51 protein-coding genes and 1 pseudogene (1 of these 52 cut by a window edge) are annotated in these 56,878 nt (G+C 75.5%); 27 read left to right on the forward strand and 25 right to left on the reverse strand.

Annotation, left to right across the window (positions count from 1 at the left end):
- Both AB0L29_RS31200 and AB0L29_RS31205 read right to left on the reverse strand, forming a co-directional pair.
- A partial coding sequence (locus AB0L29_RS31200; protein WP_365831929.1) for a maltotransferase domain-containing protein occupies positions 1–527 on the reverse strand: 527 nt, incomplete at its 3' end.
- A 74-nt stretch (positions 528–601) separates the two neighbouring features.
- A complete protein-coding gene (locus AB0L29_RS31205) occupies positions 602–976 on the reverse strand; it encodes a DUF5133 domain-containing protein (RefSeq protein ID WP_365831931.1) in 375 nt (124 codons plus the stop codon).
- 326 nt (positions 977–1,302) lie between these two features.
- On the opposite strand from AB0L29_RS31205, the gene AB0L29_RS31210 reads away from it, so the two are divergent.
- Positions 1,303–1,815: a pep a2 gene (locus AB0L29_RS31210; RefSeq protein ID WP_365831933.1), complete on the forward strand. Its 513-nt coding sequence runs from the start codon at positions 1,303–1,305 to the stop codon at positions 1,813–1,815.
- Positions 1,812–3,959, forward strand: coding sequence for a glycogen debranching protein GlgX (gene glgX / locus AB0L29_RS31215; protein WP_365831935.1), 2,148 nt, complete (start codon positions 1,812–1,814; stop codon positions 3,957–3,959). The genes AB0L29_RS31210 and glgX overlap by 4 nt, the downstream gene beginning before the upstream one ends.
- A 244-nt stretch (positions 3,960–4,203) precedes the next feature.
- Here glgX and AB0L29_RS31220 read toward each other — a convergent pair whose 3' ends face one another.
- Positions 4,204–5,007: a VOC family protein gene (locus AB0L29_RS31220; protein ID WP_365831937.1), complete on the reverse strand. Its 804-nt coding sequence runs from the start codon at positions 5,005–5,007 to the stop codon at positions 4,204–4,206.
- A gap of 246 nt (positions 5,008–5,253) precedes the next feature.
- Here AB0L29_RS31220 and AB0L29_RS31225 point away from each other — a divergent pair, with 246 nt between their 5' ends.
- Complete coding sequence (locus AB0L29_RS31225; protein WP_365831939.1) at positions 5,254–5,574, forward strand: ANTAR domain-containing protein; 321 nt, start codon at positions 5,254–5,256, stop codon at positions 5,572–5,574.
- A 33-nt stretch (positions 5,575–5,607) separates the two neighbouring features.
- On the opposite strand, the gene AB0L29_RS31230 is transcribed toward AB0L29_RS31225, so the two are convergent.
- A complete protein-coding gene (locus tag AB0L29_RS31230; RefSeq protein ID WP_365831941.1) occupies positions 5,608–6,399 on the reverse strand; it encodes an RNA polymerase sigma factor SigF in 792 nt (263 codons plus the stop codon).
- 554 nt (positions 6,400–6,953) lie between these two features.
- Between AB0L29_RS31230 and AB0L29_RS31235 the strand changes: the two genes are divergently transcribed.
- The gene (locus AB0L29_RS31235; protein ID WP_365831943.1) at positions 6,954–7,475 is read left to right on the forward strand and encodes a hypothetical protein; all 522 of its coding nucleotides are present in this window, start codon (positions 6,954–6,956) and stop codon (positions 7,473–7,475) included.
- A gap of 39 nt (positions 7,476–7,514) precedes the next feature.
- Here the strand turns inward: AB0L29_RS31235 and hemC are convergent, their stop codons facing one another.
- From hemC to AB0L29_RS31250, 3 genes are all read right to left on the reverse strand, one after another.
- The gene (hemC, locus tag AB0L29_RS31240) at positions 7,515–8,450 is read right to left on the reverse strand and encodes a hydroxymethylbilane synthase (RefSeq protein ID WP_365831945.1); all 936 of its coding nucleotides are present in this window, start codon (positions 8,448–8,450) and stop codon (positions 7,515–7,517) included.
- A 153-nt stretch (positions 8,451–8,603) separates the two neighbouring features.
- Positions 8,604–9,620 (reverse strand): questin oxidase family protein, encoded by a 1,017-nt coding sequence (locus tag AB0L29_RS31245; protein ID WP_365831947.1) that lies wholly within the window; start codon positions 9,618–9,620, stop codon positions 8,604–8,606.
- A gap of 121 nt (positions 9,621–9,741) precedes the next feature.
- Positions 9,742–10,518 (reverse strand): NPP1 family protein, encoded by a 777-nt coding sequence (locus tag AB0L29_RS31250; RefSeq protein ID WP_365831949.1) that lies wholly within the window; start codon positions 10,516–10,518, stop codon positions 9,742–9,744.
- Positions 10,519–10,727: 209 nt separating this feature from the next.
- On the opposite strand from AB0L29_RS31250, the gene AB0L29_RS31255 reads away from it, so the two are divergent.
- Entirely contained in the window at positions 10,728–11,249 is a 522-nt protein-coding gene (locus AB0L29_RS31255; RefSeq protein WP_365831950.1) for a MarR family transcriptional regulator, read from the forward strand.
- 6 nt (positions 11,250–11,255) lie between these two features.
- On the opposite strand, the gene AB0L29_RS31260 is transcribed toward AB0L29_RS31255, so the two are convergent.
- The gene (locus AB0L29_RS31260; protein WP_365831952.1) at positions 11,256–11,390 is read right to left on the reverse strand and encodes a hypothetical protein; all 135 of its coding nucleotides are present in this window, start codon (positions 11,388–11,390) and stop codon (positions 11,256–11,258) included.
- Between the two features lie 93 nt (positions 11,391–11,483).
- Here AB0L29_RS31260 and AB0L29_RS31265 point away from each other — a divergent pair.
- The 3 genes and pseudogenes from AB0L29_RS31265 to AB0L29_RS31275 form a co-directional block, all read left to right on the forward strand.
- Positions 11,484–11,537: pseudogene (locus AB0L29_RS31265) on the forward strand (hypothetical protein); the annotation flags it as partial.
- 411 nt (positions 11,538–11,948) lie between these two features.
- Complete coding sequence (locus AB0L29_RS31270) at positions 11,949–14,294, forward strand: SpoIIE family protein phosphatase (RefSeq protein WP_365832036.1); 2,346 nt, start codon at positions 11,949–11,951, stop codon at positions 14,292–14,294.
- Between the two features lie 376 nt (positions 14,295–14,670).
- On the forward strand, positions 14,671–15,645 hold the full coding sequence (locus AB0L29_RS31275; RefSeq protein ID WP_365831954.1) for a TauD/TfdA family dioxygenase: 975 nt from the start codon (positions 14,671–14,673) through the stop codon (positions 15,643–15,645).
- Between the two features lie 88 nt (positions 15,646–15,733).
- On the opposite strand, the gene AB0L29_RS31280 is transcribed toward AB0L29_RS31275, so the two are convergent.
- Positions 15,734–17,239 (reverse strand): metallophosphoesterase, encoded by a 1,506-nt coding sequence (locus AB0L29_RS31280; RefSeq protein WP_365831956.1) that lies wholly within the window; start codon positions 17,237–17,239, stop codon positions 15,734–15,736.
- Positions 17,240–17,590: 351 nt separating this feature from the next.
- Positions 17,591–18,211, reverse strand: coding sequence for an L-threonylcarbamoyladenylate synthase (locus AB0L29_RS31285; RefSeq protein ID WP_365831958.1), 621 nt, complete (start codon positions 18,209–18,211; stop codon positions 17,591–17,593).
- Between the two features lie 155 nt (positions 18,212–18,366).
- Between AB0L29_RS31285 and AB0L29_RS31290 the strand changes: the two genes are divergently transcribed.
- The 3 genes from AB0L29_RS31290 (at position 18,367) to AB0L29_RS31300 (ending at position 22,531) form a co-directional block, all read left to right on the forward strand.
- On the forward strand, positions 18,367–19,914 hold the full coding sequence (locus AB0L29_RS31290) for a helix-turn-helix domain-containing protein (protein WP_365831960.1): 1,548 nt from the start codon (positions 18,367–18,369) through the stop codon (positions 19,912–19,914).
- 427 nt (positions 19,915–20,341) lie between these two features.
- Positions 20,342–20,578: a hypothetical protein gene (locus AB0L29_RS31295; protein ID WP_365831962.1), complete on the forward strand. Its 237-nt coding sequence runs from the start codon at positions 20,342–20,344 to the stop codon at positions 20,576–20,578.
- A 294-nt stretch (positions 20,579–20,872) separates the two neighbouring features.
- Positions 20,873–22,531, forward strand: coding sequence for a catalase (locus AB0L29_RS31300; protein ID WP_365831964.1), 1,659 nt, complete (start codon positions 20,873–20,875; stop codon positions 22,529–22,531).
- Between the two features lie 4 nt (positions 22,532–22,535).
- Here AB0L29_RS31300 and AB0L29_RS31305 read toward each other — a convergent pair whose 3' ends face one another.
- A complete protein-coding gene (locus tag AB0L29_RS31305; RefSeq protein ID WP_365832038.1) occupies positions 22,536–23,408 on the reverse strand; it encodes a fructosamine kinase family protein in 873 nt (290 codons plus the stop codon).
- A gap of 491 nt (positions 23,409–23,899) precedes the next feature.
- Between AB0L29_RS31305 and AB0L29_RS31310 the strand changes: the two genes are divergently transcribed.
- From AB0L29_RS31310 to rfaE2, 10 genes are all read left to right on the forward strand, one after another.
- The gene (locus AB0L29_RS31310; protein WP_365831966.1) at positions 23,900–24,223 is read left to right on the forward strand and encodes a hypothetical protein; all 324 of its coding nucleotides are present in this window, start codon (positions 23,900–23,902) and stop codon (positions 24,221–24,223) included.
- Positions 24,224–24,352: 129 nt separating this feature from the next.
- On the forward strand, positions 24,353–24,874 hold the full coding sequence (locus tag AB0L29_RS31315; protein ID WP_365831968.1) for a hypothetical protein: 522 nt from the start codon (positions 24,353–24,355) through the stop codon (positions 24,872–24,874).
- Between the two features lie 243 nt (positions 24,875–25,117).
- Positions 25,118–26,080 carry a UDP-glucuronic acid decarboxylase family protein gene (locus tag AB0L29_RS31320; protein WP_365831969.1) on the forward strand — a complete coding sequence of 321 codons (963 nt, stop codon included), beginning with the start codon at positions 25,118–25,120 and terminating at the stop codon, positions 26,078–26,080.
- A gap of 146 nt (positions 26,081–26,226) precedes the next feature.
- Positions 26,227–27,888, forward strand: a complete 1,662-nt coding sequence (locus AB0L29_RS31325) for a carbamoyltransferase C-terminal domain-containing protein (RefSeq protein WP_365831971.1) — start codon at positions 26,227–26,229, stop codon at positions 27,886–27,888.
- On the forward strand, positions 27,888–28,949 hold the full coding sequence (locus AB0L29_RS31330; protein ID WP_365831973.1) for a glycosyltransferase: 1,062 nt from the start codon (positions 27,888–27,890) through the stop codon (positions 28,947–28,949). Before AB0L29_RS31325 ends, AB0L29_RS31330 begins: the two co-directional genes overlap by 1 nt.
- A 463-nt stretch (positions 28,950–29,412) precedes the next feature.
- A complete protein-coding gene (locus tag AB0L29_RS31335) occupies positions 29,413–30,495 on the forward strand; it encodes a glycosyltransferase family 9 protein (RefSeq protein ID WP_365831975.1) in 1,083 nt (360 codons plus the stop codon).
- Positions 30,492–31,457, forward strand: a complete 966-nt coding sequence (locus tag AB0L29_RS31340; protein WP_365831977.1) for a glycosyltransferase — start codon at positions 30,492–30,494, stop codon at positions 31,455–31,457. Before AB0L29_RS31335 ends, AB0L29_RS31340 begins: the two co-directional genes overlap by 4 nt.
- Positions 31,454–32,731 (forward strand): glycosyltransferase, encoded by a 1,278-nt coding sequence (locus AB0L29_RS31345; protein WP_365831979.1) that lies wholly within the window; start codon positions 31,454–31,456, stop codon positions 32,729–32,731. Before AB0L29_RS31340 ends, AB0L29_RS31345 begins: the two co-directional genes overlap by 4 nt.
- Positions 32,732–32,835: 104 nt before the next feature.
- Positions 32,836–33,498: an SIS domain-containing protein gene (locus AB0L29_RS31350; RefSeq protein ID WP_365831981.1), complete on the forward strand. Its 663-nt coding sequence runs from the start codon at positions 32,836–32,838 to the stop codon at positions 33,496–33,498.
- Entirely contained in the window at positions 33,495–34,901 is a 1,407-nt protein-coding gene (rfaE2, locus tag AB0L29_RS31355) for a D-glycero-beta-D-manno-heptose 1-phosphate adenylyltransferase (protein ID WP_365831983.1), read from the forward strand. The genes AB0L29_RS31350 and rfaE2 overlap by 4 nt, the downstream gene beginning before the upstream one ends.
- Positions 34,902–34,941: 40 nt before the next feature.
- Here the strand turns inward: rfaE2 and AB0L29_RS31360 are convergent, their stop codons facing one another.
- The 6 genes from AB0L29_RS31360 to AB0L29_RS31385 form a co-directional block, all read right to left on the reverse strand.
- On the reverse strand, positions 34,942–36,300 hold the full coding sequence (locus tag AB0L29_RS31360) for an MFS transporter (protein ID WP_365831985.1): 1,359 nt from the start codon (positions 36,298–36,300) through the stop codon (positions 34,942–34,944).
- A gap of 898 nt (positions 36,301–37,198) precedes the next feature.
- Complete coding sequence (locus AB0L29_RS31365; protein ID WP_365831987.1) at positions 37,199–37,762, reverse strand: hemerythrin domain-containing protein; 564 nt, start codon at positions 37,760–37,762, stop codon at positions 37,199–37,201.
- A gap of 107 nt (positions 37,763–37,869) precedes the next feature.
- Positions 37,870–38,403, reverse strand: a complete 534-nt coding sequence (locus tag AB0L29_RS31370) for a DoxX family protein (protein ID WP_365831989.1) — start codon at positions 38,401–38,403, stop codon at positions 37,870–37,872.
- Between the two features lie 87 nt (positions 38,404–38,490).
- Positions 38,491–38,967, reverse strand: a complete 477-nt coding sequence (locus AB0L29_RS31375) for an AAA family ATPase (RefSeq protein ID WP_365831991.1) — start codon at positions 38,965–38,967, stop codon at positions 38,491–38,493.
- Between the two features lie 4 nt (positions 38,968–38,971).
- Positions 38,972–39,463, reverse strand: coding sequence for a DUF1360 domain-containing protein (locus AB0L29_RS31380; protein WP_365831993.1), 492 nt, complete (start codon positions 39,461–39,463; stop codon positions 38,972–38,974).
- 125 nt (positions 39,464–39,588) lie between these two features.
- On the reverse strand, positions 39,589–40,776 hold the full coding sequence (locus tag AB0L29_RS31385) for an amidohydrolase (protein ID WP_365831995.1): 1,188 nt from the start codon (positions 40,774–40,776) through the stop codon (positions 39,589–39,591).
- Between the two features lie 162 nt (positions 40,777–40,938).
- Here AB0L29_RS31385 and AB0L29_RS31390 point away from each other — a divergent pair, with 162 nt between their 5' ends.
- Entirely contained in the window at positions 40,939–42,402 is a 1,464-nt protein-coding gene (locus AB0L29_RS31390; RefSeq protein ID WP_365831997.1) for an ornithine decarboxylase, read from the forward strand.
- Between the two features lie 81 nt (positions 42,403–42,483).
- On the opposite strand, the gene AB0L29_RS31395 is transcribed toward AB0L29_RS31390, so the two are convergent.
- From AB0L29_RS31395 to AB0L29_RS31415, 5 genes are all read right to left on the reverse strand, one after another.
- Complete coding sequence (locus AB0L29_RS31395; protein WP_365831999.1) at positions 42,484–42,876, reverse strand: DUF2267 domain-containing protein; 393 nt, start codon at positions 42,874–42,876, stop codon at positions 42,484–42,486.
- Positions 42,877–43,164: 288 nt separating this feature from the next.
- Positions 43,165–44,829 (reverse strand): alkaline phosphatase D family protein, encoded by a 1,665-nt coding sequence (locus AB0L29_RS31400; RefSeq protein ID WP_365832001.1) that lies wholly within the window; start codon positions 44,827–44,829, stop codon positions 43,165–43,167.
- Positions 44,830–45,172: 343 nt separating this feature from the next.
- Positions 45,173–45,940: a metallophosphoesterase gene (locus AB0L29_RS31405; protein ID WP_365832003.1), complete on the reverse strand. Its 768-nt coding sequence runs from the start codon at positions 45,938–45,940 to the stop codon at positions 45,173–45,175.
- A complete protein-coding gene (locus tag AB0L29_RS31410; protein WP_365832005.1) occupies positions 45,937–46,224 on the reverse strand; it encodes a BON domain-containing protein in 288 nt (95 codons plus the stop codon). Before AB0L29_RS31410 ends, AB0L29_RS31405 begins: the two co-directional genes overlap by 4 nt.
- Positions 46,221–46,919, reverse strand: coding sequence for a nucleotidyltransferase family protein (locus tag AB0L29_RS31415; protein WP_365832007.1), 699 nt, complete (start codon positions 46,917–46,919; stop codon positions 46,221–46,223). Before AB0L29_RS31415 ends, AB0L29_RS31410 begins: the two co-directional genes overlap by 4 nt.
- A gap of 776 nt (positions 46,920–47,695) precedes the next feature.
- Between AB0L29_RS31415 and AB0L29_RS31420 the strand changes: the two genes are divergently transcribed.
- The gene (locus AB0L29_RS31420) at positions 47,696–48,310 is read left to right on the forward strand and encodes a hypothetical protein (RefSeq protein ID WP_365832009.1); all 615 of its coding nucleotides are present in this window, start codon (positions 47,696–47,698) and stop codon (positions 48,308–48,310) included.
- A gap of 16 nt (positions 48,311–48,326) precedes the next feature.
- Entirely contained in the window at positions 48,327–52,652 is a 4,326-nt protein-coding gene (locus AB0L29_RS31425; protein WP_365832014.1) for a cation-translocating P-type ATPase, read from the forward strand.
- Positions 52,653–52,850: 198 nt separating this feature from the next.
- Here AB0L29_RS31425 and AB0L29_RS31430 read toward each other — a convergent pair whose 3' ends face one another.
- Both AB0L29_RS31430 and AB0L29_RS31435 read right to left on the reverse strand, forming a co-directional pair.
- Positions 52,851–53,300 carry an SRPBCC family protein gene (locus AB0L29_RS31430; protein WP_365832016.1) on the reverse strand — a complete coding sequence of 150 codons (450 nt, stop codon included), beginning with the start codon at positions 53,298–53,300 and terminating at the stop codon, positions 52,851–52,853.
- 68 nt (positions 53,301–53,368) lie between these two features.
- Positions 53,369–54,022: a class I SAM-dependent methyltransferase gene (locus tag AB0L29_RS31435; RefSeq protein ID WP_365832040.1), complete on the reverse strand. Its 654-nt coding sequence runs from the start codon at positions 54,020–54,022 to the stop codon at positions 53,369–53,371.
- A gap of 190 nt (positions 54,023–54,212) precedes the next feature.
- On the opposite strand from AB0L29_RS31435, the gene AB0L29_RS31440 reads away from it, so the two are divergent.
- Positions 54,213–54,665 carry an NAD(P)H-dependent oxidoreductase gene (locus tag AB0L29_RS31440; RefSeq protein ID WP_365832018.1) on the forward strand — a complete coding sequence of 151 codons (453 nt, stop codon included), beginning with the start codon at positions 54,213–54,215 and terminating at the stop codon, positions 54,663–54,665.
- Positions 54,666–54,703: 38 nt separating this feature from the next.
- Here the strand turns inward: AB0L29_RS31440 and AB0L29_RS31445 are convergent, their stop codons facing one another.
- Positions 54,704–55,756, reverse strand: a complete 1,053-nt coding sequence (locus AB0L29_RS31445; RefSeq protein ID WP_365832020.1) for a YihY/virulence factor BrkB family protein — start codon at positions 55,754–55,756, stop codon at positions 54,704–54,706.
- Positions 55,757–55,978: 222 nt separating this feature from the next.
- Here AB0L29_RS31445 and AB0L29_RS31450 point away from each other — a divergent pair, with 222 nt between their 5' ends.
- Together AB0L29_RS31450 and AB0L29_RS31455 are read left to right on the forward strand one after the other, a co-directional pair.
- Positions 55,979–56,611, forward strand: coding sequence for a GNAT family N-acetyltransferase (locus AB0L29_RS31450; protein WP_365832022.1), 633 nt, complete (start codon positions 55,979–55,981; stop codon positions 56,609–56,611).
- Positions 56,612–56,836: 225 nt separating this feature from the next.
- On the forward strand, positions 56,837–56,878 hold the 5' end (the start) of the coding sequence (locus AB0L29_RS31455; protein WP_365832024.1) for a lytic polysaccharide monooxygenase auxiliary activity family 9 protein. 630 nt of this gene lie beyond the right edge of the window; 42 of the gene's 672 nt are visible here — the first part of the coding sequence; the start codon lies at positions 56,837–56,839; its stop codon lies off the right edge, out of view.

Raw genomic sequence — 56,878 nt, forward strand, 5'->3', positions numbered from 1 at the left:
CGGGCCAGCACCTCGTCCACCCGCGGGGTCAGCGCCGCCGCCAGCCGCGCCGCCGCCGCACGCCCCTCGTCCCGCAACGCCGCCACCGCGGCCAGCACCACCGCACGTCCGGCCTCCACCGGGATCCCGGCGGCGGCCCGCTCGTACAGTTCGGCGCCCTCCTCCAGGACGACCTCCGTGTCCATCCCGGCCGGGATCTTGATCTGCGCGTGGTGCCGCCAGGTGGCGACCGGGTCGCCCCAGGCCTCCACGCGGTACGTCCACAGACCCGTGCCGTCGGCGGTGATCTCGGCGCCCCACCGGTCCGTGCCGGGAGCCAGCTCCCGCATCGGCGTCCACGGCCGGGGCCGGCCCTCCGGGTCCTTCAGGACGACGTGGGCGGCCACCGCGTCGTGCCCCTCGCGGAACACGGTGGCGGTGACCTCGAACGTCTCTCCCACGACCGCCTTGGCCGGCCGCCGGCCGCACTCCACGGCCGGCCGCACGTCCCGCACCGGGATCCGGCCGATGGCCCGGGTCGTCTTCATGGATCTTCACCTCCGCCGTGCTCGGAACCGGGCTGAGGACCCGGTCAGGGGGGCCACGCTTGCTCGGAAGGCCGCTACCTCCCCGCCGGGGAACGCCGGTCCGCCACCGGGGGGCTGCGCCGGACCGCACCGGCCGGCCGGCCCCGTTCCTTCTGCTCCTGCGGCCGTGCCTCCTGCGGCCGTGCCTCCCGGAGACGCGCCCCCTGCGGCCGGGCCTCCCGCGGCCGGGCTTCCTGCGGACAGGTGACGGCGTTCGTGCGCAGGTACCGCTCGGCCGCGTCCGCCGCCTCCCGCGCGCAGCGCTTGCCCATCAGCGCACAGAGGGTGTGGCCGGAGTCCTCGAAGGTCGCACGCACCGCGCGGTCGGCGGGCGCGGCGAGCATCACGCGTTCCCAGGCCCGGTAACGCCGCAACTGCCGGGCGACTTCGGCTCTGGCGGGTAGCAGCATGGCGCCGTTCCACCTTTCGGGCTCGAGGGGGCAGGTTCTCCCGACGGTCGGGCGGCGGCCGTGCGCACAGCGGCACGGACCCCCGTAACGGCGATCGAGTTCTCACACATGGTGCACGTTCGGCGACGCAGCGTCTTGTTGGTTCTTCAACGAATTTCGGTGCTCGCCGGAGTGCTCCCCGCCTCAGGTGTGCGCTCGTGTTGCACGAATGGACTACCGCCCTCAGGCTGAGTGTGACTCAGAAGCGATGACTGCTCACGGTCCGTGCACGGGGCTCGTCCCGCAGGGGCGAGAAGGACCGGGGCTTCGCGGTGAGGAGCCAACCGATGAAGACCGCAGTGCCCTGCTACTACCACCTCGACGTGGAAGTCAGCCCGCAACGGGTGGGACAGGTCAGCCGCATTCTGGCCGCTCACCTGAGGTTCTGGGACCTGGAGAACCTGGTGGAACCCGTCTGCCGCGGCGTCGGGATGCTGCTCGAGGCCATCGTCGAGCACGCCAAGGACAGGAACACCTCGATCGAGATGTGGTGGAACGGCCAGCACCTCATCACCGCCATCGGTGACAACGACCGCGCCCTGCGCCCGGACCAGGAACTGCGCGGTTGCCTGGAACACCTCGCCGCGATGAGCGACGGCTGGGGCTGCTGCGCCACCGAGACCGGCAGCAAGGTCATCTGGTTCTCGCAGCGCGCCCGCGCCGGCGAACGCGAACCGCTGGTGCCGACCACCCCGGCCCCGAACCTGCGCGAGGGCCTCGACGTGCCCCGCGAGGTACCGGTCACCCGGCTTGCCGGTTCCACGAGCACGTCGGACGGCACGCTGGAGGAGGCCCGGTGACCCGGCGGGCCCGGACCCGGAAGGGGGTGTCCGCCTGGAGCGGGCACCCCTATCCGCTCGGTGCCTCCCACGACGGGGAGGGCACCAACTTCGCGCTGTTCAGCGAGGTCGCCGAACGCGTCGAACTCGTCCTCGTCGACGACGACGGCAGCCACACCCCGGTGCCGCTCACCGAGGTCGACGGCTTCGTCTGGCACGGCTACCTGCCCGGCGTGGGCCCCGGCCAGCGCTACGGCTACCGGGTGCACGGGCCGTGGGTCCCGTCGCTGGGCCACCGGTGCAACCCGGCCAAGCTGCTCCTCGACCCGTACGCCAGGGCGGTGGACGGGCAGATCGACAACCACCCCTCGCTGTACGAGCGGAACCCGGACGGCCCCGACCCGGCCGACAGCGCCGGGCACACCATGCTCGGCGTGGTCACCGACGCGTCGTTCGACTGGGGCGGCGACGTCCGGCCCAGCCGGCCGTACGCGGACACGGTGATCTACGAGGCGCACGTCAAGGGCCTGACCCGCACGCACCCCGACGTCCCTCCCGAGCTGCGCGGCACCTACGCCGGGCTGGCGCATCCCGCGGTCGTCGAGCACCTCCGGTCGCTCGGCGTCACGGCGGTGGAGCTGATGCCGGTGCACCAGTTCGTCCAGGACGGGGTGCTGAGGGACCGCGGCCTGTCGAACTACTGGGGCTACAACACGATCGGCTTCTTCGCCCCCCACAACGGCTACGCCGCCCACGGCACGCGCGGCCGGCAGGTCGCGGAGTTCAAGTCGATGGTGAAGGCGCTCCACGCGGCCGGACTGGAGGTGATCCTCGACGTGGTCTACAACCACACCGCCGAGGGCAACCACCTGGGTCCGACCCTGTCCTTCCGCGGCATCGACAACTCCTCCTACTACCGCCTGGTGGACGGCGACTGGGAGCACTACTACGACACCACCGGCACCGGCAACAGCCTGCTGATGCGGCACCCCTACGTACTGCAGCTGATCATGGACTCGCTGCGGTACTGGGTCACCGAGATGCACGTCGACGGGTTCCGCTTCGATCTGGCGGCGACCCTGGCGCGGCAGTTCCACGAGGTGGACCGGCTGTCGGCGTTCTTCGACCTCATCCAGCAGGACCCGGTGATCAGCCGCGTCAAGCTGATCGCCGAGCCGTGGGACGTCGGCGAGGGGGGCTACCAGGTGGGCAACTTCCCGCCCCTGTGGTCGGAGTGGAACGGCATGTACCGGGACGCCGTCCGGGACTTCTGGCGCACCGAGCCGCACACGCTCGGGGAGTTCGCCTCCCGGCTGACCGGCTCGTCCGACCTGTACGCGCACATGCGGCGCCGCCCCCGCGCCAGCGTCAACTTCGTGACCGCGCACGACGGTTTCACCCTGCGCGACCTGGTCTCGTACAACGACAAGCACAACGAGGCCAACGGCGAGGGCAACCAGGACGGCGAGAGCACCAACCGCTCCTGGAACTGCGGCGTCGAGGGCGAGACGGACGACGCGGCCGTGCTGGAGCTGCGCGCCCGTCAGCAGCGCAACCTCATCGCCACCCTGCTGCTGTCGCAGGGCATCCCGATGCTCTGCCACGGCGACGAACTCGGCCGCACCCAGCGCGGCAACAACAACGCCTACTGCCAGGACAACGAGATCTCCTGGATCGACTGGCGGCTGAGCGACGAGCAGCGCGCCCTGCTGGACTTCACCCGGTACGTCATCGCGCTGCGGACCGCCCACCCCGTCCTGCGCCGGCGCCGCTACTTCCGCGGCGAGACCGTCACCCACGCCGGCCAGCCGCTGCCGGACCTGGTGTGGCTGGCGCCGGACGCCCGGGAGATGACCGACGACGACTGGCAGCGCGCCGACGCGCACGCCGTCGGCGTCTTCCTCAACGGCGACGCCATCGCCGAACCCGACCCGCGCGGCCGGCCCGTGATCGACGACTCCTTCCTGCTGCTGCTCAACAGTCACTGGGAGCCGGTGGACTTCCGCCTGCCGGACGCCGCCTACGGCGAGCGCTGGACGGCACTGATCGACACCGCCGCCCCGGAGACCACCCCCGACGAGTCGGAGCACAAGGCGGGCACGCGGCTGACCGTCGACGCCCGCAGCCTGGTGCTGCTGTCCCGGCCGTCCCGCACGGCCCGGTGAGGCGGGGAGAGGGCGTGCGAGGAGGCGGCGGGCCCGGGCCCGCCGGCGCCGGGCTGCTCGGCGTGGGACCCCACGCGGTGCCCGGGCCCCGGGGCGCGCTCTCCCCCGGCCGCTGCGGGGCCGGGGGAGGGGACCCGTACGCGGCGCGGCGACCGCCGTGCTTCACGCGCACCGAGGGCCGGAACCGGGCGGGGCGGGCCCGCGGCCGTGCCGGGGGCGGCTGCGCGGCCGGCGCCGGGACGGCTCAGCGGTCGCGCCGCGAGGTCACCGTGAACTGGGCGCCGTCCGGGTCGCGGAGCACCGCCTCGTCGCTGCCCTTGGACAGGACGCCGCCGCCGTGCAGCTCCGCCGCCCGGGTGCAGGCCGAGACGTCCTCCACGGTGAAGTGGACCTGCCAGTGCGGGCGGACGGCGGGATCGGGGGCCGCCTCCAGCGCCCCCGACTCGATGCGCGCCACCACGTCCCCGCGGCTGCGCAGCACCACCTCGTCGCCCTCGTACTGGACCTCGCAGCAGCCGGGCCGCCCCGACGCCCAGTCCAGGACCTCGCCGTAGAAGATGGCGGCGTCGAAGGCGTCGCGCGTGTGGAGCGTGATGAAGACCGGCTGCGCGCGCCGCCAGGTCTCCCAGTCGGTGAACAGCTCGCCCTCCCAGATCCCGAAGGTCGCCCCGTCCCGGTCGGCGAGCAGCGCCGCGCGCCCGGGCGGCAGGGAGATCGGCCCGACCGCGACCGTGCCCATGCGCTCCTGCACCCGGCCCACCGCGTCGTCCGCACTGGGCACGGCGAAGTAGGGCGTCCACGCCACCGCCATCTGGTACATGGTCGCGACCTCGGCGATGCCCGCCACCGGCGAGCCGTCCGCCAGCGCGATCCGGAACCGGTCGCCGAGCCGGGCCTGGCGCCACTGCCAGCCCAGCACGGCCCCGTAGAACTCCTCGGTCGCCTTGAGGTCCCGGCTGGTCAGCGTCACCCAGCAGGGCGCTCCGAAGACGGAGTGCGTGGAGATGCGGTTCGTCGCACCGGAGGGGGAGGGCGTGTCGTGTTTCATGGCAGTCGCGTCCTGGTCTCGTCGGCCGGCAGCCACCGGAGGGTGACACCAGTGTCCAACCGGAAACGCCCCGGGTGCCTTCCGAGTACCCCGGCGAGGGCACCGAAACGGCGGCGGGCGCGGCACGGGCCGCCGGGCCGCCCCCCGGCCCGCACCGGTGGCACGGGGCGGGGTGAGTGAGGACGATGGACAGAGCGGACCACGCCGGGGCGGCATGGCCGCGGCGCGCCGGACCGGGAGGTCATCATGCCCACGGACGGGGACTCGGAGCGGATCCTTCAGATGCAGGAGGAGATCCAGCAGCTGAAGGAGGCGGTCGTCTCCCACGCCGTAGTGGACCAGGCGATCGGGATGATCGTCGCGCTCGGCCGGGTTGCGCCGGACGAGGGATGGGCGGTGCTGAAGGAGGTCTCCCAGCACACGAACATCAAACTGCGCAACGTCGCGGAACTGATCCTCCTGTGGGGGCGCAGCGGCGTCATGCCCCCGCAGATCGGGGCCGAACTGGAAGACGCCCTGGACCGGTTCGGCCCCACCCAGATCCCCGGCGCGCCGCCGCAGCGGTGACCCGGCCGGCGGCGCGCGGCCCCGCGCCCGCGCTCAGCGCATCTCGGCGAGCAGCTCCTCCCGCAGGTGGGCGAAGCAACTGCTGAGCAGGCGGGAGACGTGCATCTGCGAGATGCCGAGCTGCTCCGCGATGCCGCTCTGCGTCATGCCCCGGAAGAACCGCAGGTAGAGGATGACCCGCTCGCGCTCGGGAAGCGCCTCGAGGCAGGGCTTGACGGCGACCCGGTCGACGACGGTCTCGAAGGCCGGATCCGGACCGCCGATCGCGTCCCCGAGGGCGTAGCCGTCCGTCCCGGGCATCTCCGCCTCCAGCGACAGCGCGGAGAAGCACTCCAGCGCCTCCATCCCGGTGCGCACCTCGCTCTCGCTCAGGTGCGCGTACCCGGCGATCTCGGCCACCGTCGGGGGCCGGCCCGGGGTGGTCTGGGACAGCTCCTTGGCGGCCTGCCGCACCCGGTTGCGCAGGTCCTGGACCCGGCGCGGGACGTGCAGCGTCCACATGTGGTCGCGGAAGTGGCGCTTGATCTCGCCCGTGATCGTGGGGACGGCGTACGCCTCGAAGGCGTGGCCCCGGGACGGGTCGTAGTGGTCGACGGCCTTGACCAGGCCCAGGGCCGCCACCTGGTACAGGTCCTCCAGCGCCTCGCCGCGGCCCCGGAAGCGGACGGCGATCCGCTCGGCCATCGGCAGCCAGGCCTCGACCAGCTCGTCGCGCAGGGCCTTGCGCTGCGGTCCCTCGGGCAGCCCCGCGAGACGTGCGAACGCCTCCGCGGTGTCCGGGGCGTCGTCGTGGGGGTGCGGTTTGGTGCTGCCGGCGATACGCATGATGCGCACCTCCCTGAGCAGGTGCTGACGGGACAGACCCCGCGGGAAGGCGCCGACTCGGACCGGGCGGAGGACGCCGGGGCCGGGCGGGCCGGTTCCCACGGACGTGCCTCCTGTCCGAAGCACTGAATTGCCCATTCCCGTGCGCGGCGGCGGCGAAACAATTACCTGAATGCGGTGACGGAATGCGATCGAGTGCTTCTGCGCCGTGGAACGCATTGCCGGGAATTCACACCGCGGCGCGCACGCTCTGAAAACGATGAAATTCACGGCGTGAAATCCGGGCGCGGGGTCCCAGGGCTCCGGCGGCCGCCCGCGGTGTCCGGCCCGCCTCGGTCGCCTTCCGGCCGGTCGCCCCGCTGATCATGACGGGGAACGTGATGTGCGGCACGCCCGGGCGGGCCGTTTCGGCGCTCCCGGCCCGGATTCCCGCTGCGCACGGCTTGATCAACGATCAAAAGGGATGAACTGCCTGGCCACAGCGCATTCTGCTCATTTGACAGCGCCCTGAGCGCACAGATAGGAAGCAGCTTCCGGAAGTCGAGAGGTGCACTGTGTACGAGCCGAACGTGGTCGGGGACTGGCAGGAGTACGACGAGCATGCCGGTCTGCGGGTCCGCGTGCACCGTCTGGAACTCGCCGAGCCGCCGCGCGGACGTGACGACGCCGCCGAGGGGCAGACGTACTTCAGTGTCCGGGTGACCGTCGAGAACCGCGGCGGCCGGCACTTCGGCATCCACCTGGAGGACGGTCAGATCGACGTGCGGATCGGGCCCGACGGCGAGAGCGCCTTTCTCGACTGGCGCAACTCGCAGTTCATCGAGGGCTTCGACGTCTACCCGCTGCGCCGGGCCACCGCCGTGCTCTACGCGGCCGGTCCGGAGGCGTTCCTGAGCCAGGTGGACGTCCAGGTCCAGCTGCGCGTCGACGAGGAGTGGACCGACCGGCGGCTGTGGGCGGGCGGCATCGGGGTGCACGAGGCGACGGCGGGAGCCCAGCAGGGGGCGGGGCGGGAGAGCCTCGCCCACCAGGTGAGCGTCTTCCTGCGGGACCAGGCGGAGGAGGGCACCGCATAGGTGCCCGGGCGGCGCGCCCGGGCACCCTCCGGCGCCGTGTCAGTGCGGGATGCCGTCGATGATCTCGCGGGCGCCCTGGCGCAGCAGGGCCACGGCGACCGACGTCCCCAGGGTGGCCGGGTCCAGCCGGCCCGCCCATTCGTGGGCGTTCAGACGGATCTTGCCGTCCGGTGTGAAGACACAGGCCCGCAGGGACAGTTCGCCACCGCGGTCCACGCGGGCGTAACCGGCGATCGGGCTGTTGCAGTGCCCCTGCAGCACGTGCAGGAACATGCGCTCGGCGGTGGCCTCCCGGTGGGTGCCGGGATGGCCGAGGGGGCCGACCGCGTCGATCACGTCGGTGTCGTCCTCGCGGCACTGCAGGGCGAGGATGCCCGCCCCTATGGGCGGCATCATCGTCTCGGGGGAGAGCACCTCGCTGATCACGTCGGGGCGGCCGATGCGCTCCAGCCCGGAGACCGCGAGCAGCAGCGCGTCCGCCTCGCCCGCGGCCAGCTTCTCCAGACGCCGGTTGGCGTTGCCGCGGAACGGCACGCACCGCAGGTGCGGGTGGGTGGCGGCCAGCTGCGCGACCCGGCGCACCGAGGAGGTGCCGATCCTCGTCCCGGCCGGGAGCTCGTCCAGGGTGAGCCCGCCCGGATGCACGAGGGCGTCCCGGATGTCGTCGCGCTCCAGGAACGCGGCGAACACGGTGCCCGCCGGCAGCGGCCGGTCGGCGGGCACGTCCTTGACGCAGTGCACCGCGAGATCGGCCTCGTCGGCCAGCAGCGCGGCGTCCACCTCCTTGGTGAACGCGCCCTTGCCCTCCACCTTCGACAGATCGCCCATCCACTTGTCCCCGGTCGTCCTCACCGGGACGACCTCGGTGCGCACACCGGGATGGAGGGCGGCCAACTCGGCCCGGACGCGCTCCACTTGGGCGAGCGCCATCGGCGAGTCGCGGGAGACGATGCGAATCAGTTCGGGGGCCGGCATGCGGACACGATAGACCTTCGCGGCAGTGCGCCCGTGCGGTACCGGTCGACGGCCCCCCGGACGCGGGCGGTGCGCCGATCCGCGTGCCCACGTGGATGTGGACGCGGTCGCCATCGCCGTCGCCGCCGCCGGCCACGGAGTGCGCGCCGGGGTTCAGGCGAGCGGTTCGCTCAGCTCCGCCGCGCGCAGCGCCGCGGCGAGGGCCCGGTCGTCGCCGACGTCGAGGGCGGTGTCGGTGAGCTTGACGACGTGCTCGTCGCCGTGGGCCAGGGCACGCTCCAGCACCTCCTCGGGCGTCGGGCGGGCGGACGGGGCGTACGCGACGGGCCCGGCGGGGGCGTACATCGCGGTGACCGCGGCGGACGCCGTCCACGCCGCGTGCAGGCTCGGCGCCCACAGCGCCCGGGGGAGCGATCCCAGGGCGCGCAGGACGGCGTTGGGGGCGGTCGCCGCGTGCACCAGCATGGTCGGCTCGCCGTGGCCGTGGGTGACGTAGCGGTGGGTCGCGGCCCGCACCAGTTCGGTGAGCCGGGCGCGGGCCGTGTCCGGGTCGCTCACGCCGGCCGCCCACCGCGGCAGCCGGCGCACGGCGGCCAGCCGGTCGGGAAAGCCGCCCCGCGGGTGGCGCAGCGGGACGACGGCGTCCAGGGAGCCCGCCGCCGTCGGCGCGGCGGGCAGCGGGTCGATGCCGGACACGGGACGGTGCCGGGCCGCCCAGTAGCCCAGGCCGTGCGCGAGCTCGGTCAGCCGCGGCGCGTTCTCACCGGCCTCCAGGGCGCGTACGGCGTGGCCGACCCGGATGACCGGGTGCGTGGAACCCCCGTACATGCCGGGCAGCAGGCGGGGCCACCAGGTGGCGAGGACGGTGCGCCACGGCCGCTCGGCCAGGGCGCGGGAGAAGTACGCGATCCAGTCCGCCGCCCGGCGCGGGTCGCCCAGCGCCTGCGCCCAGTCGGCGTCGGTGACGGGGGCCACCGGGGTGGGGAAGTCCTCCAGCCGGGGCCGGTAGAGGTCCAGCCAGCGGTGCACCGCCCCCGCCCGCCCGCGGGCGGCGAGCGACTCGACGACCATCGGCGCGTGGTTGGTGAGCCGGCCGAGCCGCTCCGGCCCCGCGGCGTGCAGCCGTTCCAGGGCTTCCTCGAGCGTCCCGCTCGTGTCGTGGCTGTTCATGCCGGGGACGTTATGCGGCGGCGGCACGGCCGCGGATCGGACGGGGGGCGGAAACCGGCCCCGGCCGGGGACCTAGGGCCTGTCGTCGCAGTCCTGGTCCGCGGCCGGAGTCCGGCGGGCGTCAGGCGTTCGGGTCGAACGCGATGCCGGACGGCTTCGCCGACGCCAGGTGGGAGGCGAAACTGCCGTCCTTCAGGCCGAAGTTGGCGCTGCCGAAGTTGTACGAGGTCAGCTTCTCGCGGATTCCCGCGGGGTAGCCGTTCCAGCCGACCAGCGGCGGGTACTGCCAGGTGCGCTCGTGGTTCTCCGGCGGTTCGTCGTTCGCGCCGGCCAGGCGGAAGCAGTGCGTGCTGATGCCGTCCTTGTGGTAGACGACCTTCGGGTGCGTGCCGTCGAAGCGGACCGAGGACCGGGCGTGCACGGTGAACGAGCCGTGGTTGGACGTCGAGACGTACTGCACCGTGTTGTTCTGCACCCACACCACGACGTGCTCCCAGTCGTGGCGGTGACCGCCGATGCTGCTGCCGGGCAGTGCCTGGTCCTTCTCGAAGTACAGGGCGTACACGACGGCGCACCAGCCGTTGTTGCACTTGGCGCGCGCGTAGCCGTTGGTGTTGTCGAGGTCCGAGGCGTCGCGGCAGTTGCCGTTGAGGGCGCCGGTCGGGTTGAGCCCGGCGTTGACCGTGCCGTCCGGGCCGATGGCGGGCGTGGCGTAGCAGCCGTCGGTGTCGTAGTCGTAGGCGGGCTGGTACGTCTGCTCCAGCGCGTCGGCGTCGGCGGGCAGCGCCGGGGGCGGTGCGGCGAACGCGGTGGCGGGGAAGGCGACGACGAGGGCGGCGGCACCGGCCAGACCGGTGAGCCATCTCCTGCGACGGGTTGTGGACGTACTCGACGACACTGCGTCCTCCTCTTGTTCCGGGCGCAGCCCAACGGCTTTGGGGAGCGGGGGAGTTCAGCTTCCCGATTGAACGCGTCCATGCCAAGAGGGTGCGGGCGTCCCGATGGTGAAGGGCAGCCCAACAGCCGGAGGCAGGCGGGGCGGCGGGGGAGGGCGGGAGCGGCGGAGGCAGAAGCTTGAGTTAGGCAACGAGATGGTAAAGTCGCCGTATGCCCACACCACCGCTCCCCGAGGGTTCCGCGTCCCCGGAAGTGATCGAGATCGAGCGCGCGCTCACCCGCATCACGTACCTGAGCACGCGCACCCGCCAGCACGAGCGGCTGATGGCCCTGGCGGGGGTGCCGCTCGACCGGGCCGCCGTCGCCCTGCTGCGGCAGATCGCCGACTGCGAGCCGCAGCGCCCGGGGGAGCTGGCCGCCCGGCTGGGCGTGGAGGCCTCGCACGTCACCCGCACGGTGCAGCAGCTGCAGAAGTCCGGCTACGTCAGCCGGGTCCCCGACCCCGACGACCGCCGCGCCCAGCGCATCGAACTCACCGAGACCGGCCGGCAGGCCATCGCCCGGGTCCGGGAGGCCGGGGCCCGGGGTATGCAGGCGGCCCTGGCCGGCTGGTCGCCCGGGGAGCTGCGGCAGCTCGCCACGCTCTTCCACCGCATGGTCGACGATTTCCTGGCCCACTCGGCCGACGAGGAGACCGAGCCCCGGTCCGCCGCGCCGGCGGACCCCGCCTGACCCGCCTCACCGGGCCCTCGCGGGCACCCGCGGGGGTGCGGGCTCGCGCAGGCCGCACAGCAGCAGCCCGCCCACCGCGGGCAGCGCGACCAGCGGGAGCGGAGCCGTGCGCAGGGACGTGGCGTCGGCCAGCGCCCCCACGGCCGGAGCCGCCAGCCCGCCGACCCGCGCACGCTCGCCGCCACCGGAGCGGGGGAACGCACCCTCAGCCGCCTGTTGCGCCGGGAGCTCGGCATGACGTTCCCGCAGTGGCGCACTCAGACGCGCCTCTACCACGCCCTGCGGATGCCGGCCGACGGCCTGCCCGTCACCACCGTCGCCCACCGCTGCGGCTGGTCCACCCCCCCCGCAGCGCGTTCATCGAGGTCTTCCGCCGCTCGTCCGGCACCACCGCGGGCGCTTACGGCCGCCACCCGTGAGGGGGCGGAGCCCCGCATCCGCTCCGCCCGCTCACCGTCCGGCGCCGTCCCGCGGCGGACCGCCGGAGACCGGCGGAGACCGGCGGCGCCGTTCCGCCCCGCAGAGGGCCGCGGCCTTCGCCCGCCCGCCCCCGCGGTGCCGCTCGCGCGGTGGACGCGCAGCGGCGGGGCCGGACCCGGCCCGGACTCGCGTACGCCGGCCCGGCTTTTCCCCGGACGATCCGGATCCGGTGCTCGCGTGCGGTTGAACCGGGGCCGTGACCGGATCATTCTGGACGACATGGAGCACGCCTCCGCCGTGGCCGTCATCGACGCCCGCGGCATCGTGACGGGGTGGAGCGAGGGAGCCCGGCGGCTGACGGGATACCCGGCCGAGGAGGCCGTGGGACGGGCCGTACGGGACCTGCTCGCCGAGGACGTGCCGCCCGGGACGCCGCCCGCGACGGCGGGCGCCGTCAGGGTGCGGCACCGCGACGGTTCCCCCGTGGCCCTCCGCCTGAGAGCGTCCGCCGTCACCGGCGGGGCCGGCCGGCCCGACGGGTACGTGGTCACCGCCGAACCGGCCGGCGAGGCCGAGGAGAGCCTGGCGGGGCGGGCCTTCCAGCAGGCGTCCGTGTCCATGTCCGTCTTCGACACCCGCCAGTGCTACCTGCGGCTCAACGAGGAGGCCTGCCGGGTGATGGGGGTGTCCGAGGAAACCCTGCTCGGCCGGCACTTCCCGCGGACCGTGGAGGACGCCGAGCACAACCGAGGCTTCGACCGGCACCTGCGCCACGTCGTCGAGACGGGCAGACCGGTCCGCTACGAGAGCTTCACGGACGCCCCCGCCCTCAACCGGGAGCACGCCTGGAGCGTCGAGATGTGGCCGGTGCGCGGCGCCTCCGGCGAGCTGCTGGGAACCGCCCTGGCGGCGTTCGACAGCACCGAGCAGTACTGGGCCCGGCAGCGGCTGGCCCTCCTCGACGAGGCGGCGGCCGGCATCGGGACCACCCTGGACCTGGTGCGCACCACCGAGGAGCTGGTCCGGATCCTGGTGCCCCGGTTCGCCGACTTCGCCGGCGTGGACCTGCTCGACTGGGTCCTCGGGACGGAGGAACCGCCGCCGGTGCCCGGTGCGGAGGTCGTGCTGCGCCGGGTGGCCCACGGCTCCGCCACCGAGGGCACCCCCGAGGCGGCCGTGCGTCTGGGCGAGCCGGACGTCCACCCGCCGTACTCGGCGCCCGCACGGGCGATGCGGGAGGGCCGGGTGATCCTCGGCCAGGCGGGCGAGCCGGCGTTCATGCGGTGGGTCGCGGACCGCGACGCGCGGGCCCCGCAGGGGCGCCCCCACCGCAGGGGCGCCCACTCGATGATGGCGGTGCCGCTGCGGGCGCGCGGCACCACGCTGGGCGTCGTCGTGGCCGTGCGCATCGGACAGCCGGACGACTACGGCGAGGACGACGCCGTGTTCGCCGAGGAACTGGCCAGCCGGGCCGCCGTCTGCATCGACAACGCCCGCCGCTTCGCCCGCGAGCGGTCCACCGCGCTCGCGCTGCAGCACAGCCTGCTCCCCCGGGACCTGCCCGGACAGGCCGCGGTGGAGGTGGCCCACCGCTACCTGCCCACCGCCTCGGCGGCCGGCATCGGCGGCGACTGGTTCGACGTGATCCCGCTGTCGGGCAGCCGCGTCGCCCTGGTCGTCGGGGACGTCGTCGGCCACGGCATCCCCTCCTCGGCGACCATGGGCCGCCTGTGCACGGCCGTGCGCACCCTCGCGGACGTGGACCTGCCGCCCGACGAGCTGCTCACCCACCTCGACGACCTGGTGACCCACCTCGCCACCGACGACAGCGCCGACGAGGTGCCCGAACTCGGCGCGACCTGCCTGTACGCCGTCTACGACCCGGTCTCGCGCCGTCTCACCACGGCCGCCGCCGGGCATCCCGCGCCCGCACTCGTGCTGCCCGACGGCACCGCCCGGCTCGTCCCGCTGCTGGCGGGTCCCCCGCTCGGCGTCGGCGGCCTGCCGTTCGAGGCGACCGACCTGCGGGTGCCCGAGGGATCCGTCATCGCCCTCTACACCGACGGCCTGGTCGAGGACCGCGGCCGCGACGTCGACCACGCCACGGACGAGCTGTGCCGTGCGCTCACCGCGCCCGCCGACTCCCTGGACGCCCTGTGCGACACCGTGCTGAAGGCCGTCCTGCCCGAGGAGCCCGATGACGACGTGGCGCTGCTGCTGGCCCGGACCCGGGCGCTGGGCGCGGACCGGGTGGCCACCTGGGACGTGCCGTCGGACCCGGCCGAGGTGGCCACCGCCCGGCAGGCCGCCATGGAACAGCTGTCCGCCTGGGGGCTGGACGAGGCCGCGTTCGTGACGGAACTGGTGGTCAGCGAACTGGTCACCAACGCCATCCGGTACGGCGCACCGCCCGTCCAGCTGCGCCTCATCCGCGACCGCACGCTGATCTGCGAGGTCTCCGACGGCAGTTCGACCTCCCCGCACCTGCGCCGGACGCACGCCTTCGACGAGGGCGGCCGCGGACTGCTGCTGGTCGCCCAGCTCACCCAGCGCTGGGGCAGCCGGCAGACGACCGGCGGCAAGACGATCTGGGCGGAACAGCCCCTGCCGCCGCCGCTCGCGTGATCCGCCGCCCGGCCGCGGCCCGGCCGGCCGCGGGGCGCGCCGCTCCACCCGGGGCAGGTGCCGCAGCACCGCCTCGTACTCCACGCGCGGTGCCGGAGGACCATGACGAGGGAGCGATCCGTCCCCCGGTGAACCGGGCCCGGCTTCCGCGCCCCGGCTCCGGCTCGGGAGCACCGCGGTGGCCGCGAGGCGACGGTGAGGCAGCGGGTCCGGCGCACCTGAGGAGCGCCGGGCGCAGGACGCGGCGGACCGGGAGGCGGCCGGCGGGGACGCCGCGCCCGAAGGCCCTGTCGCCCCTTACGGCGATCGCTGTCACGATCCTTGCGGGAGCCGGTCCGGACGGGGCCGGCGCGGACGACCGACGGAGCGTGCGCGCATGACGACGGACAGGGGCATCGCCGTGGGGACGGAACGGGCCGCGGGGATCGACGTGAGACCGGTCGCCGGGCACATCGGAGCCGAGATCACCGGCGTCGACCTGGCCGGTGGCCTCGACGACGCCGTGACCGCCGCGATCAGGGCGGCGGTGCTGCGCTGGAAGGTGGTGTTCTTCCGCGACCAGCGGCTGGACCACGCCGGGCACGTGGCGTTCGCGCGCCGGTTCGGCGAACCGGTCGTGCTGCCCCGGCGCGGGAAGGCCTCGCCGCCGGACGTCCCCGAGATCGAGACCACCGCCGACCGGCTGGAACTGGGCGGCCGGTTCGGCATGGAGCACGACGAGTGGCTGAGCCGCCGCCGCCACACCCTGCTGCGCGGCTGGCACTGCGACCACGGCGCCCGCGTCGACCCGCCCGCGGCGACGATCCTGCGCGCCGAGACCGTCCCGCCGTACGGCGGTGACACCACCTGGTCCAATCTGGCGGCGGCGTACGCCGGACTGTCCGGGCCGGTGCGGGAGTTCGTCGACGGGCTGCGCGCCGAGCACCGGCTGGGCGTCGGTTACCAGCCCCGGCCCGGCGACGACGCCTACGTCCGCCACCTCCTCCGGCACCAGGTCGCCTCGGTGCACCCGCTGGTGCGCGTCCACCCGGAGACGGGGGAGCGGGTGCTGTTCGTCAACGGCTACTACGTCGAGCAGATCACCGGCCTCTCCCGCGCCGAGAGCCGCGCCGTCCTGGACATGCTGCTGGAGCAGGCGGTCCGGCCCGAGTACACGGTCCGGTTCCGCTGGGAGCCGGGCAGCGTGGCCTTCTGGGACAACCGGGCCACCATCCACCTGGCGCCGGGCGACACCGCTCACCTCGGCCATCCGCGGATCATGCACCGGGTGATGCTCGCCGGCGACGTGCCGGCCGGGGTGGACGGCGAGCCGTCGCGGGCGGTCACCGGCAGCGAACCGGGCCGCTGGTGAGGTGCGGCGGCGGCCCGCCGGGCCCTTCCGCCGCCCCCGGCCCCGGCGGTCCACGGCGTACGGCGGTGCCGCCCCGTCGCCGGAGGGGTCAGGCCAGCGGGATGGTCACCTCGTCCTCGACCGGCGGGGCGACCTCCTGGGCGCGCTTGCCGGTGGCCGCGTAGCAGCGCAGCCGGACGGACCGCGGACCGACGTCCAGGCGCAGGAAGCACTTGAAGAACGGCGGGCTGTACGTCGCCGAACCCGGCGAGAACAGCTGCGTGTAGATCTTGCGCACCGGCAGCCGGAACCGCCTGGCGCGGTCGGGGCGGCGGGCGGTGCCGAGCAGGCCGGCCACCAGGCGGACGCGCCGGGTGACCCGGGCGGGCGCGCCCGGTGCGCGGGTGGGCGGGATGCCGAGGCGTTCGGCGATCACGGCCGTCGCCTCCGCCTCGGTGAGCGTGAAGAAGCGGCGCAGCCGCAGGCGGCGGCCGTAGAGCCCGCTGTAGAAGGCGAGGGAGTCGCCGCGCAGCGGGTAGCAGCGGAAGTCCCGCTCGGTGACGCCCGCGACCGAGACCCGGGGAATGGTGTGGGTGGCGTGCATGAACGCGCCGCCGCCGCCCGCGACCACGTACTGCAGGACGCGGCCGTCCTCCAGACGCACGGGATAACGCTGGTAGTTGTGGATGTCGCCGCCGATCGCGGCCACGTAGTGGTGGGCCGGGGCGCGGACGATCTCGTCGACGGTGCCGCCCCCCTCGATCGGGCACGGCTCGTGCCGGCCGTCCACGTACAGGGGCGAGCCGGTGATCAGGATCTTCGGGCGCGGTCCCCGGGAGACCTCGCGCAGCCACGCGCCCTGCTCGGCGTCGACGGTGCCCAGCAGGCCCGTGTCGATGCCGACGATCCGCACCGGTCCGGCGTCGATCGCCCAGTACGGGCCGGGCTGGACCGCCTGTTGGGCGGGGTCGGAGCGCAACGCGCGTGCCTCGGCCAGCCGTTGCCCGTCGGCCGGATCCGGGCGGTGCCACAGCAGCGACCGCAGCCAGGCCCGGGTGAGGGGACGCGGCGCGGGCCCGGGCGGCAGGGGCGGGGCGTCGCCGCAGAAGACGCGCATGAAGCCGCCGAGGTCCTCGTACCAGTCGTGGTTGCCGGGGACCGCGTAGATCGGCGCCCGGTAGTCCCGGTAGGGGCGGAAGAACTTGGGGCCGTAGTCGTCGGCGGCGCCCACCGGGTAGACGACGTCGCTGGCGAGGACGGCGAAGCTGGTGTCCCGCCCCACCTCCAGCAACCCCGGCACCACGGCGTACTGCGGGTCGCCGCCCTCCCCGGTGTCGCCGACGACCAGGAAGGAGAACCGGTCCGGGTCGGTGCGCCGGATCACCTTGTCGGCGGGCGCGCCGGCGGCCTCCCGCCGGGCCACCCAGCGGCTGCGGGTGCGGCCGGTGGGGTCCCCGAACCAGGAGGCCAGCACGCCGTTGCGGGCGGCCCACAGGAGCCGGGGGTCCAGCCAGGAGATCCTTCCGCTCCTGGGCGGCACCAGCCGCCGGTACGAGCCGGGTTCGGAGGTGCCCCAGCCGGCACCCTCGGCGGTATCGCGTGAAGAGTCGGACACCGGTGCACCGTAACAACGGGCCGGGGCGGTCCGGAGGCGGATCCCGCATCCCCGGTGGGCGGATGACGGTCCGTCACGGGCGTGAGCCGGCCCCGGTGGGGACGCCGGCGGCGGTCGCCCGGACGGCGGTCACGGCCGAAGCCGCCTTCCCGCGGGGGCGTCGGCCGGGGGAACCGCGCCCGCGGCACCGGGCGGATCACGGCCGCCGTGGCACGCCCGGGCACGGGAGGACCACCGGTCCCCGGCCGTCACGGCCGCCCGGGGACGGCCTCAAGAAGCCCCGGGAAGACCCCGGGGGGCCGTTGGAAGGCCCTTGGGAACACGTCGGGCCGGATCTCCCCGGGGCTTTCGTCACTCGAACCGCGAGACGTCCCCCGCACCCCGCCGGACGATCTCGGCCTCCCCGCCGGAGAAGTCGATGACGGTGGTCGGCTCGGTGCCGCACTCGCCGGAGTCGACCACCGCGTCCACGACGTGGTCGAGCCGGTCCTTGATCTCCCAGCCCTGCGTCATCGGCTCCTCCTCGTCCGGCAGCAGCAGTGTGCTGGACAGCAGCGGCTCCCCCAGCTCGGCCAGCAGGGCCTGCGTGACGACGTGGTCGGGGATGCGCACGCCGACGGTCTTCTTCTTCGGGTGCTGCAGCATGCGCGGCACCTCCTTCGTCGCGGGCAGGATGAACGTGTAGCTGCCCGGCGTCGACGCCTTGATCGTCCGGAACACGTCGTTGTCGATCCGCACGAACTGGCCGAGCTGCGCGAAGTCCTGGCAGACCAGGGTGAAGTGATGCCGGTCGTCCAGCCGGCGGATCGTACGGATCCGGTCGATGCCGTCGCGGTTGCCGATCCGGCATCCCAGCGCGTAGCAGGAGTCCGTGGGGTACGCGACCAGAGCGCCCGAGCGGACGCTGTCGGCGACCTGCGCGATGGTGCGCGGCTGGGGGTTGTCGGGGTGCACGTCGAAGTACTTCGCCATCCGCCGAGCTTAAGCCGCGCCCGCGGGCGCGGGCGCGCCGACCGGGCCCGGAGCGCCGCGCAGGACGCCGTCCGCGCGGGACGGGGGCCCGGGCCGGGTGAGGTAACGTCCCCGACCGGCGGGCCGGGGCGGCACGAGACGAGAGGACGGCCGAGGTGACCGGCGGAGCGTACGGGGCACGGCAGCGGGACGGGAGGTCCGGCGGGCGCCCGACGTGGGCGGAGGAACTGCTCGGCCATCTGCGGCCCGCCGGCCGCGACGTGCGCAGGGTCGTCGCCTGGCTCGCCGGCGCCGCGCAGGCGACGGTCGCCCTCCAGGACGCCGACGGCACCCTCCTCGCCGGGACCGGGCTGCCGCTGCGGGAGGACCTCGTCGCGGACGTCGCCGCCCGCCGCATCGCCTCCGCCGCCTGGGACGGCGACGGGCGCCACCTGCGCCTGATCCGGGTGGAACACCCCGCGCGGCCCTGCGTGCTGGCCGTCTCCCGCGCCACCCCCTTCGACCGGCACGCCTCCGACGTCGTCACCCACACCGCCCAGGTGCTGGAACTCCTGCTGGCCGCCCACGAGTCCGCCGCGGCCGGACACCGGCTCCGGCGCGCCACCTCCGACCTGCGCCTGGCGATCCTGCAACTGTTGATGGTCGAGGACACCGTCGCGGCCCGCCGCGTGGCCGCCGGGTTCTGGCCGGGCCTCCTCGACACCGACACGACGTACGTCTACGTCGTCGAGACCGGCCCCGGGGAGCGGGACCGGCTCGCCGAGGAGTGCCTGGACGCCACGCGCGAGGAGGCCCTGGTCGTGCGCTGCCCGGCCATGGACGGGCACGTGATCGTCGTCGCTCCCCGCGAGGCCACGAACGACGCCCTGCGGTCGCTGGTCGGACGGCACCCGGGCACCTTCCTCGGCGGCAGCCTCCGGCAGAACCTCGCCCGGACCGCCACCGCGTACGGGCAGGCCGTCAGCGCCCTCGCCGTCGCGCGCTTCCGGCCGGACAAGACGGCCGTCTACGCCGAACGCACCCACCCCGAGCGCCTGATGGACCCACGGGCGCTGCGCGACTGGACGGCCCGCGTCCTGCGCCCGCTCGACACGCTGCCGCACCACACCCGCGCCGAACTCCTCGCCACCACCCGGCTCGGCCTGGAGTTCACCGCCGTGAACGCGGCCAAGGTCCTCGGCGTGAGCCGCAACACGGTCCGCGCCCGGATGGAACGCGTCGAGGCCCTGCTGCGCACGGACTTCAGCGACCTCACCGTCCGCGCCGTCGTCCACCTGGCGCTCAACACACAGGTCGGCCTGCCGGACGGGCCGCCCGACGCGGACTCCGCACGGCTCGCTCCCGGGCTCGCCGACCTGCCGGCCGGGCCCGCGGTCCGCACCTGGGCGCGGGACCTGCTGGGGCGCCTGGACACCGACGCGCGCAACACCCGCCGTACCCTGCGCGCCTGGATCGCCGCCGGGGGCAACGCCGAACGGGCCGCGCAGACCCTGGGCGTGCACGCCCAGACCGTGCGCGAGCACGTCCGCAGCGCCGAGCCCGTCCTCGAACGCCGGCTGCTCGCCGCCGGCACTGACCTCTACGAGGTGGTGCTGGCCCACCTGGTGGCCGGGGACCTCGGCCGGCCGGTGCTCCCCGGAGTGGGCGAGCCGTCCGCACCGGGGACGAATTCGGGCCATCCGGACTCCTCTGTGCACGGCTGAGTCCCGCGGCCGCCGCAGCGGGCACCGGCACGGTTCACAAGACCTCCGGCGTGCACGTAGTTTCGACGCGCCGCAGGGGCACGACCGGCACGGGGGACCGGTCGCGCCCCCGTGGCCGCCCGGCGGTGCGGCCCGGCCGGCCGCGCGGCGGCACCGGTGCCCCCCGCCTCCCGGAGGCGGCGAGGACGGCACCTGCCGCGGCCCCGCTCACCCGCTGGCCGGGGCCCCCGGCCAGGGCGGGCCGCGCGATGGGCGTCTCCCGGGGAGGCCGTCGGGGGCGGACGGGGCGCGGTTCGGCCACATTCCGCAAGGCGGTGTGCCCCTGGAGAAGCCGGGTACCCGGCCCGCGGTGAAGAGGTCCGCCCCCCGGCGCCGCGGGCCCGGGCGTGTGCGGATCCCGGACGAGTACCGCGAAAGGGAGGCCCGCATGACCAGCGAGACGGAGACCGGCGGCGTGACCGGTACCCAGGACAAGGACTACAACCTGATCTGGTACGTCGAGGCGTGCCTGAGCAACGCGCTGCGCCTGGAGAGCTACATCCAGGACGCCGAGCGCGCCAAGGACACCGAGGTCGCCGACCTGTTCCGCAAGGCCCAGGCGGACAGCCGCAAGGGCGCGGAGCTGGGCAAGCAGCTCCTCCGCTCGCGCCTGAACGGCGGCTGACGGCCGCCGCGCGGCAGGGCCCGGGCACCGTGCTCGTCACGGTGCCCGGGCCCTCGCCGTGCCGCCGGGCCGTCCCGCTCCGCGCGTCCGCGAGCGGCCCGCCGACGGCCGGGAGGGCGGCCGGGCCGCACCGAAGTGCGCATCCCGAGGTGCGCGTCCCGCGCACTCGCGCTTTTCTGGAGCGTGAGTGACGCGGCACGGCCGGGTACTCGGGCGGTCCCGCCGTCACCGGCCGGAGGCTGCCCGCTGTCTGGTCCGGGCCGCCGACGGCCACGAGTCGAAGGAGCCCTCCACATGACGGACGTATCCGGCACCGGTCCCGCGCCGGGCGACGACCGCAAGGTGCTCACCAACCGTCAGGGCCATCCGGTCTACGACAACCAGAACCAGCGCACGGTCGGCGCCCGCGGTCCCGCCACGCTGGAGAACTACCAGTTCCTCGAGAAGATCAGCCACTTCGACCGCGAACGCATCCCCGAGCGGGTCGTGCACGCCCGCGGCGTCACCGCCTACGGCTTCTTCGAGGCCTACGGCAGCTGGGGCGACGAGCCGATCAGCCGCTACACCCGGGCCAAGCTGTTCCAGGAGCGCGGCAAGCGCACCGACCTGGCCGTCCGGTTCTCCACCGTCATCGGCGGGCGCGACTCCTCCGAGGCCGCCCGCGACCCGCGCGGCTTCGCCGTGAAGTTCTACACCGAGGACGGCAACTGGGACCTGGTCGGCAACAACCTGGGCGTCTTCTTCATCCGGGACGCGATCAAGTTCCCGGACGTCATCCACGCCCTCAAGCCGGACCCGGTCACCTTCGAGCAGCAGCCCCGGCGCATCTTCGACTTCATGTCGCAGACGCCCGAGTCGATGCACATGCTGGTCAACCTGTTCAGCCCGCGCGGCATCCCGTCCGACTACCGCCACATGCAGGGCTTCGGCGTGAACACATACAAGTGGGTCAACGCCGAGGGCGACACCGTCCTCGTCAAGTACCACTGGATGCCCAAGCAGGGCGTGCGCAGCATGACCGAGGAGGACGCCGCGAACGTCCAGGCCGAATCCCTGGGCCACGCCACCAAGGACCTGTACGAGGCGGTCGCCCGCGGGGACTACCCGGAGTGGGAGCTGCTGGTCCAGATGATGGAGGACCACGAGCACCCGGAGCTGGACTTCGACCCGCTCGACGACACCAAGACCTGGCCCGAGCAGGAGTTCCCGCCGAAGCCGGTGGGGCGGATGGTGCTCGACCGGATGCCGGAGGACTTCTTCGCCGAGAACGAGCAGATCTCGTTCGGCACCGGTGTGCTCGTCGACGGCCTGGACTTCTCCGACGACAAGATGCTCGTCGGCCGGACCTTCTCCTACAGCGACACCCAGCGCTACCGGGTCGGCCCCAACTACCTCCAGCTGCCGGTCAACCAGGCCAAGAACGCGCCGGTGCGCACCAACCAGCGCGGCGGCCAGATGGCGTACTACGTGGACGGCGGCGGCGAGAACCCCACCGTCAACTACGAGCCGTCGATCCTGGGCGGCCTGCGCGAGGCCGAGTACCCGACGCACGACGAGCAGGGCCCGGAGATCAGGGGCCGGCTCACCCGCAAGCGCATCCCGCGCACCAACGACTACCTGCAGGCGGGCCAGCGCTACCTGCTCATGGAGGAGTGGAAGCGCGACGACCTGGTGAAGAACTTCGTCAACCTGCTGTCCCAGTGCGACCGGCCCGTGCAGGAGCGCATGGTGTGGCACTTCCTGCTGGTCGAGAACGACCTCGGCCTGCGGGTGGGCGAGGGGCTCGGCATCGGCCCGGAGGACGTCAAGCACCTGGAGCCGCTGGCCAGCCAGGACCTCACGGACGAGGACCGCGAACGCCTCGCCAACCTCGGCAAGAACCCGCCGCGCGACGTCGAGGGCCTCACCATGACCCACTGCGTCCCGAACGAGCGGCACGTCGTGACCCGCTGAGCGGTCACAGCGCCAGGGCGGCCCGGGCCGCGGCCAGCGCCTGTTCGGCGTAACCGCGTCCGAACAGCACGGCGTGCACCAGCAGCGGGAAGAGCTGGTGCACGCCGACGCGCCCGGCCCAGCCGTCGGCGAGCGGGGCCGCCTCCCGGTACCCCTCCAGCACCTCCTCCAGGTACGGGCAGCCGAAGAGCCGGAGCATCGCCAGGTCGGTCTCCCGGTGCCCGCCGTGGGCGGCCGGATCGATCAGCCGGACGTGCCCGTCGCGGGCCCACAGCACGTTGCCGTTCCACAGGTCGCCGTGCAGCCGGGCGGGCGGCTCGGCGGGCCCGGCCAGCTCGGGCAGCCGCCCGCAGAGCCGCTCGACGACGGACGCCTCGCCGGGCCGTACGGTGCCCTGGTCCACCGCCCGCCGCAGATACGGCAGGACGCGGTGCTCGGCGTACCAGCGCGGCCAGTCGGTGCCGCGGACGTTGCGCAGGGGCGCCCGCCCGATGTACGCGTCCACCGGGCCGCCCGGCGGCGGGGCGCCGAACGCCGGCGCGCCGGCGGCGTGCAGGGCGGCGAGGTCCCGGCCGAACCGGACGGCCGCCTCCCGGCCCGGCCGGCTCCGCGGGACGCGGTCGGTGACGAGCCAGGTCTCGTCCTGGCCGCGCACGGCCGGCACCCGGACCGTTCCCGCCTCCGCCAGCCAGCGCAGCCCGGCCGCCTCGGCCCGGGTGGACCCCGGTCCGTCACCGCGTTTGACCATCACCACCCGGCCGTCGTCGAGGGTGATCTCGGCGAGCGATCCGGACAGCGCACGCTCGCCGGTCACCGCCCGCCCGGTGAGGCGCGCGGCGGCGGCTCCGGGCCCTTCCCCGGCCGGCCGGGCGGTCACGGGCCGGCCTGCGCGCACCGGCGCGGGTGCGGCGCGGCCGCCGCCGGGTCCCGGATGATCGTCCATGTGTGCACGGCCACCAGGGTACGGCCGGGGGACGGCGACCGGACCGGGTCGCACCGGCACCCGGACGGGTCGCCGGCGCCGAACAGGGCCTGCCGGGCTTTGTCCCGTCCGTACCGCCCGTCCCGTCCGTACCGCCCGTACCGCCCGTACCGCCCGTCCCGTCCGGGCTTCGCCCCGTCCCGTCCGTCCCGTCCGGGCTCCGTCTCCCCGCGTACGGTCCGGGTTCCCTCCCTCCGGTCCGCACGGGTGGCGGGCCGCCGGCGCGGTGGGCGATCGCCGCAGCGGCCGTTCGTTCCGGGCGGGCGTCGTGTCCGGACCGCGCGCAGGCGCCGTTCCGCGACATTCGCCACGAATCGGTCACGCGGGACGGTGAACTATCCGGCCCTCGCCGATCGGGCGGCCGACGGCGGGGGAGCAGTCGGGGCATGACGAGTTCAGCGTTCCAGCGCACCATCGTCCTGCCCGCCTCCCTCTGCGAAGAGGCCGCGCACCACCTGGAGCAGGCCGCGCAGCGGGCCATCGACGGCGCCGGGATCCCCTTGAAGGCGTTCCGCTCGGCCGAGGACAGCGACTACACGCTCCCCCTCGCCGTCGTCGAACAGGCCGCCGCCTGCCTGCTGGTGCTGGCCACCGAGATCGCCCAGACCGTCCGTCCCTCGGCCCTGCGCGCCACCATCAGCGTCGCCCTGCGGCTGCGCGACGCGGTCGAGGCCGCCCGCCAGCCGGCCCTCACCCACCGGTTCTGGTGAGCCGGCCGCGCCGCTGAACGGTGTGGCCGAGGCCACGCCCCGCGGGAGGCCCGGGCCATGTCCCCCCGCGCCGGCCGGAGGTTACCGTGTGCAGACCCCCGACCCCGCAGCAGCACGGACGGCCCCGCAGTGCACGCAGATCTCTCCCCGGTCATCGCGGCGACCGCGCAATGGCTCACCCGCGCCTTCCCCGCCTCCGGCGGAGCGCTGGCCCGCGCCCTGTGCGAGGCGCAGGCACGGCAGGCCGTGACCGTCGCGGCCCGGCTCAGGTACCCGACCGCGATGGACGCCGCCCTGCTCGGCATGGCGGGCCCCGGGGGATCCGCCCGCCTGGACTGGGTCACCGGCGCCGACACCGCCGGCGACACCGACACCCACGCCTGGCGCACCTGGGTCGACGAGGTCCTGGCGAGCTGGGCGGCCTGCCTGCTCACCGACCCGGAACTGGCCGCCCTGGCGGTGGCCGCGCTCGCCGACGGCGGGCCCGGCACCGGCACGCCCGTCGGCTTCCGGCGCCTGCTCGCGCCCGACGACGGCGACCGCCGGGCGGCCGTGCTGTTGCGCCACCCCGACCTGCTCGCCCCCGTGGCCGCACTCCACCACTCCCAGCTCCTCGACCTGCTGAAGCCGGGGCACACGCTGATCGCCTGAGCCCCGGGCCGCCGTCGGCCGGACGACGGGACCGGGCGGTGGTTGCCGCTCCGACCTGCGCGGACAGACACATCCTCCCCTCCGTCACACTCCGTGATTCACCTGTTCGCCGTAGGCGGTCGTGCTCCGGCCCCGCGCTCGGCGGACGCTGATCGTGGGCTCGACGGCCTCCGGCCACCCTCGGCGGCCCGAGGCGGAACCGTCGCGCCGGCCACCGACGCCGCTGACGGAGGAGAGACCGAGATGACCACCGCCCTCCCACGGAGCTGGGAACACGCCGTCGTCACCGGCGGCGCCGGATTCGTCGGCTCCCACCTGTGCACCGCCCTGCTGGACGCGGGCACGGCCGTCACCTGCGTGGACGACTTCTGCACCGGCCGGCCCGAGAACATCACGGCGCTGCTGGACCGCCCCGGGTTCACCCTGGTGCAGGCCGACGTGGCCGAGGGCCTGCACGTCAAGCGGCCGCCCGACCTCATCCTGCACTTCGCCTCCCCGGCGTCCCCCGCGGACTACCTGCGGCTCCCGCTGCACACGATGGAGACCGGCAGCCTCGGCACCCGCAACGCCCTGGAACTCGCCCGTGCCTGCGGCGCCCGCTTCGTGCTGGCCTCCACGTCCGAGGTGTACGGCGACCCGCAGCAGAATCCGCAGGACGAGCGCTACTGGGGCAACGTCAACCCGGTCGGCCCGCGCAGCGTGTACGACGAGGCCAAGCGGTTCGGCGAGGCGCTGACCACCGCGTACGCCGAGACCTACGGCACCGACACCTGCATCGTGCGGCTGTTCAACACCTACGGCCCGCGGATGCGCGGGCGCGACGGACGCGCCGTGCCCACCTTCGTCCGGCAGGCCCTGGCCGGCGAGCCCCTCACCGTGACCGGCGACGGACGCCAGACCCGGTCGCTGTGCTACGTCGACGACACCGTGGGCGGCGTCCTGGCGGCGGCCGCCCACGGCATGCGCGGTCCGGTGAACATCGGCAACCCGGCCGAGATCACCATGCTCGACCTGGCGCGGCTCGTCATCGAACTGGCCGGGTCCGACGCGCAGATCCGCTTCATCGAACGCCCGGTGGACGACCCGGCCCTGCGCTGCCCCGACATCACGCTGGCCCGCGACAAGCTCGGCTGGGAACCGAGGGTGCGCGCCGAGGAGGGGCTGCGCCGCACGATCGCCTGGTTCCGCGAGCAGACCGACCGCTGAGCCGCGACCCGCCGGGCCCGCTTCATCGCCGCCGGCCGGCACCGGCCCCGCCGCCCGCCACCACCGGCCCGGCGGACCCGGCGGCCCCCGGGCCCCGCGAACCGCGGCACCGGGCCCGCCCCGATTCCCGAAAGGCCTGCCACCCCATGCGCATCCTCGGAATCAACGCCCTCTTCCACGACCCCGCCGCCGCCCTGGTGATCGACGGGCGGACCGTCGCCGCCGCGGAGGAGGAACGGTTCTCCCGGCGCAAGCACGGGAAGCGGCCGGTGCCGTTCTCCGCCTGGGAGCTGCCCGAGAAGGCCGCCGCCTGGTGCCTGAAGCGCGCCGGCCTGCGCCCGCAGGACCTGGACGCGGTCGCCTACTCCTTCGACCCGGCCCTCGCCCGGCCCGCCGGGGACATGGGCCTGGACGACCCCTGGGACCACCTGCGGCTGACCTACGCCCGCGAGGCCCCCGGCTTCCTCCAGGCCGCGCTGCCCGGCCTGGACCCCGGCATCGTCCGCTTCGTGCCCCACCACCTGGCCCACGCCGCCTCCGGCGCCTTCGCCGCACCCGACGCCGGCACCTCCTCCGCCCTGGTCCTGGACGGCCGCGGCGAACGCGCCTCCCACCTGGCCGCCCGCCGCGTGGGCGACCGGCTGGAGCCGCTGTACGCGCAGGACCTGCCGCACTCCCTCGGACTGGTCTACGAGGAGCTCACCGAGCACCTGGGCTTCCTGCGCTCCTGCGACGAGTTCAAGGTGATGGCGCTGGCCTCCCACGGCCGCCCGCGCATGCTCGCCGAGCTGCGCCGCCACGTCCACCCCACCGGCGACGGCGGCTTCCGCGCCACCGGCGTGCCCTGGCACGAGCTGTGCGCGCCGCGCGGCGCGGGCGAACCGTGGACCCAGGACCACGCCGACGTCGCCGCCAGCGCGCAGGCCGCGCTGGAGGAGACCCTGCTCGACCTGGTGCGCTGGCTGCACGGCCGTACCCACGACGACGTGCTCACCCTCGCCGGAGGCGTCGCCCTCAACTGCGTCGCCAACTCCCGCGTCGCCCGCGAGGGCCCCTTCGGCCGGGTGTGGGTGCAGCCCGCCGCCGGTGACGCCGGTACGGCCCTCGGCGGCGCCCTGCTGCTGTCCGCCGGCGGGGGCGACGAACCGGAGCCCATGACCGGCGCCGACCTCGGCCGGGACTGGTCCGACGCGGAGCTGGGGGCCTGGCTGAAGACGGCCGCCGTCCCCTTCGAACGGCCCCCCGACATCGCCGCGACCGTGGCCCGCGCCCTGGCGGACAACGGGATCGTCGCCTGGTTCCAGGGCCGCTCCGAGTACGGTCCCCGGGCGCTCGGCCACCGCTCGCTGCTCGCCCACCCCGGGCACGCGGGCAACCTGGAGCGGCTCAACGACGTCAAGGGCCGCGAGCAGTTCCGGCCCGTCGCCCCGATGGTGCTCGCCGACCGCGCCGCCGAGATCTTCGACGGCCCGCTCCCCAGCCCGTACATGCTGTTCGTGCACGACGTGGCCCCGGCCTGGAGGGAGCGCATCCCGGCCGTCGTCCACGTCGACGGCACCGCCCGCATCCAGACCGTCGACCCCGGGCGCGAACCCCTGGTGGCCCGGATGCTGAGCGAGTTCGAGCGGCTCACCGGGCTGCCCGTGGTGGTCAACACCAGCCTCAACACGGCCGGCCGGCCCATGGTGGACGACCCGCGCGACGCGCTGGAGTGCTTCGGCTCCTCGCCCGTCGACCTGCTGGCCGTCGGCCCGTACGCGATCCGGCGCGGCGACCTGTTCCGCGCCGCCGGCGACGGAGGACTGTGATGCCCGGGCCCGACGACACGACCGCGTACGCCGTGGTCGTCCCCACGCTCGGCCGGCCGAGCCTGGGCACCTGCCTGCGCGCGCTGGCCGAGACGAGCGGGCCGAGGCCGTCCCGGGTCGTCCTCGTCGACGACCGTCCCGACCCCACCGGGACACTGGCGGCCGCCGTCCCGCCGTCCCTGCGCGCACGCACCATGGTCGTGCACGGCGGCGGGCGCGGGCCCGCGGCCGCCCGGAACACCGGATGGCGGGCGGCCGGGGACCTGCCCTGGATCGTCTTCCTCGACGACGACGTCGTCCCCGGCCCCACCTGGGGCGACGACCTGGCCCTCGACCTCACGGCGGCGACCGGCTGGACCGCCGCCGTCACCGCCCGGATCGAGGTGCCCCTGCCCGCCGACCGCCGCCCCACCGACTGGGAACGCAACACCGCCGGACTCGCCGGCGCCCGCTGGATCACCGCCGACATGGCCTGCCGCCGCGTGGCCCTGGAGGCCGTCGGCGGCTTCGACGAACGCTTCCGGCGGGCCTTCCGCGAGGACGCCGACCTCGCGCTGCGGATGCGGGACGCCGGCTGGGACCTGACCGAGGGCCGGCGCATCACCACCCACCCCGTGCGGCCCGCCGGGCGCTGGATCTCGGTCCGGCTCCAGGCGGGCAACGCCGACGACGTCCTGATGACCCGCCTGCACGGCCGCGACTGGTGGCGCCGCGCGGACGCGCCCCGGGGCCGCCTGCGCGCCCACCTGGCGGTGACGGGCACCGGGCTGGCGGCGCTGGGCTGCGCCGTGCTCGGCCGGCGCCGTGCCGCCGCGGCCTGCGCCGCCGCCTGGCTGGCCGGCACCGCGGAGTTCGCCCTGGCCAGGATCCTGCCCGGGCCGCGCACCCGGGACGAGATCGCCACCATGGCGGCCACCAGCGTGCTCATCCCGCCCGCCGCGACCTGGCACTGGCTGCGCGGCCGGGTCGCGTACCGCGCGACACCGCCGTACGCGCGGCACGGGACCGGGGAGCCGGCCCCGGCCCCGCGCCCGGTGGCCAGGGAACGGCTGCGGTCGTGACCCGCCCCGCCAGCCCGGAAAGCCCGGCGACCGGCCCCCGGCCGCCCGCCGGGCACCCGGGCGCGCCGCCACCCGGCCCGGCCGCGCCGCCGGCGGCCGCCCCCTCCGGCACCCACGCCGCCCGTGTCCACGGCACCGGCGCCCCGGCACGGGCCGCCCTCGCGCCGCCCGCGGACGGGCCCGCGGCGCGAACGCCCGCACCCTGCCGGGAGTCAGGGACCGTCGGTACGGTGCGCGCCGCGAGGGCCACCGCGGGCCGTCGGACCGGCGGCCCCGGCGGCGCGGGGCCCCTGCGCCGCGCGCTGTCCGGCCGGCCGGCCGGGGACGCGGACGCGGTGCGCGCCGCGCGGGCGCCCGCCGGGGCGCGGGGCGACGCGGCCGGCGCCGGCGGGGCCCCGCTGCGGCCGGTGCCCCGCCGGCCGGCCGAAGGCGCGGGACGGCGAGTGCCGGCGGGGGAGCCGCGATGATCCGCCGCGGCCGGCTGCCCCGCACGCTCGTCGTCCGTCTGGACAGCGCGGGCGACGTCCTGCTGGCCGGGCCCGCCGTGCGTGCCGTGGCGGCCGGGTCCTCGTACACCGCGCTGCTGTGCGGACCGCAGGGCGCGGCGGCCGGGCGGCTGCTGCCCGGCGTGGCCGACGTGCTGACCTACGACGCCCCCTGGGCGGGGTTCGACCCCGCGCCGGTGACGCGGGCGGCCACCCGGGAGCTGGTGCGGACGCTGACGGCCCGGTGCTTCGACCGGGCCCTGGTGCTCGTGTCGTACCACCAGAGCCCGCTGCCCGCCGCGCTGCTGCTGAAGCTGGCCGGCATCGGCTGGACCGGCGCCGACAGCGAGGACTACCCCGGCGCGCTGCTCGACCTGCGCCACCACCGGCTGCCCCACCGGCACGAGGCCCTGGCCGCCCTCGACCTGGCCCGGGCCGCCGGGTTCGCCCTGCCGCCCGGCGACGACGGCCGGCTGCGCGTCACGCCCCCGCCCGTCACCACCCACCTCACCGGCGCCGGGCCGTACGTCGTGGTGCATCCCGGCGCCGCCGTGCCCGCGCGTGCCTGGAGCGCCGGGCGGGCGGCGCGGGCCGTGGCCGCCCTGTCCGCCGAGGGCCACCGGGTCGTGGTCACCGGAGGCCGCGCGGAACGGGAGCTGACCGCCCGGGTCGCCGGCCGGCACGCCGTGGACCTGGGCGGCGCCACCGACCTGCGGCAGCTGGCCGGCGTACTGGCCGGGGCGCGGGTGGTCGTGGCCGGCAACACCGGTCCCGCCCACCTCGCCGCCGCGGTCGGCACCCCCGTCGTCAGCCTGTTCGCGCCGGTCGTCCCGGCCGAGCGGTGGGCGCCGTACGGCGTGCCGCACGTCCTGCTCGGCGACCAGGGCGCGGCCTGCGCGCACACCCGGGCCCGGCACTGCCCGGTACCGGGCCACCCCTGCCTCGACGGGATCGGCGACGCCGAGGTGCTCGCCGCCGTGGCGGCCCTCCGGGGGAGCGGGGACGACCAGGGGGATCCACGGGACCCGGGGGAGCAGACGGAGCGAGGAGCGGCCGTATGAACATCCTGCTGTGGCACGTGCACGGCTCCTGGACGACGGCGTTCGTCCAGGGCCCGCACACCTACGTCGTCCCGGTCACCCCGGACCGCGGCCCGGACGGCCTCGGCCGGGCCCGCACCTTCCCCTGGCCCGCCTCGGTGCGCGAGGCCACCCCGGGGGAGCTGCGCGACACGCCGGTCGACCTGGTCGTGCTCCAGCGGCCGCACGAGCCGGACCTGGCCGAGCGCTGGCTCGGCGGACGCCGCCCCGGACGGGACGTGCCCGCCGTCTACCTGGAGCACAACGCGCCGGACGGCGACGTCCCGAACACCCGGCACCCGTGCGCGGACCGGCACGACCTGACGGTGGTGCACGTCACCCACTTCAACCGGCTGTTCTGGGACTGCGGCACCACCCGCACCGAGGTGGTCGAACACGGCGTCGTCGACCCGGGACACTGCTACACCGGACGGCTGGCCCGCGCCGCCGTCGTCGTCAACGAACCCGTCCGGCGCGGCCGGTACACCGGCACGGACCTGCTGCCCGCGCTGGCCGAGGCCGTGCCGCTGGACGTGTTCGGCATGCGCACCGAGGGCCTGGCCGCCCACCTCGGCCTGCCGCCGGACCGCTGCCGCACCGCCGACCTGCCGCAGGGCGAGCTGCACGCGGCGCTGGCCGAGCGCCGGATGTACCTGCACCCGGTGCGCTGGACCTCCCTCGGCCTGTCCCTGCTGGAGGCGATGCACCTCGGCCTGCCCGTCCTGGCGCTCGCCACCACCGAGGCGGTACGGGCCGTCCCGCCCGGCGCCGGTGTCCTGTCCACCCGCCCCGACGTCCTGGCCCGCGCCGCCCGCCGCTACCTCCACGAACCCGAGGCCGCGGCCGCGGACGGGACGCGCGCCCGGCAGGCGGCCCTCGAACGGTACGGGCTCAAGCGCTTCCTGGCCGACTGGGAGCGCCTGATCACGGAGGTGTGCTCATGACCCCGTCCCTCAGCTCCCTGCCCACCGGCCCGCTCGGCGGCGACCCCCTCGGCCCGGGCGTGCTGTCGATCGCGCTGGTCTCCGAGCACGCCAGCCCGCTCGCCGCGCTCGGCGGGGTCGACGCCGGCGGACAGAACGTGCACGTCGCCTCCCTCGCGGCCGCGCTCGCCGGCCGGGGCCACCGCGTCACCGTCTACACCCGGCGCGACACGGCCGACCTGCCGGACCGGGTGCCGCTGCGCGACGGCGTCGAGGTGCACCACGTGCCCGCCGGACCGCCCGAACCGCTGCCCAAGGACGAACTCCTGCCCTACATGGACGAGTTCGGCGGCTATCTGGCCCGGATCTGGCGCAGACGGCCACCGGACCTGGTGCACTCGCACTTCTGGATGTCGGGCCTGGCCGCCCTGCGCGCGGCCCGCGAACGGGGCCTGCCCCTGCTGCACACGTACCACGCGCTCGGCACCGTCAAGCGCCGGCACCAGCGGCTCGCCGACACCAGCCCGCCGGAGCGGATCCCCTGCGAGACCGAGGTGGGCCTGGGCTGCGACCGCATCGTCGCCACCTGCCGCGACGAGGTCGTCGAACTGGCGCGGATGGGCATTCCCGCCCACAAGGCCGTCATCGTGCCGTGCGGCGTCGACACCGGGCTGTTCACCCCGCGGGGGCCGGCCGTGCCGCGCGGACCGTACCGCCACCGCATCCTCCAGCTGGGCCGGCTCGTGCCGCGCAAGGGCGCCGCGGTGTCCGTCGCCGCGCTCGCCCGGCTGCCCGACACCGAGCTGCTGGTGGTCGGCGGCCCCCCGGCGCACCTGCTGGACGACGACCCGGAGGCGCGTCGGCTGCGCGGCGTCGCCCGGGACGCCGGGGTCGCCGACCGGGTCCGCTTCACCGGCGGCGTGCCCAGCGACCGGGTGCCGCCGCTGCTGCGCTCCGCCGACGTGGTGGTGTGCCCCGCCGACTACGAGCCCTTCGGCATCGTGCCGCTGGAGGCCATGGCCTGCGGGGTGCCCGTCGTGGCCAGCGCGGTCGGCGGGCAGCTCGACACCGTCGCCGACCCGGGCACCGGACGCCTGGTGCCGCCCCGCGACCCCGAGGCCCTGGCCCGCGCCGTCGCCGGGCTGCTGGCCGACCCGGCGGCCCGCGAGGCGTGCGGTGTCGCCGGCCGCCGCCGGGTCCTGAGCCGGTACGGCTGGGGCCAGGTCGCGGCGGCCACGGAGACGGCGTACTGCGAGGTCCTCGACGCCGAGTCCGCCGCCACGGGTGCCGGCTGACCCCGGCCCCGACCATCCCGCCGACGCCCGATGCCCGACGCCCGATGCACGAAGGAGGTGCGGGTCCCGCCGCCGTCCCCCCGAGGCGGTACGCCCGGTCAGCCATGAGCGATCACGCCGCACACCCCGCACAGCCCGCACACCCCGCACAGGCCGCGCTCGATGCCGCGCGCCTGCACTGCCGGTCGCTGGAGGAGGCACTCGCCCGGTTCCGCCGGCACGACCTCGACCGGATCGCCGACTGGGGCGGGCGGCTCGCCGACGCCCTCACCGCCGGCGGCCGGCTGCTGGCCGCCGGCAACGGCGGCAGCGCCGCCCAGGCCCAGCACCTGACCGCCGAACTCGTCGGCCGCTACCGCCGGGAGCGTCGCGCCTACTCGGCGATCTCCCTGCACGCCGAGACCTCCAGCGTGACCGCCATCGGCAACGACTACGGCTTCGACCACGTCTACGCCCGCCAGGTCACCGCCCACGGCCGCCCCGGCGACGTGCTGGCGCTGCTGTCCACCTCCGGCCGCAGCGCCAACCTGATCGCGGCGGCCGGCACCGCCCGGCGGGCCGGACTGCGGGTGTGGGCGCTCACCGGACGCGGCCCCAACCCCCTCGCGGAGGCCGCCCACGAGGCCCTGTGCGTCGACGCCGACAGCACCGCCACCGTGCAGGAGGTGCACCTGGTCGCCGTGCACCTGCTCTGCGAGTGCTTCGACACCGCCGTGTCCGCACCGATCGCGCGGCGCACCGTCACCACCCACGGGAGCCTGTCATGACCGGACCGAAGCCGCTCGCGGTCGTCGGGGACGCCCTGCTCGACGAGGACATCGAGGGCGTCTCCACCCGCCTCGCCCCGGACGCCCCCGCCCCCGTCGTCGACGTCACCGGCGACCGGCGGCACCCCGGCGGGGCCGGACTGGCCGCCGCGCTCGCCGCCCGGGGCGGCCGGGAGGTGGTCCTGGTGACCGCGCTCGGCGACGACGAGGCCAGCGAGGCCGTCCGACGCGACCTGCACGGCCGGGTCCGGCTGCTGGAGATCCCGCTCAGGGGCACCCTGCCGGTGAAGACCCGCGTCCTGGCGGGCGGCCGGCCCGTGGTGCGGATCGACCGGGGCGGCGGCACGCCCGGCGAACCGGACGACGCGGTGCGCGACGCGCTGCGCGGCGCCCACGCCGTCCTGGTGGCCGACTACGGCCGCCGCACCGCCGGGGCGCTGCGCCCGTGCCTGGAGGCCGTGGCCCGCCGCACCCCGCTGGTGTGGGACCCGCACCCCAGGGGCGACGCCCCCGTCCCCGGGGCACGGCTCGTCACCCCCAACGCGGCCGAGGCGCTCACCCTGTGCCCCGGGAACGGCGGCACCTCGCTGGGCGCGTACGCCGAGCGCGGGGCGGAACTGGCGGAACGCTGGCGGGCGGCGGGCGTCGCCGTCACCCTCGGCGACCGCGGGGTGCTGCTGGCCCGGCCCGGCACCGGCACGCCGATGCTCGTCCCCGCGCCCTACCGGGCCGCCGGGGACCCGTGCGGTGCGGGCGACTGCTTCGCCGCCACGACCGCCGCGGCCCTGGCGGACGGCCTGCTGCCGGAGGAGGCGCTCCAGCGGGCGGTCGCCGAGGCCGCCGCGTTCGTCGCGGCGGGCGGGGCGGGCAACCCGGAGCTGTGGCGGGCCGAGCCCGCCGACCGTCCGGCGCAGGACCCCGCGGCCGACGCGTTCGAACTCGTGGAGCGGGTGCGGGCCCGGGGCGGCACCGTGGTCGCCACCGGCGGCTGCTTCGACCTGGTGCACGCCGGGCACGTCGGCCTGCTGGAGAGCGCCCGGCGCATCGGCGACTGCCTCGTCGTCTGCCTCAACTCCGACGCGTCCGTCACCCGCCGCAAGGGCCCCGGCCGCCCGCTCAACCCGGCGGCGGACCGGGCCCGCGTCCTGGCCGCGCTCGGCAGCGTCGACGCCGTGGTGGTCTTCGAGGAGGACACCCCGGAGGCGGTCCTCACCCGGCTGCGGCCCGACGTGTGGGTCAAGGGCGGCGACTACTCCGTGCAGGACCTGCCCGAGGCGGAGGCGCTGCGCACCTGGGGCGGCCAGGCGGTGGTCCTGCCGTACCTCGACGGCCGTTCCACGACCCTGCTGGCGCGCCGGGCGGCGAAGGCCGCGGCGGTGGCGCTCAGGTCGTCCGGCTCCTGACGGGACGGGCCGGACGCGGGCCGCCGCGGACCCGGGCCGCTCAGGCCGCCGTGTCCAGGGCCGCCCTGCCCGTCACGTCGCCCCCCTCCGCGCGGACCACCACCGGCGTGCCGGCCCGGCGCCCGTGCAGCAGGTGGCCCGCCGCGACGGAGCCGGCGATGACCAGCCCGCCGGCGACGAGCGCCCCGCGCGCCCCGGCCAGTTCCATCAGCAGGCCGAGCGCGGGCGGACCGCCCAGGCCCCACACCGTGCCGACGCTGCCCCACACGCCCAGCACCCGGCCCCGCAGACGGGCGGGCGGGTCGGTCTGCAGGACGGCCGTTCCGGCGGTGTCGGAGACGGACTCCACCACGGCCATCGGCAGCACGAGCACCAGCAGCACGGTCAGCGACGGCGACATCCCCGCCGCCACCTGCAGCAGTCCCCCGGCGGCCGCCAGCGCGCCCACCAGCCGCACCGACGGGCGGCGCAGCCGGGCGCCGACGACCGCGCCCAGGATGCCGCCGACGGCGAGCACCGTGGACACCGTGCCGAACGCGCCGGCACCGCCCGCCAGCGGCCCGGTGACGAGCACGGCCAGGGTGAGCCCGTAGTTGCGGCCGAACACCGCGCTGACCCCCGTGACACCGGCGAGCGCCACCAGGCGGGGGCGCCGCGCGAAGAACGCCAGCCCCTGCCGGACGGTCATGTCCCGGCCGCCGCTCCGCCGCTCCTCGGCGACCCGCCGCGCCGCCCCGCACGCCGGACGCAGGAACGGGATCACCGAGGCCACGAAGAGGAACGACAGCCCGTTCGCGAAGTACGCGGCGGACGTGCCGAGGAATGCGGCCGTCACCCCGGCCAGGGCCGCTCCCGCCAGCCGCCCCGCCTGGTGCACCAGGGCACCCACCCCGATCGCGGAGGGCACGTCCTCAGGCGGCACCAGGTCGTTGCCCAGCAGGGCGCAGGCGGGTCCGTCGACGGTGGCGACGACACCGGTCACGGCGGCCAGCACCAGCAGCGTGGTCATGTCGAGCCGGTCCAGCGCCACCAGGACGGCCGTCGTGAAGGCGATCGCGCCGAGCAGGGCCTGGCTGACGGCCGCCGTGAGCCTGCGCGGCCAGCGGTCGACGGCCGCGCCGCCCAGCAGGCTCACCAGCAGGGCCGGAGCGGCCTGCACCGACATGGACAGCCCCGTCGCGGCGGCGGACCCGGTGATCTGCAGGACCAGCAGGTTCTGCACCGTGAGCTGCATCCACGTACCGGCGTTGGACACGAAGTTCGCGACGGACCACCAGCGCATGCTGGGGTACCGCAGGGACCGCCAGGGCGAGCGCGAGACGGGCCCGGCGGGCGGGGAGGCGCGATCCGGCGCGGGGGCGGGCGGGGCGGGCGGGGCAGGGGAGGGCGAGGAAGACACAGTGCGTTATTCGAAGACGAGTCGGACGACTCAGCGGGAGAGGCGAAGGGGGCGGAAACACCGGCTGCGCTGCACGGTGGCCCCCGTCGCCGGGACGGGCGCGGAACATCGTGGCAGAACGTGCCGCCCGGTCCCCGCCGGACGCCCGTGCGGCGCGCGGCGTACGCACGCCAAGTCCCGCCCCGTGTCGGCGCCTTGCCGCCACGAGTGTGGTTGCTCACAGCCACCGGCCGTGCCCGCCGTCCGGCCTCGCCGGGGTGACGGCCGCCACGGACCCGCCCGTACGCCGCCGTGGCCCGCTCGCGTGGAGGGCGGCGGCCGGTGCCGGGCCAGGGAAGCGACTCGCCCGGGGCACCCGGGGGGCCGCCGCCGCACCGCGCCGACGGGGCGGGGAGAGGAAGGGCGTCCTGATGACGCCGGCGGCGTGCACCTCCGCCGGTCGGGCGCCGCCCTCCTGGAGGCGGGCCCCGGCCGGCGGAGGTGCACGCCGCCGTCCCCGGTGACGGCGACGAGCCGCGCTCCCCGTGCCGCGTCGACGGCGTGGTCGGGGGCGCGATTGGGAGCGTGCCGTCGGTGGCCGCCGGCCGGTCGGTGCGGCGCGCGGACCTCGGGGCGGACGAGCAGCTCGCCGTCGCCGGGCCCGTCCGGCACGGGGGAGTGCCCGCCTGGCAGGGAAGGGACCCGCCTGGCACGGGAGAGTGCCGCCCGGCACGGAAGGGGCCCGCCTGGCAGGGAAAGGGCCCGCCTGGCAGGGAAAGGGCCCACCCGGCAGGGAAGGGACCCGCCTGGCACGGGAGAGGGCCGCCCGGCACGGAAGGGGCCCGCCCGGCACGGAAAAGGGCCCGTCGCCGAGGCGACGGGCCCGAGACGCGGCGTTCGTCCGGCCGGCCGGGCGGTGTCAGTCCGTCTTGCCGCGGCCGCTCATCGCGTCGCGCAGCCGGTCGACCATGCCGGCGCCCGGAGCCAGCAGCTTGTTCATCGGCGGCTTGTCCGGAGCGGCCGGGTGCGGCCGGGTCGGGGCCGTCTTCTTCGCCTGCCGGACCTTGTCGCCCAGCTGGTCGAGCGCCTCCGGAGGACAGGCCGCGCGCAGCCCGGGGAAGAGGTTGCCCTCCTCGTCGGCGATGTGCGAGCGGATCTCGGCCATCAGCATGCCGACGAGCCGGTCGAAGTCGGCGTCGCCCGCGTCGCAGCCCTCCAGGTCCTTCATGATCTGCTCGGCCTTGGCGTGGTCCTCCAGCTCCCGGTCGGCGAGCGCGTCGCCGTCCGGGATGTGCTCCCGCACGGCCGGGTAGAGGTACTGCTCCTCGGCCACCGAGTGCCGGACCAGTTCCATCGTGACCTGGTCGGCGTACGCCTTGCGGTCCTGGTGACCGGGCGGCAGCGCCTCGATCTTGCCGAAGAGCTCCTCGACCTCCCGGTGATCGGTCACCAGTTCGTCGATGACGTTTCCTCCGTGTCCCATGTCCTTCACCTCCAGCCGGATCGTGGCGGCCCGGACGGGACCCGCCACGCCCCCCGGGTCCCCTCGTCCCCAGGAGGGCTAACGCGGTGCGGGCCGGGACCCGCCGTTCAGGCGGACAGCCCGGCCCTGATGCGGGCGACGGCCGCGGCCGGGCCGGTGGTGGCCCGCACTGAGCGGCGCACCAGCCTGGCGTCGCGGTGCAGGCCCCGCGTGGCGTGCCGGCCGCGCCACAGCAGCGAGGGGGCCGCCCCGGTGTCGTCGGCGGCGATCAGCAGCCCGCCGAGCATCGAGAGGTTCTTGAAGAAGTGGATGCGCTGCTGACCGCGTTCGGAGGGGTCGTCCACCTCCCAGAAGCGGTGCGCCGCCAGCGTCGTGGGGACGAGCGTGCCCGCGACGGCGAGCGCCGCCACCCGCGGCGTGCGACCGGTCGCCAGCATCAGCCCCGCCGCGACCTGCACGGCTCCGGTGAGCCGCACGACCTGCTCGGTGCGGTCGGGCAGGGCCCAGATCCGTTCGGTGACCGGCTGCACGACGGGGTCGGCGATCGGGGCGACCTGCTCGGGGCGGCGGACGGATTCCAGTCCTCCCGCGACGAACATCGAGGCCAGCAGGGGACGGCCGAGCACACGCAACAGACTCATGGCCTCTCCAAGGGTGTCGGTGGCAACAGCGGTCGCCGGGTTCCCCCGCGGGCCCGGGCCCAATCGGCGCCGGCCCGGCCGGTGATCTCACCGCGGCCGGGCCGCCTCGTCCGCCGGGCGCACCTCGAAGCCGCCGCGCCCGTCGAAGCGGACGGCGAACACCGCGTCGAAGCCGTCGGCGGGACAGGGGCGTCGAAGCCGCCGCCAGGTGGCGTGCAGGCCGGCGTCGGGAACCCGTGCGCGGCCCGTGCGCGCGGCGTTGCGGCGCAGGGAGCCCGCCAGGTCCGGGGGGAACCAGTACGCCGTGACGGTGGCGCCGTGGGCGTGCCCGGCGGCCACCAGCGGGCGCCACTCCTCGGGCGAGGGGTTGGTGTTGTCGACCGCCACCGACTGCCCGGCGGCCAGTGCCTGTTCGACGAGCCGCATCTGCCGCTCCTGCTTGCGGCGGGCGCCGCGCGGAAAGGCGTCCTTGCCGACCAGCGCGTAGCGGTCCTTCAGGTGCCGGGCGCAGAAGACGGACTTGCCCGACGCCTGCAGGCCCACCAGCACCGCCAGGTCGGGCACGGCCTCAGCCCTCGGCGCTCTGCTGCGTCCGCGTCCAGGCGTACTGCAGCCAGTCCGCCATCGTCACGGCGCTCAGCCCGGCGCACAGCAGCCGGGTGGCCCTCGGGGCGCAGGCGTAGGAGGCGGTCAGCGCGCCGCCGATCCAGGTGGCCGTGCAGAACGGGCAGGACAGCAGGCTGCCGACGGCACGCCGCGCCTGGCCGCCGCGCGCCGTGTCGTTGACCTCCTTGTCCTTGGCGTCCCCCTGGCGGCGGGTGAACGGGGCCCGCAGGAAGCCGGTGACCCTGTCCTTGGACAGCAGCCGGGAGGCCCTGAAGGTGGCCGTGCCCAGCAGCGCGAGGTCCCACGGCGGCACCCGCTCGGGCAGTTGCAGCCCTCGGCGCCGCGCCGCGACGGCGAACAGCGCGACGCCCGTCGCGAACGTGCCGGCCAGCGCGGCGTAGCCCTTCAGCGGGTCCTCGCCCTGATCGTCGTAGCCGGTCTCCTGCACCGTCATGGCACCTCCCGTGATCATCGTGCTGCCTTTCGGCGCAGGCCCGAGTGCCCCCGGACACCGTCACCACACGCCGCCTCCGGCCGTTCGGGCGACGGGTGCCCCGTCCCGCGCCCCGGCGGCCCCCGTCAGCGCCGCGCCACCGCCGGCCGGTGTCCTTCCCAGGCCTCGGCCCGCAGCTCGGGGCTGAGCAGGACGTCCGCCGCGGTGCACGCCAGCGCCTCCGTCGCGGCGACGAGGACCTCGCGGGCCCGCGGCGAGGCGGCGGCCTCGGCGAACTCGGGGGTGTGGTCGGAACCGTCCGGATCCATGATCGCGACGAAGGGGTGGATGGCCGGCAGCCGTGTGCTGACGTTGCCGATGTCGGAGGAGCCCAGGTAGACGCCGGGCGCGGGCGGGGTCAGCGCGATGCCCGACCGGGACAGGTGCCGGGCGAACCGCTCGGACAGCACCGCGCTGTCGTGGAAGTGCTCGTAGCGCACGGTGGCGCGCTCGACCTCGGCGGTGGTGCCGGTGGCCCGCGCGACGCCCTGCGCGCACGTGCGCAGCTGCTCCGTCAGGTCCTCCAGCGCCCCGGTGGTGGCCGCGCGCAGCCCGAACAGGCCCTCGGCGTACTCGGGGACGATGTTGGTGGCCGTGCCGCCGTGCGTGACGATGCCCTGCACGTGGGAGGCCTCCGGCAGCCGGCGCCCCAGCGCGGCCAGGACGTTGAACAGCTCCACGAGCGCCGCGAGCGCGTCGACGCCCTCGGTCGGGTTGCCCGTCGGATGCGCGGCCCGGCCGTGGAAGCCCACCCGGTACTGCACCTGCGCGGTCAGCGGCGCCCGCGCCCAGCTGTGCACCCCCGGGTGGAACATCAGCGCCGCGTCGACGCCGTCGAACACCCCGGCCTCCACCTCCAGCGCCTTCCCGCCGCCGCCCTCCTCGGCGGGGGTGCCCACCGCCAGCACCGCCCCGGCGGACGCCTCCGGCACGTCCCGCAGGGCCAGCGCGGCCCCCAGGCCGGCGGCCGCGATGAGGTTGTGCCCGCAGGCGTGGCCGAGGCCGGGCAGGGCGTCGTACTCCAGCAGCAGCGCCACCGCGGGCCGGCCCTCGCCCGAGCGCGCGGCGAACGCGGTGGGCATCCCGGCCACCCCGCGCTCCACCGCGAAACCGGCCCGCTCCAGCTCCCCCGAGAGCAGGGCCGCCGCCCGGTGCTCGGCGAAGGCGTACTCGGGTTCGGCGTGCAGCCGCAGGGCCACGTCCCACAGCGCGGCGGCCCGCTCGGCCACCGCCTTGCGGATCTCCTGGTGGACGTCGTCGAGTGTGCGGGCCACGAGATCTCCTCGGTGTCGGGTCCGGTTCCGCGCGTTGCCCCGTCCGGGTTTCACCGCCGGGCGCCGTGACACCCGGCGGGTTTCGAGGAGCGTTCCGGTGCAACACGACCGGTGTGCTCGACGAGGCCGCGAACAGGGGCCGGAGCCGGTTCGGGAGGGACGATGGACCATTCACGCGTGCCCGTGCTGGAGGCGTTGGAGGAGTTCCGGCGCCGCGGTGACATCGCCTACGGCCCGCCGGGCCACAAGCAGGGCCGCGGGGTGGACCCGCGGGTGGCGGAGATCGTCGGAGCGGACGTGTTCCGCTCCGACGTGCTGTCCCTCAACGGGCTGGACGACCGCCGCCAGTCGCAGGGCGTGCTCGGCCAGGCGCAGGAGCTGATGGCGGACGCGGTCGGCGCCGAGCACGCGTTCTTCTCCACCTGCGGCAGCTCCCTGTCGGTGAAGACCGCCATGCTGGCGGCGGCCGGCCCCGGCGAGAAACTGCTGCTGTCGCGCAACGCCCACAAGGCCGTGATCGCGGCCGTCGTCGTCAACGGCGTCGAACCGATCTGGGTGCACCCCAAGTTCGACGCCGAACGGCACCTCGCCCACCCGCCGGAGCCCGACGACGTGCGCAAGCGCCTGGAGGAGCACCCGGACGCCAAGGGCATGCTGCTGATCACGCCCACCGACTGGGGGACCTGCGCGGACATCGGGGGAGTGGCCCGGGTGTGCCACGAGTTCGACGTGCCCGTCATCGTCGACGAGGCCTGGGGCGCCCACCTGCCCTTCCACCCCGGGCTGCCCGCCTGGGGCATGGACGCCGACGCCGACCTGGTGGTCACCAGCGTCCACAAGATGGGCAGCGCCGTCGAACAGAGTTCCGTCTTCCACCTGCAGTTCGACCGGATCTCGCCCGAGGCCCTCAAGCAGCGCGAGGACCTGCTCGGCACCACCAGCGCCTCCAGCCTGGTGTACGCCACCCTGGACGGCTGGCGCCGCCAGATGGTCGAGCAGGGGCACGAACTGCTGGACGCCGCGCTGCGCCGCGCCGAACGGATCCGCGCGGAGGTGGCCGGCATGCCGGGCCTGAAGCCGATGGGCCGGGAGGTCGTCGACGAGGGGTTCGCCGCCGCCTTCGACCCGCTCAAGCTCGTGATCGACGTACGCGGGCTCGGCATCAGCGGGATGCAGGCGGCCGAATGGCTGCGGACCCACCGGCACGTGGACCTCGGCGGATCGGACACCTGCCGCGTCAGCGCCTCCATCACCCACGCCGACGACGACACGACCGAGGAGGTCCTGGTGGACGCCCTGCGCGCGCTCGTGGACCACGCGGACTCCATCGAACGGCGCCCGCCGGTCCACCTGCCCGACCCCTCGGCGCTCGAACTGGAGCAGGCCATGCTGCCCCGCGACGCCTTCTTCGCGCCGGTCGAGCACGTGCCCGCCGAGCGCGCGGCGGGACGGATCTCCGCCGAGATGATCAGTCCGTATCCGCCGGGCGTGCCCGTGGTGGCGCCCGGCGAGGTGATCACCGACGAGGTGCTCGACTACCTGCGCAGCGGAGTGGAGCACGGCATGCTCATCCCGGACGCCGCCGACTCCTCGGTACGGACGCTGCGGGTCGTGGCGCGGCACTGAGCGGTCGCGGCGCGCAGCGGTCACAGGCCGGTCCCGGGCGGGGGGATCCCGCCCGGGACCGGCCTGTCGTCGTCGGCCGGCTCAGCCGGTGGGGCCGCTCCTGCCGAACAGGACCGCGTAGTCGGCGGGCAGCTGGCCGAGGAGCTGGTCCAGCTCACCGGGGGAGACCAGGTCGGCCACGGTCGTCAGCACCGCGCCCGCGTCCCACTGCGCCGTGCGCTCGTGACCTCCGGCGCGCTCGGCCACCCGCCGGCAGAACTCCTCCACCCCGTAGGACTCGGGCCGTTCGCCCGCCGCGGCCGTCACCTTCGCGTCCAGTGGCGCGGGGAGCTGGGCGGCCAGATCCTTGGCCTCCGCGGGGATGATGCGCCCGGCGAGGACCCCCAGGACCGCCTCGGAGACCTTCGCGGCCTCCTCCTGGTCCGCGTACTCGCCGCGGTCCCTGACCTGTGCGAGAAACTCGTCGTACCGCATGACGCGCCTTTCTCGTCGGACGGGTCGTGTCTTTGCGCCCGGGTGCCCGGCCCGTGGTGCCCCTAACGAGGGGGCGCCTTCTCCGGCCGGGTCCGGGATGTCTTGGATCCGGGCGGAGCGGTTTCCGTTGCCCTTGCGCTATTTGTCGTGTTCCTGTTCTCCATGGGTCACAGGCGCTGCCGCAGGGCCGGCGTACCGGCGGGCGCCCACGCGTCCGGTGCCCGATGCGTCAGCAGGCACCGGTGGCACGCCCCGCCGGCGGTCACCGGGGCGGGCGTCACACGCGTGTCACACGGGCTTCAGGCCGGGCGACCCCGCCTCGGTGACGAAGGACGCGGCCGTGGTGACGGGGGCACCGGGCGTCGTGACGGCCGCGACGGTCCGGAAGTCGGCCCGGGCCGCCTCGCGCCCCAGTTCGACCCGGACGTAGCCGCGGCGGCCGTTGTAGAACTTCATGTGCGGGTTGGCCCTCATGTACGCGTCCCAGTCGGGCGGCCGGTCGGTGCCGTCCCCGCCGCTGGCGACGGAGGTGCAGGTGAGCTCCGTGCCCAGGGTCCTCGACCGCGGGTCGTCGAAGTCGTCCTTGATGTCGAAGGCGCAGCCGACGTGGACGTCACCGGTGAGGATCACCCAGTTGTCGATGCCGGCCGCCTTCGCCCCCGCGACGATCCGGTCGCGTGAGGCGCGGTAGCCGTCCCAGGCGTCCATCGACACCCTCGCCTGCGCGGCCGGGCCGAACTTGCGCTGGGCGAAGCACACCTGCTGGGGCATCACGTTCCACAGCGCCTCGGAGGCCCGCCAGCCGTCGAGCAGCCAGCGTTCCTGCTCCGCCCCGGTGAGGGTGCGCGCCGGGTCGTCCGACTCGGGTCCGGGCGCGTGCGGCCGGCCGTCGTAGGCCTGGTCGGAGCGGTACTGGCGGGTGTCGAGGATGTCGAACTGGGCGAGCGAGCCCCAGTGCAGCCGGCGGTACAGCAGGGCGTCCGGGCCCTGCGGCATCTGCCCGGAGCGCAGCGGCTGGTTCTCCCAGCAGGCGCGGTAGGCGGCGGCCCGCCGCAGCAGGAACTGCTCGGGCGGACTGCCGTTCTCGTCGCGGGCGCCGGCGTAGTCGTTCTCCACCTCGTGGTCGTCCCAGGTGACGACGAAGGGGTGGGCGGCGTGGGCGGCGCGCAGGTCCGGGTCGCTCTTGTAGAGCGCGTAGCGCAGCCGGTAGTCGGCCAGCGTCAGCGGCTCCCGGTCGAACACGCCGGGCAGGGTGCCGTCGGGGTACCCGCGCTGCCCGCCCGCCGAGTCCACGGGGTACTCGTACAGGTAGTCGCCCAGGTGGAGGACCAGGTCGACGTCCTCCTGCGCGAGATGCCCGTGCACGGTGTAGTGACCGTCCTGGTAGGCCTGGCAGGCGACGGCGGCGAGCCGCAGGCCCGCGGTGGGGGCGCCCTCGGCGGGCGCGGTGCGGGTGCGCCCGGTGGGGCTGATGTGGCCGCCGGCCCGGAACCGGTAGTAGTACTCGCTGCCCGGGGAGAGTCCCTCGACGTCGACGTGGACGCTGTGGCCGTACTCGGGGTGGGCCAAGGCGGCGCCCCGCCGCACGACCACGGCGAACCCCTCGTCCAGGGCCACCTCCCACCGGACGAGGACCCGGCGCCGGCCCAGGCCGCCGTCCGCCTCGAACGGTTCCGGGGCGAGCCGGGTCCAGAGCACCACCGACTCCGGCAGGGGGTCCCCGGAGGCGACACCGAGGGTGAACGGGTCGTCGGGGATCCGTGCCGCCTCCAGCTCCGGAGCGGCGGCCGCGCCACGGGCCGGCAGATGGGTGGAGAAGGCGAGCGCGGCCGCCGCCGCGGTGACGGTCAGGAGGCGGCGGCGGGCCAGGCGGGGGGCGGCGGCGCGCAGCACGGCGTCGTACGGGGAGAAGGCGTGCCCGGCGGATGGCCGGTGACGGCCCGTCAGCGCCATCCGGTGTCCTCTCGTTCGGCGGGACGGGTCGACGGGCGAACGGCACGACGAGCCGGTCGCCCCCGGGCGGTCGCCCCCGCGCAGGCCGGCGGCGAGCCACGGCCGGCAGGCGCGGTCCGCGCCCCGGCGGCCGTGCCGCGGCGCACGACACGGGCCCGCGGAGCGCGGAGTCTGCATGCTAAGCAGACGAAATGGCCGAAATGGGCGTGCTTCGCGCAGTGGTCACACCGGAGGCGGTACGTGTGCGCCTGTTCGCGTGGCCGGCGGGGAGGGGGGCGGAACGCGGGGGAGCCGCCGGCCAGGTGCCGGCGGCTCAGGAGGGGGAGGGGGAGGCGGGGCGGTCTCAGTCGGTGGCCGCTCCGGAGGGGGCGCCGGTCGCCACGCGCTCGCGCACCGGCAGGTGGTAGACGTGGAAGGCGCGGCCGATGACCGGCTGGGCGACGTTGCGCACCCGCACGCCGCCGCTGGTCATGCCGTGCTCCGTGCCGGCGTGCGCGTGCCCGTGCACCGCGAGGTCGGCGCCGGCCGTGTCGATCGCCTCGGCCAGCAGGTAACTGCCCAGGAACGGATAGATCTCCAGGGGCTCCCCGGCCAGCGTCTCGGGGACGGGGGCGTAGTGGGTGAGGGCGATCCGCGCGTCGCAGCCCTCCGCGTCCAGCTGCTCCAGCGCCTCGCGCAGGGCGTCGGCGCAGTGCCGCGAGTGACGGACGAACTCCTTCATCACCGGCTCGCCGAACTCCCCGGCGCTGCGGCCGATGAAACCGCCGCCGAACCCCTTGGTGCCGGCCACGCCGATCCGCGCGTCCCCGCTGCGCACGACCGTTCCCCGCCCCTCCAGGACCTGGGCCCCGGCGTCCTGGAGGATGGCCGTCACCTCGTCCGGCCGGTCGTCGTGGTGGTCGTGGTTGCCGAGGACGGCCACCACGGGCACCGCCAGGTCCCGGATCTCCCCGGCCACCACCCGGGCCTCCTCGGGCGTGCCGTGCCGGGTGAGGTCCCCGGCCAGCAGCAGGATGTCGGCGCACTCGGGCAGGGTTTCGAACGCGGGACGGAGCAGGCCCTGGCTGTCCGGGCCCATGTGGATGTCTCCGACGGCGGCGATCCGGATCATGCGAGTTCCTCCGCGTGGTCGGGGCAGGACGTCTCGGTGACCACGAGGTCGCAGTGCACCGGGTGTCCGGCCAGCTCGTCCCGGACGACGCGCAGTACCTCCTCGCGGCACGGCGCCGAGGGAACGGTGCCGGTGATCAGCACCGCCTCGCCGCGGACCTCGATCCGCACACCCAGCTCACCGAGGTCCCCGGCCGCGAGGCGGTCCTGCAGATGGGCGACGCGGTAGTCCAGGCTCTGGGCCGCCGCGGTGCCGCCCGCGTGACGTGAGCGGTCGTTGCTCATGGCTGCTCCTTCTGCGGGGCGATGACGTTCAGGCGCTCCAGCAGGAAGAAGAAGGCGGCGGGCATGGGTTCGTCCCCGCAGTCGCTCCGCACCTGTTCCCAGTCGACCTTCTCGCGCAGGGCGCGCGCGATGGGCAGGACCGCGCCGAAGTCGCAGTGGTGCTCGGAGAAGGCGGCGAGCAGGCTCCACAGCAGGTCGGTGGGTGCCAGCACCGGCATGCGCACCGACTCCACCGAGAGCTCCTCCGCCCGGTCCAGCATCTCCGTGGTGACCGGCCGGTGCGCCAGTTCGAAGATGATGTCGACGTCCTGGCCGAAGCAGGTGGCCTTCAGCAGCCAGTCCTCCGGCGGGGCGTAGACGGTCAGGCCGGCCCCGCGCAGTGTGGCGGCCACCGCCTCCGCGTCCTCGGGCCGGACGCAGAAGTCGACGTCGTGCTGCAGGTTCTTCTCGCCGCCGTGCGCGTAGGCGGCGACGCTCCCGGCCAGCGCGAAGAGGTGCCCCTCGTGCTTGAGCAGGGCGCCGATCTGCTTGGCCGCCTCGAGGATCGCCTGGTTGCGGTCGCGGGGCAGGAACTGCTCCGGCTCCTGCAGTCGCGGATCGTGCGGCGGTACGTGGCCCGGTTTCTCGGGAGCCAGGCGCAGGTCGGGAACTCCCAGCTGCCGGGCAAGCGTCGTATCGTCGCCGTTCTGCGTCATGACCCCTCCATCGTCTTCGGCTTCTTTCCGTCGGCGTCCGTGCCCGGGACGGCCGGTGTGCGTGCTCTGAGTACCCGGCGCGCCCGCCCCGACACTGAGCGGTTGCGGCCGTCCGCCTTCCGTGCCGCGCGCCGTGCCGGCGGGCGCCGCGCCGGATGTCCGCCCGCGCGGCACCCGTCCTTCTGCGCCGCGGCTCCCGGGGTGTACGACGACTCCACCGGGATCACCTGATGCTTTGGCATGTCACCGACTCGAGGAGTCCCCGCGTGACCGGACACGGCCCGCGCCGCACCGGTGCCGTCGCCCTCGCCCCGCTGCCCGCCGTCCTGGCCGTCTCCGTCGGCGGGACGCCCCCGGCCGTACCGCCCCGGGCCGGGACGCCCGCCTCTCCGACGGCGGGGGCGGCAGCGCCGGCGCCGCCGCCCCCGCCGTCCGGCGCAACGCCGCCGCCCCGGGCCGCGGCCCGGTCGTCGCAGCCGTGAAGGAGGGCGGACCGCGCGTCCACGGCCCCGGCACGCGCCCGGTCCGGTCGGTCCCGGCCTCGCCCCGGTCCGGCGCCGGCCACGCCCCCGGGCGCTTCGGCGACGCCGACCCCGGTGACGTCCTGCGCGCCCCGGACGACCGGATGCGCGGGCGGGCCGAGGCACGTCCCGCACCGGCCGCCTTGCCGCCGGGTGCCGGAGCAGGACAAGCGCTTGGCTGCGAAAAGGCTGAATATGGGACATATAGCGGGGAAAGTGGCTAATGTCCCTAGGTGTGCGCTCGTGGAGGTCGGCATGAACCAGGTGAAGGAACGTCCGTCGGATCTCCCCCAGCCCCTGCGAGCGGTCGCCTCCGGCCTGCGGCACGTGCCCGGAGCGGGGCAGGTGGGCAAGATGGCCGACAACGCCCTGGACCGGATCGGAGCGGTCTCCCCGCGCGGCCGGCGGATGGCCGTCTACGCCGGCGCCGGGCTGCTCGGCGTCGCCGGAGTGGTGGAGTGGCCGGTGGCCGTGACCGGCGCGGCCGTCGCCTGGCTGACCCAGCCCCGCCCCGGGCAGCGGACGCCGACCGGCTCACCGGACGACGCCACGTGGCCCGCCACCGCCCGGAGCGGCGGCCCGGCCGGAACCGGCGCCGGTACGGCGCAGGACGCCCCCGGGGCCGCCGAGCCGTCCTGGTACGGCGCCGGCGACAAACTCGCCTCCAGCCGCCGACGGCACGACGAGCCCGAGCCCCACGTCCACGAACAGCCCGCCAGGGTCGGTGACACCCGGACCGCGTCGGCGCTGAAACAGGTCGCGGAGGCGACGTCCCACCACGACACACCCCCCGGGCGGCCGGGCCCGGAACAGGCCCACGGGCACGGGCACGACGGTCGGCCCGCCGACGACGACCGTCACAGCAGCTGAGTCGGGACGACAGGAGATGCTCACACGCTTCGACGTGGCCCCGCTGGCCGGGGCCGTGGCAGGGGCGGCCGCAGGCGCCGCCCGCACCACCGCCCAGGGCGTGACGTCCGCCTACGACACGACACGCCGGATCCGGCACGTCGCCCGCAACGCCCTGTCCGGCGACACCCGCTGGCGGGCCGGGCACCGCCTCCACCTGGCGCTGCGGCGTCCCGGCGGCGACGTGGCCGTCCTCGCCCGCGAGGTGGCCGCCGAACTCCTCGACCATCCCGAGGTGCTGACGGCCTACTGGGACGAGGGACTGTCCCGTCTCGTGGTGACCGCCGTGGAGGCCGAGGCGGCCGACCGCGTCACCGAGCGGGCCACCGAACTCGCCACCCGCCTCGGCCTGGCCGAGGACACCGAACCGGACGACGACGAGGCGGAGGCCGTCCACCCGGGCAGCCCCCGCGAGGTGCGCATCGCCGCGGCCGCGCTGCTGCTGGACGCCGCCGGAGCGGCCGGCGCCCTGGCCGGCCGGTCGATGCGGCTGCCGCCGTCCCCGCGGACGGTCACCGCCGCGGTCATGCTGCTGCGCGAGAACCCCCGCTTCGGCGTGTTCCTCCGGCACCGGCTCGGCCGCACCGGAAAGGAACTCGTCCTCGCCGCGGCCAACGCCGCCGTGCACGGGGCGGGACAGGCCCCGATGTCGCCGGCCCTCGACGCGCTGCTGCGCGGGATCCAGCTGACCGAGGCGGTCGCCCGGGCCGCCGTCTTCGAGGCACTGCACGACGACCTCTGCCTCCGGGACCGCACCAGCCTGCCCCGCCCGTCGTACACCCGGCCCCCGCTGCGGGTCACCCCGGCCAACGAGTACGCGGCCCACGCGACCACCGGCAGCATCGCCGGCGCCGCCGCCGCCCTCCTGGTCACGCACGACCCGAACGAAGCGGCCGAAGCCGTCCTGGCCGGATCCCCCAAGGCCGCCCGGTACGGCCCGGCCGCCTTCGGCGCGGCCCTCGGCACCTTCCTCGCCCGCTCCGGCGTCCTGGTGCGCAGCACCGAACGCCTGAGGCAGCTGGAGATCGCCGACTGCCTCGTCCTGCACGCCGACGCCCTGCGCAACCGGCCGGACGCGGCGGACCGCCGCGCCCCGGACGACCCCCTCCACCCCTTCGCCGAAGCCGTCCTGGACGCGGCCCGCAGGGCCGGCCTGCACGTGGTGATCGCAGGCGGCCCCGACCTGAAGGACATCACCCGGCTGGCCGACGAGGCCGCCCCGCCCGGGCAGCCACTCGGCGACGTCGTACGGGCCCTGCGGGACGACGGGCGCTGCGTGCTCACCGTCGCCCGCATCGACCGTGCGGGCGACGCCGACGTGGCGGCCGGGCTGTCCGCCGGCGATGTGGCCATCGCCCTCACCGACCCGCGCGCCGCGGTCGTCTGGGACGCGGACGTGCTGGCCACCGGCGGCCTGGCCGACGTGTGGCGCCTGCTGACGGCGATCCCGGCGGCCCGCCGGGTCGGCCGCCGGTCGCAGACCCTGGCACGTGCCGGCGCCGCCCTGTCGGGGCTCATGGTGGCCCGCGGCGGCCGGCCGCCCACCCCCCGCGGATGGCCGCCCCTGAGCAGGCAGGCCCCGGTCAACGCCGCCACCGCGGCCGCCCTGTTCACCGGCTGGACCGAGGCCGCCCGCGTGGCCCGCGCCACGCCGCCCCCGCCCCGGCTGCACATCCCCTGGCACGCGCTGGAACCCGACGAGGCCCGCGGGCGGCTCAGCCGCGGCCGCTCCGACGGCGAGCCCCAGGGACTCGCCCTGCTCGCCGACCGCTCGCGCCGGCACGCGGCGCGGCTCGCCCGCAACCCCGCCGCCGCCCCCGCCCGCTGGACGTGGCAGGCGGCCGGCGCCGTCCGCCGTGAACTGGACGATCCCCTCACACCGGTCCTGGCCACGGGCGCGGTCGCCTCGGCGCTGCTCGGTTCGCTCGTCGACGCGCTGCTCGTCTTCGGCGCCATGGACCTCAACGCCGTCACGGGCGGCCTGCAGCGGCTGCGCGCGGAGCAGGCGCTGGCCCGGCTGGCCGCCCGGCAGCAGCCCAAGGCGCGCAGGCAGGACTCCGAGCACCGCACCGTCACCGTCGACGCGGCCCGGCTGCGGCCCGGCGACGAGATCAGCCTCGGCGCCGGCGACGTCGTCCCCGCCGACGCCCGGCTGCTGGAGGTGGACGGGCTGGAGGTCGACGAGTCCGCCCTCACCGGAGAGTCCCTGCCGGTGACCAAGGGGGTCGAGGCGACCCCGGGCGCGCCGGTGGCGCAGCGCGCCTGCATGGTGTTCGAGGGGACGACCGTCGTCGCCGGGCGGGCCACCGCGCTCGTGGTGGACACCGGCGAACAGACCGAGGCGGGCCGCGCCGTCACGCTCGCCGCGCGCACCCCGCCGCCCGCCGGCGTGCAGGCACGGCTGCAGGAACTGACCCGCAAGGCCCTGCCGGTGACCTTCACCGGCGGTGCGCTGGTGACCGCACTGTCCCTGCTGCGCGGCAGCCCGGTGCGGCGCGCCGTCAGCGGCGGTGTCGCGGTGGCCGTCGCCGCGGTGCCCGAAGGGCTGCCGCTGGTCGCGACCGTCGCGCAGATGGCGGCCGCCCGCCGGCTGTCCCGGCGCGGCGTCCTGGTCCGCACCCCGCGCACCCTGGAGGCGCTCGGCCGGGTCGACACCGTCTGCTTCGACAAGACCGGCACGCTCACCGAGAACAAGCTGCGCCTGGTCCGCGTGGCCACCGTCGACCGCGTCGTCCACGCACCGGACGACGAGCCCGCCGTGCCGGTCCTGCGCCTGGCCGCGCGGGCCTGCCCGCAGGAGGAGACGGAGCAGGGCCGCAAGATCGCGCACGCCACCGACGAGGCGGTCCTCGCCGTCGCCCCGCCCGACGAGGCCTGGGCGCCCACCGGCGAACTGCCCTTCGAGGCCAGCCGCGGCTACGCCGCCGCGATCGGCCGCGACGGCGGCCTGGGCGACCTCCTGGTCGTCAAGGGCGCCCCGGAGACGGTCCTGCCCGCCTGCCGGGACCTGCCCGACGACGCCTCCGACACCGCCCACGAGCTGGCCGGGCAGGGGCTGCGGGTCCTCGCCGTCGCCCAGCGGCCCTGCCGCGCCGACGACGCCGAGGCCGAACTCGACGCGCCGCTCGCCGACCTGGAGTTCCGCGGGCTGATCGCGCTGGCGGACGTCCCGCGCGAGACCTCGCACGCCCTGCTCGCCGAACTGCGCCGCTCCGGCATCGCGCCCGTCATGCTCACCGGCGACCACCCGGAGACCGCGCGGGCGATCGCCCTGCAACTGGGCTGGCCGGAGGAGACCGAGGTCGTCACCGGCGACGAACTGGTCGCCATGGGCCGCCGCGACCGCGCCCGCACCCTGCACGGCGCCGGCGTCGTCGCCCGGGTCGCCCCCGAGCAGAAGCTGCACGTCGTGGAGGCCCTGCAGAAGGCCGGCCGGGTCGTGGCGATGGCCGGCGACGGCGCGAACGACGCCGCCGCCATCCGCGCCGCCGACGTCGGCGTCGGCGTGGAGGCCCGCGGCTCGGCGGCCGCCCGCAACGCCGCCGACCTGGTGCTCACCACCGGTGACCTGTCCGTGCTGGTGGACGCGGTCGTCGAGGGCCGGGCCCTGTGGCGCAGCGTCGCCGACGCGGTGAGCATCCTCATCGGCGGCAACGCCGGCGAGGTCGGCTTCAGCGTGCTCGGCACCCTGCTGGCCGGCGCCTCGCCGCTGTCGACCCGTCAGCTGCTGCTGGTCAACCTGCTCACCGACATGTTCCCGGCGATGGCGGTGGCGGTGACCCCGAGCGACGACCCGTCGACGGCGCAGCGCGCCCAGAGCGGCCCGATGGGGCTCGACGTGCTCGGCGCGCCCCTGCTGCGCGCGATCCGGCGCCGGGGGGTGACGACGTGTCTGGGCGCGGTGGCGGCGTACCTGATCGGCCGGTTCACACCCGGCACCGAGCGCCGTTCGACGACCATGGCGCTGTGCGGCGTGGTCGGCGCCCAGCTCGTGCAGACCCTCTCCGGCCGCCGCCACAGCCCGCTGGTGTGGGCGACCGCCCTGGGCTCCGCCCTGGTGCTCGCCGCCCTCGTCCAGACCCCCGGCGTCAGCCACTTCTTCGGCTGCACCCCGCTCGGCCCCGGCGCCTGGACGGGCGTGGCCCTGGCCATCGTCCTGTCGGCCCTGGCCCCGCGGCTGGAACACCTCCAGCCGGTACGGCGGCTCTACGCCGGCACGACGCGGCTGGCCCTGCGCCTGGGCGACCTCGGCCGCCAGGCAGGCGGGACGCTGCACAGCGGCATCGCCCGGCCGGTGGTGTAGGCCCTGTCGCCGGACTCCCGCCTGCCCCGCCCCCCCCCGGGCGGACGACGGGAGTCCGGCGACAGGCCCCGGCGGGCGCGGACCAGGCGAACCACGAGGGCGGGGGAGACGCCCGGCCCCGCATCGTCCGGCCCTGCACGGACGGCGGCCGTCCCGGGGACTCCCCGGGACGGCCGCCGTCCGTGGAACGCAGCCGGATCAGACCTGGCCGCGCCAGGCCCCCGTCTGCGTGCCGCGGGCCTCGATGAACTCCTTGAACCGCCTCAGATCACCGCTGACCTGCCGCTTGACGAAGCCGAGCTTGTCGGCGACGGTCTCGGTGACACCGCTGGGATCGAAGTCCATCTGCAGCATGATCTTCGTGGTGTCGTCCTGGATGCGGTGGAAGGTGACGGCACCGGCCTGCCGGGCCTCACCGTTCACCGTGGTCCAGGCGACCCGTTCGTCGGGAATCTGCTCGGTGATCTCCGCGTCGAACTCCCGGCGCACGCCGTCGACGTTCGTGACCCAGTGCGTGAGGGTGTCGGTGCGCTGCTCGATGCGCTCCACACCGTCCATGAACTCGGGGAACGACTCGAACTGGGTCCACTGGTCGTAAGCCGTGCGGACCGGGACGCGGACCTCGATCGATTCCTCGACCTGCGACATCGCAGTACCTCGCTTTCCTCTGCCGGTACGGACCGTGGTTGACGGGTACCTGCTCAGGCGCCGGTCAGTCATGGTGATCGCCGGCAGTACACGAAGAGGTGGGGCTCGGGCGCGGCCTCGGGCAGCGCGGGGGTGAACATCACGTCCCGCCGGGACAGGACGGTCAGGCCCGCCTCCCGCACCAGGGCGACGACGTCCTCGGCGGCGAAACTGGTGACCCGCACGGGCTGTCCCATGAAGACCGCCTCGACGTCCTCCACGTCGACGGGCACGGTCGCCAGGACGAGGTGACCACCCGGGCGCAGGGCCCGCGCCAGCCGCCGCACGAGGCCGGACTGCTGCGCGCGGGACATCTGCAGCAGGGAGAAGAACACGCAGACCGCGTCGTACGAGCCGTCCTCCAGCGGTACCTCGCGGATGTCGGCGCAGCGGAAGGTGGCGCCGGGCACCCGGCGGGTGGCGAGTTCGACCATGACGGGGGAGAAGTCGACGCCCAGCACGTCGTGGCCGGCCGCGGCGAGCACGGCGGCCGTGGGCCGTCCCGTTCCGCTTCCCACGTCCAGCACCCGGCTGCCGGGCCGCAGCCGCTCCAGCAGCCACTCCAGCGCCGCCCGGTGCTCCTGCGAACCGGCGAACGCCTCCTCGTACCGGGCTCCGAGGGCGTCGAACACCGCGGCGGCCCGCAGCCGGTCCTCCCGGCCCGCCCCGCCCGTCTCGTCCATCCCGCCCGTCACGTCCGTTCCATCCGTCCCGTCCATCACGGCGGTCCCCCTCGTCCACGTCCCGATGCCGGGCATCCTCGCATCGCCCTTCCGGCGCCCACAACGGGGCGCACGGGGGCGCCGGGTCCTTTCGGGCCGCCGGAGGCGGTGCCGCTTGCGGCGGCCGGGCCCGGGACGGCAAGGTCGGGCCGTGTCCACCTTGCTGATCGTGCACCACACGCCGTCCCCCCACTGCCAGGCCCTTTTCGAGGCCGTGGTCTCCGGCGCCACGGCTCCGGAGATCGAGGGCGTGCGGGTGGTACGGCGGCCGGCGCTGTCCGCCACGGCCTCCGACGTGCTCGACGCCGACGGTTACCTCCTCGGCACCCCGGCGAACCTCGGGTACGTGTCCGGCGCCCTCAAGCACTTCTTCGACCAGGTCTACTACCCCTGCCTGGACGCCACCCGGGGCAGGCCCTTCGGCTACTGGGTGCACGGCGGGAACGACGTCACGGGCGCCGTGCGCGCCGTCGAGTCGATCACGACCGGCCTCGGCTGGCGCCGCGCGGCGAAGGCCGTGACGGTCACCGGCGAACCCGGCGGGGCCGACCTCGAACGGTGCCGGGAACTGGGCGCGACGCTCGCGGCCGGCCTGACGGACTGAACCGGCGCGCCCGCCCCGCCCCTGGGGGCGGGACCGGATCAGGCGTCGTCCAGCCGTCGCCGGTCCTCCTCGTCCCACTTCCGGGTGTCGCGCGGCTGGGTGTACGGCTCGGCCTCGGGCGGATGGCCGCCGGCGATCGCCCGCTGCCGCGTCGTCTCGGCGTCGAACTCCAGGCCCAGCAGGATCGCCAGGTTGGTGATCCACAGCCAGACCAGGAAGACGATGACGCCGGCCATGGTGCCGTAGGTCTTGTTGTAGGAGGCGAAATTGGCGACGTAGAACGCGAACCCGGCGGAGGCGATCATCCAGATCAGCAGGGCCAGGAAGCTGCCCGGGGTGATCCACCGCAGGCCCTTGACCTTGGCGTTCGGGCTGGCCCAGTACAGGATCGCGATCATGGCGATGACCAGGACGACCAGGACGGGCCACTTGGCGATCGACCACACCGTCAGCGCGGTGTCGCCGAGGCCGAGCACGGCGCCCGCCCGGCGGGCGATGCCGCCGGTGAAGACGACGATCAGCGCGCTGACCACCGCGATCACCATCAGGACGACCGTCACCCCGAGCCGCACCGGCAGGACCTTCCACACCGGGCGCCCCTCGGGCATGTCGTACACGGCGTTGGCCGCGCGGATGAACGCCGCCACATAGCCGGAGGCCGACCACACCGCCAGCACCAGGCCGACGATCGCCATGATCGAGCCGACGCCGGCGTTGCCCTGCAACTGCTCCACGGCCCCGGTGAGGATGTCGCGGGCCGACCCGGGGGCGAACTGCTGGACGTTCTCCATCACCTTGTCCGTGGTGGACCGGCCGGTGATGCCCAGCAGCGACACCAGCACCAGCAGTCCCGGGAACAGCGCGAGGACGCCGTAGTACGTCAGCGCGGCGGCCCGGTCGGTCAGTTCGTCGTCCTTGAATTCCCGCAGGCTGCCTTTCAGCACCGCGCCCCACGCCCCTCGCGGCAGCTTCGCCGGTGTGTCCGGCGCCCTCCGCTCCACCTCGGGTCCCGGCCCGGGCTCGGATGCGTCCCCCCGCTCGGCCTGCTCGTCGTGCTGTTCTTTTCGTCCAGGAATGTGCAGCTTCACCATGGGCGCCGGGTAACCGTCGGCCGGTTTCCTAACCGGCGCCCGCGAGCCTCTCCGGCGGGGCGCCGCCGGGCCCCGCGCCGAGCCCGCGGCCTCCCGGTCGCCGGGTGCACGCCGTCACGCGCCTGCCTCCTGGGCCGGGATTCGGCAAGGAGCGGACCGGCCGGAGTGCCGACGACTTCGAAACCCTTGTGGGAGCGCTCCCAAGCCGTGCACGATACTCCGGTGACTTCGCCTGCCTTCATCCGCCCGTACCGCGCCGAGGACGCGCCGGCCCTCGACGACATCTGCATCCGCACCGGCCACAACGGCCAGGACAGCCGTCCCTTCTACGCCGACCCCGGCATCTTCCCGGTCATCTTCGCGGCGCCGTACGCCCGTTTGGAGCCGGACCTGGCGTTCGTCCTGGACGACGGGCGAGGGCGGGCGGTCGGCTACGTCCTCGGCACCGCCGACACCGCCCGCTTCGCCGAGTCCTTCCGCACCGCCTGGCTGCCCCGGGTGGCGGAGCGTTACCCCGCGCCGTCCGGGCCGCCGCGCACCCGGGACGAGGTGATGGCCCACCTCCTGCACCACCCCGAGCGGATGGTCCTCCCGGAACTGTCCGCCTACCCCGCCCATCTGCACATCGACCTGCTGCCCGAGTGGCAGGGCCGCGGCCACGGCCGCCGGCTCGTGCGCACGTTCCTGCAGGCCCTCCAGGACAAGGGAGTGCGGGCCGTCCACCTGGGCATGGCGAGTGCCAACACCCCGGCCAGGGCCTTCTACGACCGCCTGGGCTTCCATGTGATCGACGTCCCCGAGGGTGGTCCGGTCACCTACCTGGGGCGCTCCACGACGCACCTCGACGGGCTGTGAGGCGCCGGCCGGGGGCCGCGCTCCGGCCGGAGCGCCCCCGCGTGCCGGCCGGACGCCTCCGCGCGCCGTCGAACGCATCGAACGCGCCACGGAACGCAGAAGTGGCGCAAACGAATGTTGCCGCTGTGTTGCGCGAGGCGCAGCCTGTCCACTGCGGGAGCGCTCCCACGCCTCTCTCGCCCCCCACGGAAGAACCGAAGCCCCCACATCCGAAAGAAGGAGATCATGGCTTGTCATGATCATGTCTTAAGGGTCCGGTCCCGCCTG

The sequence above is a fragment of the Streptomyces sp. NPDC052701 genome (genome assembly GCF_040678355.1).
Taxonomy (GTDB): Bacteria; Actinomycetota; Actinomycetes; order Streptomycetales; family Streptomycetaceae; genus Streptomyces.

Coding starts and splice junctions, on each gene's coding strand:
- AB0L29_RS31320 (WP_365831969.1), top strand. CDS start 25,118: ATGACCACCGCCCTCCCACGGAGCTGGGAACACGCCGTCGTCACCGGC.
- AB0L29_RS31405 (WP_365832003.1), bottom strand. CDS start 45,940: ATGATCCGGATCGCCGCCGTCGGAGACATCCACATGGGCCCGGACAGC.
- AB0L29_RS31310 (WP_365831966.1), top strand. CDS start 23,900: ATGACGAGTTCAGCGTTCCAGCGCACCATCGTCCTGCCCGCCTCCCTC.
- AB0L29_RS31420 (WP_365832009.1), top strand. CDS start 47,696: ATGAACCAGGTGAAGGAACGTCCGTCGGATCTCCCCCAGCCCCTGCGA.
- AB0L29_RS31340 (WP_365831977.1), top strand. CDS start 30,492: ATGAACATCCTGCTGTGGCACGTGCACGGCTCCTGGACGACGGCGTTC.
- AB0L29_RS31350 (WP_365831981.1), top strand. CDS start 32,836: ATGAGCGATCACGCCGCACACCCCGCACAGCCCGCACACCCCGCACAG.
- AB0L29_RS31325 (WP_365831971.1), top strand. CDS start 26,227: ATGCGCATCCTCGGAATCAACGCCCTCTTCCACGACCCCGCCGCCGCC.
- AB0L29_RS31230 (WP_365831941.1), bottom strand. CDS start 6,399: ATGCGTATCGCCGGCAGCACCAAACCGCACCCCCACGACGACGCCCCG.
- AB0L29_RS31205 (WP_365831931.1), bottom strand. CDS start 976: ATGCTGCTACCCGCCAGAGCCGAAGTCGCCCGGCAGTTGCGGCGTTAC.
- AB0L29_RS31445 (WP_365832020.1), bottom strand. CDS start 55,756: ATGGTGAAGCTGCACATTCCTGGACGAAAAGAACAGCACGACGAGCAG.
- AB0L29_RS31415 (WP_365832007.1), bottom strand. CDS start 46,919: ATGACGCAGAACGGCGACGATACGACGCTTGCCCGGCAGCTGGGAGTT.
- AB0L29_RS31430 (WP_365832016.1), bottom strand. CDS start 53,300: ATGTCGCAGGTCGAGGAATCGATCGAGGTCCGCGTCCCGGTCCGCACG.
- AB0L29_RS31225 (WP_365831939.1), top strand. CDS start 5,254: ATGCCCACGGACGGGGACTCGGAGCGGATCCTTCAGATGCAGGAGGAG.
- AB0L29_RS31400 (WP_365832001.1), bottom strand. CDS start 44,829: ATGGCGCTGACGGGCCGTCACCGGCCATCCGCCGGGCACGCCTTCTCC.
- AB0L29_RS31435 (WP_365832040.1), bottom strand. CDS start 54,022: ATGGACGAGACGGGCGGGGCGGGCCGGGAGGACCGGCTGCGGGCCGCC.
- hemC (WP_365831945.1), bottom strand. CDS start 8,450: ATGCCGGCCCCCGAACTGATTCGCATCGTCTCCCGCGACTCGCCGATG.
- AB0L29_RS31395 (WP_365831999.1), bottom strand. CDS start 42,876: ATGCGGTACGACGAGTTTCTCGCACAGGTCAGGGACCGCGGCGAGTAC.
- AB0L29_RS31335 (WP_365831975.1), top strand. CDS start 29,413: ATGATCCGCCGCGGCCGGCTGCCCCGCACGCTCGTCGTCCGTCTGGAC.
- AB0L29_RS31370 (WP_365831989.1), bottom strand. CDS start 38,403: ATGAGTCTGTTGCGTGTGCTCGGCCGTCCCCTGCTGGCCTCGATGTTC.
- AB0L29_RS31255 (WP_365831950.1), top strand. CDS start 10,728: ATGCCCACACCACCGCTCCCCGAGGGTTCCGCGTCCCCGGAAGTGATC.
- AB0L29_RS31390 (WP_365831997.1), top strand. CDS start 40,939: ATGGACCATTCACGCGTGCCCGTGCTGGAGGCGTTGGAGGAGTTCCGG.
- AB0L29_RS31330 (WP_365831973.1), top strand. CDS start 27,888: ATGCCCGGGCCCGACGACACGACCGCGTACGCCGTGGTCGTCCCCACG.
- AB0L29_RS31365 (WP_365831987.1), bottom strand. CDS start 37,762: ATGGGACACGGAGGAAACGTCATCGACGAACTGGTGACCGATCACCGG.
- AB0L29_RS31410 (WP_365832005.1), bottom strand. CDS start 46,224: ATGAGCAACGACCGCTCACGTCACGCGGGCGGCACCGCGGCGGCCCAG.
- AB0L29_RS31345 (WP_365831979.1), top strand. CDS start 31,454: ATGACCCCGTCCCTCAGCTCCCTGCCCACCGGCCCGCTCGGCGGCGAC.
- AB0L29_RS31380 (WP_365831993.1), bottom strand. CDS start 39,463: ATGACGGTGCAGGAGACCGGCTACGACGATCAGGGCGAGGACCCGCTG.
- AB0L29_RS31285 (WP_365831958.1), bottom strand. CDS start 18,211: ATGGCGAAGTACTTCGACGTGCACCCCGACAACCCCCAGCCGCGCACC.
- AB0L29_RS31245 (WP_365831947.1), bottom strand. CDS start 9,620: ATGAACAGCCACGACACGAGCGGGACGCTCGAGGAAGCCCTGGAACGG.
- rfaE2 (WP_365831983.1), top strand. CDS start 33,495: ATGACCGGACCGAAGCCGCTCGCGGTCGTCGGGGACGCCCTGCTCGAC.
- AB0L29_RS31220 (WP_365831937.1), bottom strand. CDS start 5,007: ATGAAACACGACACGCCCTCCCCCTCCGGTGCGACGAACCGCATCTCC.
- AB0L29_RS31425 (WP_365832014.1), top strand. CDS start 48,327: ATGCTCACACGCTTCGACGTGGCCCCGCTGGCCGGGGCCGTGGCAGGG.
- AB0L29_RS31210 (WP_365831933.1), top strand. CDS start 1,303: ATGAAGACCGCAGTGCCCTGCTACTACCACCTCGACGTGGAAGTCAGC.
- AB0L29_RS31270 (WP_365832036.1), top strand. CDS start 11,949: ATGGAGCACGCCTCCGCCGTGGCCGTCATCGACGCCCGCGGCATCGTG.
- AB0L29_RS31300 (WP_365831964.1), top strand. CDS start 20,873: ATGACGGACGTATCCGGCACCGGTCCCGCGCCGGGCGACGACCGCAAG.
- AB0L29_RS31275 (WP_365831954.1), top strand. CDS start 14,671: ATGACGACGGACAGGGGCATCGCCGTGGGGACGGAACGGGCCGCGGGG.
- AB0L29_RS31295 (WP_365831962.1), top strand. CDS start 20,342: ATGACCAGCGAGACGGAGACCGGCGGCGTGACCGGTACCCAGGACAAG.